General features: G+C 47.9%; 47 protein-coding genes and 2 tRNA genes. 8 read left to right on the forward strand and 41 right to left on the reverse strand.

Translation table 11 applies throughout. The annotated features are described in order from the left end of the window. Nucleotides 1-223: 223 nt before the first annotated feature. From FWE06_05390 to FWE06_05400, 3 genes are read right to left on the reverse strand one after another with little or no spacing between them, the layout of a single operon-like run. Nucleotides 224-610 carry a DUF1284 domain-containing protein gene (locus FWE06_05390; GenBank protein ID MCL2546614.1) on the reverse strand — a complete coding sequence of 129 codons (387 nt, stop codon included), beginning with the start codon at nucleotides 608-610 and terminating at the stop codon, nucleotides 224-226. After that, nucleotides 607-1,020: a DUF1284 domain-containing protein gene (locus FWE06_05395; protein ID MCL2546615.1), complete on the reverse strand. Its 414-nt coding sequence runs from the start codon at nucleotides 1,018-1,020 to the stop codon at nucleotides 607-609. Before FWE06_05395 ends, FWE06_05390 begins: the two co-directional genes overlap by 4 nt. Before the next feature lie 18 nt (nucleotides 1,021-1,038). Then, on the reverse strand, nucleotides 1,039-1,584 hold the full coding sequence (locus tag FWE06_05400) for a biotin transporter BioY (GenBank protein ID MCL2546616.1): 546 nt from the start codon (nucleotides 1,582-1,584) through the stop codon (nucleotides 1,039-1,041). Between the two features lie 722 nt (nucleotides 1,585-2,306). Between FWE06_05400 and FWE06_05405 the strand changes: the two genes are divergently transcribed. The 5 genes from FWE06_05405 (at nucleotide 2,307) to rpoC (ending at nucleotide 11,698) form a co-directional block, all read left to right on the forward strand. Beyond that, a complete protein-coding gene (locus FWE06_05405) occupies nucleotides 2,307-2,825 on the forward strand; it encodes a hypothetical protein (GenBank protein MCL2546617.1) in 519 nt (172 codons plus the stop codon). A 41-nt stretch (nucleotides 2,826-2,866) separates the two neighbouring features. Continuing rightward, nucleotides 2,867-3,457 carry a Holliday junction branch migration protein RuvA gene (gene ruvA / locus FWE06_05410; GenBank protein ID MCL2546618.1) on the forward strand — a complete coding sequence of 197 codons (591 nt, stop codon included), beginning with the start codon at nucleotides 2,867-2,869 and terminating at the stop codon, nucleotides 3,455-3,457. A 75-nt stretch (nucleotides 3,458-3,532) separates the two neighbouring features. After that, nucleotides 3,533-4,141, forward strand: coding sequence for a DUF975 family protein (locus FWE06_05415; protein MCL2546619.1), 609 nt, complete (start codon nucleotides 3,533-3,535; stop codon nucleotides 4,139-4,141). A gap of 292 nt (nucleotides 4,142-4,433) precedes the next feature. Next, on the forward strand, nucleotides 4,434-8,153 hold the full coding sequence (gene rpoB, locus FWE06_05420; protein ID MCL2546620.1) for a DNA-directed RNA polymerase subunit beta: 3,720 nt from the start codon (nucleotides 4,434-4,436) through the stop codon (nucleotides 8,151-8,153). Beyond that, nucleotides 8,150-11,698, forward strand: coding sequence for a DNA-directed RNA polymerase subunit beta' (gene rpoC / locus FWE06_05425; GenBank protein MCL2546621.1), 3,549 nt, complete (start codon nucleotides 8,150-8,152; stop codon nucleotides 11,696-11,698). The genes rpoB and rpoC overlap by 4 nt, the downstream gene beginning before the upstream one ends. Before the next feature lie 85 nt (nucleotides 11,699-11,783). Here rpoC and FWE06_05430 read toward each other — a convergent pair whose 3' ends face one another. The 3 genes from FWE06_05430 to FWE06_05440 all read right to left on the reverse strand — a co-directional run bounded on the left by FWE06_05430 (nucleotide 11,784) and on the right by FWE06_05440 (nucleotide 15,566). Beyond that, the gene (locus FWE06_05430; GenBank protein ID MCL2546622.1) at nucleotides 11,784-12,209 is read right to left on the reverse strand and encodes a GNAT family N-acetyltransferase; all 426 of its coding nucleotides are present in this window, start codon (nucleotides 12,207-12,209) and stop codon (nucleotides 11,784-11,786) included. Nucleotides 12,210-12,330: 121 nt separating this feature from the next. After that, nucleotides 12,331-13,182, reverse strand: coding sequence for a 16S rRNA (cytidine(1402)-2'-O)-methyltransferase (gene rsmI / locus FWE06_05435; GenBank protein MCL2546623.1), 852 nt, complete (start codon nucleotides 13,180-13,182; stop codon nucleotides 12,331-12,333). 2 nt (nucleotides 13,183-13,184) lie between these two features. Next, entirely contained in the window at nucleotides 13,185-15,566 is a 2,382-nt protein-coding gene (locus FWE06_05440; GenBank protein MCL2546624.1) for an HAD-IC family P-type ATPase, read from the reverse strand. A 220-nt stretch (nucleotides 15,567-15,786) separates the two neighbouring features. Between FWE06_05440 and FWE06_05445 the strand changes: the two genes are divergently transcribed. Beyond that, nucleotides 15,787-17,550, forward strand: coding sequence for an S-layer homology domain-containing protein (locus tag FWE06_05445; protein MCL2546625.1), 1,764 nt, complete (start codon nucleotides 15,787-15,789; stop codon nucleotides 17,548-17,550). A gap of 67 nt (nucleotides 17,551-17,617) precedes the next feature. Here the strand turns inward: FWE06_05445 and FWE06_05450 are convergent, their stop codons facing one another. The 18 genes from FWE06_05450 to FWE06_05535 form a co-directional block, all read right to left on the reverse strand. After that, a complete protein-coding gene (locus tag FWE06_05450) occupies nucleotides 17,618-18,430 on the reverse strand; it encodes a class I SAM-dependent methyltransferase (GenBank protein MCL2546626.1) in 813 nt (270 codons plus the stop codon). Nucleotides 18,431-18,571: 141 nt separating this feature from the next. Continuing rightward, nucleotides 18,572-22,060 (reverse strand): PolC-type DNA polymerase III, encoded by a 3,489-nt coding sequence (locus tag FWE06_05455; protein MCL2546627.1) that lies wholly within the window; start codon nucleotides 22,058-22,060, stop codon nucleotides 18,572-18,574. Between the two features lie 58 nt (nucleotides 22,061-22,118). Continuing rightward, entirely contained in the window at nucleotides 22,119-22,295 is a 177-nt protein-coding gene (locus tag FWE06_05460) for a hypothetical protein (protein MCL2546628.1), read from the reverse strand. A 29-nt stretch (nucleotides 22,296-22,324) separates the two neighbouring features. After that, nucleotides 22,325-22,636 carry a hypothetical protein gene (locus tag FWE06_05465; GenBank protein ID MCL2546629.1) on the reverse strand — a complete coding sequence of 104 codons (312 nt, stop codon included), beginning with the start codon at nucleotides 22,634-22,636 and terminating at the stop codon, nucleotides 22,325-22,327. Between the two features lie 57 nt (nucleotides 22,637-22,693). Beyond that, nucleotides 22,694-23,746 carry a flavodoxin-dependent (E)-4-hydroxy-3-methylbut-2-enyl-diphosphate synthase gene (gene ispG, locus FWE06_05470; GenBank protein ID MCL2546630.1) on the reverse strand — a complete coding sequence of 351 codons (1,053 nt, stop codon included), beginning with the start codon at nucleotides 23,744-23,746 and terminating at the stop codon, nucleotides 22,694-22,696. Continuing rightward, the gene (locus tag FWE06_05475; GenBank protein MCL2546631.1) at nucleotides 23,743-24,918 is read right to left on the reverse strand and encodes a site-2 protease family protein; all 1,176 of its coding nucleotides are present in this window, start codon (nucleotides 24,916-24,918) and stop codon (nucleotides 23,743-23,745) included. The genes ispG and FWE06_05475 overlap by 4 nt, the downstream gene beginning before the upstream one ends. A 62-nt stretch (nucleotides 24,919-24,980) precedes the next feature. Next, entirely contained in the window at nucleotides 24,981-26,099 is a 1,119-nt protein-coding gene (gene dxr / locus FWE06_05480; protein MCL2546632.1) for a 1-deoxy-D-xylulose-5-phosphate reductoisomerase, read from the reverse strand. Continuing rightward, on the reverse strand, nucleotides 26,096-26,932 hold the full coding sequence (locus tag FWE06_05485; GenBank protein ID MCL2546633.1) for a phosphatidate cytidylyltransferase: 837 nt from the start codon (nucleotides 26,930-26,932) through the stop codon (nucleotides 26,096-26,098). The genes dxr and FWE06_05485 overlap by 4 nt, the downstream gene beginning before the upstream one ends. 57 nt (nucleotides 26,933-26,989) lie before the next feature. Then, on the reverse strand, nucleotides 26,990-27,724 hold the full coding sequence (gene uppS / locus FWE06_05490) for a polyprenyl diphosphate synthase (protein ID MCL2546634.1): 735 nt from the start codon (nucleotides 27,722-27,724) through the stop codon (nucleotides 26,990-26,992). Nucleotides 27,725-27,824: 100 nt separating this feature from the next. Beyond that, nucleotides 27,825-28,376, reverse strand: a complete 552-nt coding sequence (gene frr / locus FWE06_05495) for a ribosome recycling factor (protein MCL2546635.1) — start codon at nucleotides 28,374-28,376, stop codon at nucleotides 27,825-27,827. Between the two features lie 34 nt (nucleotides 28,377-28,410). Beyond that, nucleotides 28,411-29,127 (reverse strand): UMP kinase, encoded by a 717-nt coding sequence (pyrH, locus tag FWE06_05500; protein MCL2546636.1) that lies wholly within the window; start codon nucleotides 29,125-29,127, stop codon nucleotides 28,411-28,413. A 75-nt stretch (nucleotides 29,128-29,202) separates the two neighbouring features. Continuing rightward, nucleotides 29,203-29,655: a GNAT family N-acetyltransferase gene (locus FWE06_05505; GenBank protein MCL2546637.1), complete on the reverse strand. Its 453-nt coding sequence runs from the start codon at nucleotides 29,653-29,655 to the stop codon at nucleotides 29,203-29,205. 96 nt (nucleotides 29,656-29,751) lie between these two features. Beyond that, nucleotides 29,752-30,678 (reverse strand): translation elongation factor Ts, encoded by a 927-nt coding sequence (tsf, locus tag FWE06_05510; protein MCL2546638.1) that lies wholly within the window; start codon nucleotides 30,676-30,678, stop codon nucleotides 29,752-29,754. Next, the gene (gene rpsB / locus FWE06_05515) at nucleotides 30,678-31,481 is read right to left on the reverse strand and encodes a 30S ribosomal protein S2 (protein ID MCL2546639.1); all 804 of its coding nucleotides are present in this window, start codon (nucleotides 31,479-31,481) and stop codon (nucleotides 30,678-30,680) included. Before rpsB ends, tsf begins: the two co-directional genes overlap by 1 nt. 215 nt (nucleotides 31,482-31,696) lie before the next feature. Next, nucleotides 31,697-31,770: transfer RNA gene (locus FWE06_05520), tRNA-Trp, on the reverse strand. Between the two features lie 89 nt (nucleotides 31,771-31,859). Continuing rightward, nucleotides 31,860-32,477: a class I SAM-dependent methyltransferase gene (locus FWE06_05525; GenBank protein MCL2546640.1), complete on the reverse strand. Its 618-nt coding sequence runs from the start codon at nucleotides 32,475-32,477 to the stop codon at nucleotides 31,860-31,862. Beyond that, nucleotides 32,449-33,285, reverse strand: coding sequence for a 16S rRNA (adenine(1518)-N(6)/adenine(1519)-N(6))-dimethyltransferase RsmA (gene rsmA / locus FWE06_05530; GenBank protein ID MCL2546641.1), 837 nt, complete (start codon nucleotides 33,283-33,285; stop codon nucleotides 32,449-32,451). Before rsmA ends, FWE06_05525 begins: the two co-directional genes overlap by 29 nt. 11 nt (nucleotides 33,286-33,296) lie before the next feature. After that, a complete protein-coding gene (locus tag FWE06_05535; protein MCL2546642.1) occupies nucleotides 33,297-34,481 on the reverse strand; it encodes a G5 domain-containing protein in 1,185 nt (394 codons plus the stop codon). A 410-nt stretch (nucleotides 34,482-34,891) separates the two neighbouring features. Between FWE06_05535 and spoIVA the strand changes: the two genes are divergently transcribed. Further along, a complete protein-coding gene (gene spoIVA, locus FWE06_05540) occupies nucleotides 34,892-36,226 on the forward strand; it encodes a stage IV sporulation protein A (protein MCL2546643.1) in 1,335 nt (444 codons plus the stop codon). 780 nt (nucleotides 36,227-37,006) lie between these two features. Here the strand turns inward: spoIVA and FWE06_05545 are convergent. Further along, a complete protein-coding gene (locus FWE06_05545; protein ID MCL2546644.1) occupies nucleotides 37,007-38,860 on the reverse strand; it encodes an SLC13 family permease in 1,854 nt (617 codons plus the stop codon). Nucleotides 38,861-39,356: 496 nt separating this feature from the next. Between FWE06_05545 and FWE06_05550 the strand changes: the two genes are divergently transcribed. Next, nucleotides 39,357-41,282 (forward strand): recombinase family protein, encoded by a 1,926-nt coding sequence (locus FWE06_05550; protein ID MCL2546645.1) that lies wholly within the window; start codon nucleotides 39,357-39,359, stop codon nucleotides 41,280-41,282. A gap of 33 nt (nucleotides 41,283-41,315) precedes the next feature. Here FWE06_05550 and FWE06_05555 read toward each other — a convergent pair whose 3' ends face one another. The 16 genes from FWE06_05555 to FWE06_05630 form a co-directional block, all read right to left on the reverse strand. Further along, the gene (locus FWE06_05555; GenBank protein ID MCL2546646.1) at nucleotides 41,316-41,591 is read right to left on the reverse strand and encodes a spore coat protein; all 276 of its coding nucleotides are present in this window, start codon (nucleotides 41,589-41,591) and stop codon (nucleotides 41,316-41,318) included. A gap of 13 nt (nucleotides 41,592-41,604) precedes the next feature. After that, nucleotides 41,605-41,790, reverse strand: a complete 186-nt coding sequence (locus FWE06_05560; GenBank protein MCL2546647.1) for a spore coat protein — start codon at nucleotides 41,788-41,790, stop codon at nucleotides 41,605-41,607. A 270-nt stretch (nucleotides 41,791-42,060) separates the two neighbouring features. Beyond that, a complete protein-coding gene (locus FWE06_05565; protein MCL2546648.1) occupies nucleotides 42,061-42,732 on the reverse strand; it encodes a hypothetical protein in 672 nt (223 codons plus the stop codon). A gap of 97 nt (nucleotides 42,733-42,829) precedes the next feature. Beyond that, on the reverse strand, nucleotides 42,830-44,251 hold the full coding sequence (locus FWE06_05570; protein MCL2546649.1) for an AraC family transcriptional regulator: 1,422 nt from the start codon (nucleotides 44,249-44,251) through the stop codon (nucleotides 42,830-42,832). 550 nt (nucleotides 44,252-44,801) lie between these two features. Further along, on the reverse strand, nucleotides 44,802-45,452 hold the full coding sequence (locus FWE06_05575; protein ID MCL2546650.1) for a hypothetical protein: 651 nt from the start codon (nucleotides 45,450-45,452) through the stop codon (nucleotides 44,802-44,804). Nucleotides 45,453-45,521: 69 nt separating this feature from the next. Then, entirely contained in the window at nucleotides 45,522-45,860 is a 339-nt protein-coding gene (locus tag FWE06_05580) for a type II toxin-antitoxin system PemK/MazF family toxin (GenBank protein ID MCL2546651.1), read from the reverse strand. A 174-nt stretch (nucleotides 45,861-46,034) separates the two neighbouring features. Next, on the reverse strand, nucleotides 46,035-47,192 hold the full coding sequence (gene alr, locus FWE06_05585) for an alanine racemase (GenBank protein MCL2546652.1): 1,158 nt from the start codon (nucleotides 47,190-47,192) through the stop codon (nucleotides 46,035-46,037). Next, nucleotides 47,189-47,761 (reverse strand): hypothetical protein, encoded by a 573-nt coding sequence (locus tag FWE06_05590; GenBank protein MCL2546653.1) that lies wholly within the window; start codon nucleotides 47,759-47,761, stop codon nucleotides 47,189-47,191. The genes alr and FWE06_05590 overlap by 4 nt, the downstream gene beginning before the upstream one ends. Nucleotides 47,762-47,792: 31 nt before the next feature. After that, a complete protein-coding gene (locus tag FWE06_05595; GenBank protein ID MCL2546654.1) occupies nucleotides 47,793-49,007 on the reverse strand; it encodes an NAD(P)H-hydrate dehydratase in 1,215 nt (404 codons plus the stop codon). Nucleotides 49,008-49,040: 33 nt separating this feature from the next. Beyond that, nucleotides 49,041-49,814, reverse strand: coding sequence for a hypothetical protein (locus FWE06_05600; GenBank protein ID MCL2546655.1), 774 nt, complete (start codon nucleotides 49,812-49,814; stop codon nucleotides 49,041-49,043). A gap of 54 nt (nucleotides 49,815-49,868) precedes the next feature. Beyond that, entirely contained in the window at nucleotides 49,869-50,348 is a 480-nt protein-coding gene (locus tag FWE06_05605) for a DUF6106 family protein (protein MCL2546656.1), read from the reverse strand. Nucleotides 50,349-50,709: 361 nt separating this feature from the next. Beyond that, nucleotides 50,710-52,146, reverse strand: coding sequence for a pyruvate kinase (gene pyk, locus FWE06_05610; protein ID MCL2546657.1), 1,437 nt, complete (start codon nucleotides 52,144-52,146; stop codon nucleotides 50,710-50,712). Nucleotides 52,147-52,500: 354 nt separating this feature from the next. Continuing rightward, the gene (locus tag FWE06_05615; protein ID MCL2546658.1) at nucleotides 52,501-52,803 is read right to left on the reverse strand and encodes a hypothetical protein; all 303 of its coding nucleotides are present in this window, start codon (nucleotides 52,801-52,803) and stop codon (nucleotides 52,501-52,503) included. Nucleotides 52,804-52,866: 63 nt separating this feature from the next. Then, nucleotides 52,867-53,802 carry a class II fructose-1,6-bisphosphate aldolase gene (gene fba / locus FWE06_05620; protein MCL2546659.1) on the reverse strand — a complete coding sequence of 312 codons (936 nt, stop codon included), beginning with the start codon at nucleotides 53,800-53,802 and terminating at the stop codon, nucleotides 52,867-52,869. A 62-nt stretch (nucleotides 53,803-53,864) separates the two neighbouring features. Beyond that, nucleotides 53,865-54,977, reverse strand: coding sequence for an SAM-dependent methyltransferase (locus FWE06_05625; protein ID MCL2546660.1), 1,113 nt, complete (start codon nucleotides 54,975-54,977; stop codon nucleotides 53,865-53,867). Between the two features lie 49 nt (nucleotides 54,978-55,026). Next, a tRNA-Arg gene (locus FWE06_05630) sits at nucleotides 55,027-55,103 on the reverse strand. Nucleotides 55,104-55,114: the final 11 nt, after the last annotated feature.

Genomic DNA, 55,114 nt, shown 5'->3' on the forward strand with positions numbered 1-55,114 from the left:
AGAAAAGCTCGGCTGGCTTGCACCGCTTGAATTGCGACGCCAATTGACGACAGCGTAGCGATAACTCATTTCACTCACCCATATTTTTACTTTTCGCTTGTCTACTTGACAGGGGGCGCGGCATTTATGTCTGGATATCCCCCCCGTCGCCGCCTTATCCACGGCAAGGTCGGTAGTTTATAAACCCTGTGCCACAATTTTGGTAACGCAGGGTTTCGTTCCCTTATTCACCGAGGATGTTGCTTTTGCAAGCACTAGTTGGATACCATTCACAAGTGCCGCAAATATCATCCATTATGGCACTTGTCATCTGTTCGTTGATTTTTGAGATAATATTTTTGTATTGATACTGCCTTTCTTCAACCCCAAAGTAATCAACCACTTTTTGGTCAAAAAAAGTTACTTTTTCGTTGGAGCTGCATAAATCATCTCCAAGTTTTTTCGGGCACTCCTCGCAAATGTCATCTGTGGAGAATACAATTTGAATTGTTACATTCGCATCACTTCGCAAGAGGTTTACGATAGCGGTCATATTCTCGACAAAGGTATCGCTGTATCCACTTCCACTAAATCCCTGTGTGCAAAGCAAGTGATGGGGACGCAATTTCATAAGTGCATTTCTCCCTTTGCCGCAACTCGTTCACAACGCTCTAAATAGACACACCCATGACAAACATCTGCAAGTTTTTGGGGATTCAGGATCTGGTCACACAATTTGTCTCGTAAACTGCTCCAAGGGGCAGGATCGTCTGTGACTTGGTCGCATAGTGAAAGGACTTTCTCGTCAGATGTTGTTACCTCATGTTCTTTACTGCACACGCCAATTTCATTATGTGGACAATGCGTACATATCACATCAAGCGCAAAAGTCATCGTGATTGCTTTTGTTGGATCAGCGGCAATCTCATAAAGCAAACTACGCATGATGTTTGAGTACGGTGTACTGTGTCCCGCTGGATTAAATAGCAAAAGACATAAAGTGTGGTGCGGGCGCAGGAATAGCTGCTTTGTATGTAACATGGATTTTCCCCCTTGCTATCAGTTTGCGATATAGTATTTTTCCAATGCCTTTCTCATGATTGGAGTAATCACAAAAACGAGACCCATCTTGAGTAGCTCAATCAAGATAAACGGAGTAAAGGCAAGGAAAAATGCCGATTGCAGACTGGATCCTGTGATAAGGGCAAACTGGATTGTTCCCATCGAGAGGTTGAGAAGAGATCCCAAAATGAGTCCGAGAGCCAGCCAAATGAGTTTCTTCCTATCAGCGGAAAAACCAACAATAAATGCCATAAGAGGATAAGATAGAATATACCCGCCGGTAGGCCCTATGATGAAATGAAATCCACCATGAAATCCTGCAAACACGGGAAGCCCCACCGCTCCCAATAGCACATATACAAAAGCCGCAATTGCCCCTTTTTTCGCCCCCAATACAGCGGCGACAAACGGAATGATGAAGGTCTGCAAGGTCATAGGCACGCCACCCGGCAAGGGGACGGCAAGCTGAGAAACGGCAACAATCAAGGCGACAAAAACACTGATGACACACATATCACGGATGGACATTTTAGATTGATTCATATTAAAGGTTCCTCCTACTTTGTTTTTGCAAAGAGTATAACAGAGGATGCCCTTATTGTCAACTCAAAATGTTTTTAGGTTGACAATAAGGATTTGAAGGGATTCGCCCACAGCATAAGCATATAGCATACTCCAACCCCGCAAGAACGCCACGCCGTGATAAGTGAGATTATTAACACTCAAAGGTGGCTGCACCCCCATTGTAACTCCGGCGCACCCACGGGACAAGATAACGGCGCATTATCCTATTCCGTGGGTTTTGTGTTTTTGTGCCAACAGTCGGGTCGCAAAACTAAATCAAAATTGCGTTCATTCTGACTGCCAATTTGGACGAAAAACTCACAAACCCCACATCTACAATCATCGCAAAAACTCCAAAACCTTACTCCCGCCGCCGCGCAAAACAAGCCCTTGGGCGCGACTTAACTTCGGGACAAATTGCAGTGCCCCCTGTCAAGTAGACAGATGAAAAATAGCGTTTACACCAAGAAAGGAGCATTACAACGCGAAATATATCGACATCAAAGCGCACCAAAACCCGCGACATCGGCATGGAGCGGTAGGCATGGCGAGAGATGGGTCTGTGTTTCACAGCCTATCGAAAAGGCTTGATTTCCGGGTGGTTTTATGGTATACTCACGCCGTGGGTAGAAACATTATCTACTCTACGCACACACGCACCCATCGGCGCGTGAAGTTTATATTAGGTGCAGGATAATTGAATGAGATTATTCCATGTTAGCGAAGACCCAAATGTTGAAATATTTCATCCACGACTTCCACGGCGGGAAGAACTCGACCCGCACATTGGGTTAGTTTGGTCGCTAACCGAACCTGCGTTGCCTAACTGGTTGTTTCCGCGTGATTGCCCTCGTGTTGGCTATCGAGATTGTGATAATGTTACCCCGGAAGACATGAAAAGATTTTTTACATCGGGAGCGCGCCATATCGTTGCCATAGAAAACGATTGGCATGAACGACAACTTAATGCAACGCTCTATGTTTATGAGTTTGACCCGACAAACTTCTACTTTGACGAAGTTGCTGGGTTTTATGTCAGCCAAAAATCTGAAATCCCCATTGATATGGTAACCTACACAAATCTTTATGCAGAACTGTTTAATCGCGGTGCAGAAGTGCGGATAGTTGATAATCTTTGGGCTTTGCGTGATACTGTGTTTGCTTCATCACTTACAAAGTGGTCATTTTGCAAAATGGCAAACGCAAAACCCCGACCATAAATACAGCGCACCTAATAAGCAATCTACACCGGAGAATTTATATGTATTACTATTTAAACGGCACAGTCGCGCATTATGAACAAGACCTTGTTGTGTTGGACGTTGGTGGGATTGGCTATGCTTGTCACACAACGCTGGCGACTATTGCGCGATTAACGATTGGAACGCCTGTCAAACTGTATACGCACTTACAAGTCAAGGAAGACGCGCAAGACATCTACGCTTTTTTCTCGTTGGAAGAAAAGGCTTGTTTTCTGCGCCTAATTTCAGTCAGCGGCGTCGGGCCGCGATCGGCATTAAACATTCTGTCGATTTGTACCCCCGATCAGTTGGCATTGGCCGTTGCGACAGAAGACGATAAAGCGCTCACGCAAGCCGCCGGCGTCGGCAAAAAAATGGCACAGCGCATTATCTTGGAGTTAAAAGACAAGTTGGCACAACTGCCGCAAGATAGCGGCATTGCCTTGCCAAGCACCATCGACATAGGCGTTCAGAGCAATTTGCGCCAAGCTCAGGCAGCGTTACAACAGCTCGGCTACACGCCCAGCGAGGCCGGGCAGGCCGTAAAAGGCTTGAATGCCGAAGACTCAGTAGAGCATCTATTGAGTGCTGCACTGAAGAAATTGGTGTAAAGGCTTGACAAACAACATAAATATGCCATATAATGTTCATACCATGGAAATACATTTTAATATGGAGGGATACTCATGCTTAACAGACCTGAACTAAAATCTGCGGCTAAAGCCCAAATCAAAGGGAAAATCGGAATTCTATTCCTATGCATGTTCTTGATTGGTCTAATCACGAGTGCTGCCACACCTCTTCTCGGCGCAGGCCTTATCCTCGCTCCAGCATTTTCTATCAGCATGATCATGATTTACTTGGCGTTGATAAAAGGTGATGCTCCAGAAGTCGGAGATATATTCAAAGGGTTTAACCTGTTTGGCAAAGCACTTTGGTTGTCAGTCATCACACAATTCTTTGTTTTCTTATGGTCATTACTCTTCTTTATTCCCGGCATTATCAAGGCAATTGCCTATTCTATGGCACCATATATATTGGCAGAAAATCCAGATATGACGGCACGAGAAGCCTTAAACAAGAGTAAGGAAATCACGCAGGGGCACAAAGGCGAGTTGTTTGTACTTGCACTCTCATTCATTGGATGGATACTGCTGACTGTGGTCACGTTTGGCATCGCCTTTATCTACGTTGGTCCGTATATGCAGGCAACATATGCAAACACTTATAGAAAGCTATCCGGTAATGCAGAAATTTCCCCTGCCCCCACCACAGAAATTGTTGCAGAAGCCTAGAAACGTTCAGAGAGGCGCATGGCACGAGCTTATTAAAATTATTCAAAAACACAAAACACGGGCTTGACATCATCGTCGAGCCCGTGTTATACTGTTAAAGTATGCTTGTCATGGACAGAGTGCCAAATACTCACCCGCAACGATTGTATCATGGCAAGCAAGAAAAAGCAAGCACAAAACGCAGTTTGTTTCCACGCTGCCGTGCGTGTCGAGCCAGTGGATGATTATCGCGTATGACCCGTGCTTTTCATTGCTGGCTACTCACTACTAAACAATCAAAGGAGAACGCCCTATGGCAAACGCACCGCTCACTAAAGATGTCCGTTACGGCCGGACGGTTCGCAAGAGCTACTCCCGTCTCGACGAAGTCCTCGAATTGCCGAGCCTTATTGAAATTCAAAAGAAATCTTACAATTGGTTCTGGGCTGAGGGGTTACAGCAAGTCTTCCGCGACCTGTCCACCGTCACCGATTATACGGGCAACTTAGAACTGACCTTCCTCGATTATCGACTGGAAAACAAACCCAAATACCCTGTTGACGAATGCAAAGAGCGCGATGCGACTTACGCCGCACCACTTAAAGTACGTGTACGTTTGCGCAACAAAGCCACCGAGGAAATCAAAGAGCAGGAAATTTTTATGGGCGACTTCCCGCTCATGACTGACAGCGGCACGTTCATCATCAATGGTGCCGAGCGTGTTGTCGTCAGCCAAATTGTGCGTTCGCCGGGTGCCTATTTCAACGGCGAAAACAAGGCCGGCGCGGGTATGTTCTCGGCTTCTGTTATCCCCTATCGCGGTGCATGGCTGGAGTATGAGACCGATATTAACGATATCTTCAACGTACGGATTGACAAAAACCGTAAGCTACCTGTCACTTCGTTGTTGCGTGCCATTGGGCTAAAAACCAACGCCGAAATCATCGATATGTTCGGCGAAGATACGCGCATTATGGCAACATTGGAAAAAGACCCGGCACACACCGAAAAAGAGTCGCTGGAAGAAATTTACCGCCGTGTACGTCCGGGCGAACCGCCTACGGTCGAAAGCGCACAGGCGTTGTTGAAAAGTCTGTTCTTTGACGCGCGGCGTTATGACTTATCACAAGTCGGGCGCTATAAGTTCAATAAAAAACTCTCCATTGTGCAACGCTTAACAGGTCAGACCTTGGCATTGCCTGTTGCTGACCCATTGACAGGTGAAATTCTGCATGATGAGGGCGACACGTTAACTCGCGAGCAAGCGCAAGCACTCGAAGCGCGCGGCGTCAATGCCGTGACGCTGACTGTTGACGGGCAATTGGTCAAAGTGTTGAGTAATGGCATGGTTGACATCAATAATTTTGTTGACTTTGATGCTCGCACTGCGCTGAACATTCGCGAAAAAGTCACTTTTTCTGTATTGCAAGAAATTCTTGCCGAGGCCAAAGAAAAAGGCGAGAACATTAAAGAATTGATTGCTGACCGCATCAATGACTTGATGCCCAAACACATTCTGCCGCAAGATATTTTTGCTACCGTTAACTACCTCAACTGCCTTGCTCATGGCATCGGCATTGAGGACGACATTGACCATTTAGGCAACCGCCGCTTACGTAGCGTGGGCGAATTAATGCAAAATCAATTCCGCATCGGCTTCACCCGTATGGAACGCGTTATTCGCGAGCGCATGACCATCCAAGATCTTGAGATTGTTACGCCGCAATCACTGGTCAATATTCGGCCTGTCACAGCTGCTATTAAAGAATTCTTTGGCAGTTCCCCCCTGTCGCAGTTTATGGATCAGCCAAACCCGCTGGCAGAGCTAACGCATAAGCGGCGTGTATCGGCACTCGGTCCAGGCGGCCTATCACGTGAACGTGCCAACTTCGAAGTGCGAGACGTGCATTACAGTCACTACGGTCGTGTTTGTCCCATCGAAACACCCGAGGGTCCGAACATCGGCTTGATTGCCTATCTATCCACCTATGCACGCATCAACGAATACGGTTTTATTGAAACTCCGTATCGCCAAATCGATCGCAAAACACGGAAACTTACTGACGAAGTGGTCTACATGACCGCCGATGTTGAGGATGAGTTTATCATTGCGCAAGCCAACGAACCGTTTAACAAAGACGGTACATTTGCTAACCGGCGAGTCATCGGGCGACACCGCAATGAGATTGTCGAAGTTGAGTGCGATCGCATCGACTACATCGACGTATCAAGCAAAATGATGGTCAGCGTAGCGACATCAATGGTGCCTTTCTTAGAAAATGATGACGCCAAGCGCGCCTTGATGGGCGCGAACATGCAACGCCAAGCCGTACCGCTGCTCGTACCCGAAGCCCCCATTGTGGCAACGGGGATCGAGCATAAAGCAGCTTGTGACTCCGGCGTAGTGGTTTTGGCGCAAGAGGACGGCAAAGTGTCAAACGTCACAGCCAATTGCATTACGATGAAATATAAAGGCGGCGATGTTGTTGATCATAAACTAGTCAAGTTCGTGCGCAGCAACCAAGGTACTTGTATAAATCAACGCCCGTTGGTTAATGTTGGCGAAATGGTTAAAAAGGGCGATGTGCTCGCCGACGGCCCAAGCACATGTGAAGGCGAAATCTCATTGGGGCGCAATGTATTGATTGGCTTTATGACGTGGGAAGGCTACAACTACTCCGATGCCATTCTCATCAACGAACGCCTTGTGCGCGACGATGTGTTTACCTCTATTCACATTGAAGAATACGAAAGCGAAGCCCGTGACACCAAGCTAGGCAGCGAAGAAATCACACGCGACATTCCCAACGTGGGCGAAGACGCGCTGAAAGATTTGGACGAACGCGGTGTCATTCGTATCGGTGCTGAAGTGCGCAGCGGCGACATCTTGGTCGGCAAAGTCACGCCTAAGGGCGAAACCGACTTGACGGCAGAAGAGCGTTTGCTCCGTGCCATTTTTGGCGAAAAAGCGCGCGAAGTACGCGATACGTCGTTGCGCGTGCCGCACGGTGAAAGTGGTATTGTCGTAGACGTCAAAGTCTTTACACGCGAAAACAATGACGAACTGCCGCCGGGCGTCAACATGCTCGTGCGTTGCTACATCTCGCAAAAACGTAAAATCAGCGTAGGCGACAAAATGGCGGGGCGCCACGGAAACAAAGGCGTTATCTCGCGCATTTTGCCACAGGAAGACATGCCTTTCTTACCTGACGGAACGCCACTCGACATCGTGTTAAACCCACTGGGCGTGCCGTCGCGTATGAACATTGGGCAGGTGCTGGAAACGCACTTGGGTTACGCCGCGCACAAGCTTGGCTGGAAATGCGCCACACCGATTTTCGACGGCGCGAACGAAGACGACATCGAGAAAACTTTGGAGCTGGCAGGTCTGTCTCCTGATGGCAAGAGCGTTCTCTATGACGGGCGCACAGGCGAGGCATTTGACAATCCCGTTACTGTTGGCTACACCTACTTCTTAAAATTGGCTCACTTAGTTGATGATAAAATTCACGCCCGTTCGACCGGCCCGTACTCGCTGGTTACGCAGCAGCCATTGGGTGGCAAAGCACAGTTTGGCGGTCAGCGTTTTGGCGAGATGGAAGTGTGGGCACTCGAAGCCTACGGTGCGGCACATACCCTGCAAGAACTGCTCACCGTCAAAAGTGACGATATCGTTGGACGTGTCAAAACCTATGAGGCCATTGTCAAAGGCAAGAACGTACCTGCGCCGGGCGTGCCGGAATCATTTAAGGTGCTGATTAAAGAGTTGCAATCGCTATGTCTAAACATCCGTATCTTAGACAAAGACGGTGAAGAGATCGACTTCCACGCCGAGGAACCTGATTACGCCGCCGCCGACTTGGACGTCGAACCCAACTACGCCGCTGAGGAAGAACTTGAGCAAAGCGGTTATTCCATCAATGACACAGGTGCCGATTTTGATCTTTCCGGCGACTCAAACGATGATGAACTCTCTGTCGACGACGATGACGATACCCTTGATGATACTGTTGAAAGTGAGGAGCACGCATGAATCACGCACCATTTGAAGCCATAGAGATTCGTCTCTCATCTCCTGATTTAATTCTTGAACGTTCCTATGGTGAGGTAAAGAAACCCGAAACCATCAACTACCGCACGCTCAAACCCGAGCGTGAAGGTCTGTTCTGCGAACGCATTTTTGGCCCGACTAAGGACTGGGAATGTCACTGTGGTAAATATAAAAAAATTCGTTACAAAGGCAAAGTTTGCGACCGCTGCGGTGTGGAAGTCACTAAAAAAGATGTGCGCCGCGACCGTATGGGGCACATTGAATTGGCTGCACCTGTTTCGCATATTTGGTACTTCAAAGGCATTCCATCTCGCATGGGGCTGTTGCTCGACATGACGCCACGCCTGCTTGAAAAAGTGCTGTACTTCGCGGCATATATCGTCACGCGCGTTGAAGAGGGTGAAGTGCCGCTCAGCAAAAAACAAATTTTAACCGATGCCGAGTACCGCGATATGCGCGAAAAGTATGAAGATGCCTTCACTGCCGAAATGGGTGCTGAGGCGCTTGAAAAATTGTTGGCCGAAATCGACTTAGACACATTGTCAATACAACTGCGCGAAGAGTTGAAAGACGCATCGGCACAAAAGAAGCTGCGTATCCTCAAACGCTTGGAAACTGTCGAAGCTTTCCGCTTGTCAGGTAACCGTCCGGAGTGGATGATTGTCCGGCATATGCCTGTCATGCCGCCGGAATTGCGCCCCATGGTGCAGCTTGACGGCGGACGCTTTGCCACTAGTGACCTCAACGACTTATACCGCCGCGTCATCAATCGCAACAATCGCTTAAAGCGCTTGCTGCAATTGGGCGCGCCGGATATTATTGTACGCAACGAAAAGCGTATGTTGCAAGAGGCCGTTGACGCGTTGATTGACAACGGCCGCCGCGGCCGCCCTGTCACAGGCCCTTCCAACCGCGCACTCAAATCACTCTCCGATCTACTCAAAGGCAAGCAAGGTCGTTTCCGTCAAAATCTGCTGGGTAAACGGGTTGACTACTCAGGGCGCTCGGTTATCGTTGTCGGCCCTGAGCTGAAACTCTACCAATGCGGCCTGCCTAAAGAGATGGCCTTAGAGTTGTTCAAACCATTTGTTATGAAGCGCCTTGTCGGGCTCGGATTGGCAAACAACATCAAAAGTGCAAAAAAAATGGTCGAACGCTCGCGCGTTGAGGTCTATGACGCGTTAGAAGAAATCATCAAAGAACATCCGGTGCTGCTCAACCGCGCACCGACCTTGCACCGCTTGGGCATACAAGCCTTTGAACCGGTACTGGTCGAAGGCCGCGCCTTAAAATTGCACCCGTTGGTCTGCACAGCGTTTAACGCCGACTTTGACGGCGACCAAATGCCTGTCCATGTGCCGTTGTCAGCTGAAGCACAAGCCGAAGCACGGTTCTTGATGTTGAGCGCCAATAATCTGTTACACCCCAAAAACGGCCGTCCTGTTACTTTGCCGACTGAAGATATGGTCTTGGGCATTTACTATCTGACCATGGAGAATGCCAACGCAACCGGCGCGGGCAAAATCTTTGGCAGCCCCAATGAGGCATTGATGGCATATGACGCTGGTGTTATCGGTATCCATGCGCCCATCAAGGTGCGCCGTACTGGCGAATTTAACGGCCAGCCCATCCAAAGTATGGTCGATTGTACCGCTGGACGCCTTATTTTCAACGAGGCAATCCCGCAAGATTTGGGGTTTATCGACCGCACACACCCCGACCGTGCGTTAGAGCTTGAAGTTACCTATGCTTGTGGTAGCAACGAACTGTCACGCTTGATTGAGCGCTGTATCCACCGCAAAGGCTTTACTGAAAGTGCGATTCTGCTCGACAACATTAAGACACTGGGTTTCCACTACTCAACCCGCGGCGCCATGACCATTTCAATTAGCGATATGGTTGTGCCGGCTGAGAAAAAAGAGTTGATTGCCAAGAGTGAGGCAAAAGCTGTGAGTATTGATGATATGTACCGCCAAGGCTTGATTACCAACGATGAGCGTTATCGCTTGGTTGTACAAGAGTGGGAAAAAACAACCAGTGATGTAACCAAAGCGTTGCAAGCCAATCTATCTGACCTCAATCCTATTAAGATGATGGCCGACTCGGGTGCTCGCGGCAGCATGACACAAATGCGTCAGCTTGCCGGTATGCGCGGCTTGATGGCTAACGCAGCAGGCCGCACCATCGAGGTGCCAATTAAGTCAAATTTCCGCGAAGGCTTGTCCGTGCTGGAATACTTCATCTCATCGCGTGGTTCACGTAAAGGTTTGGCTGATACAGCATTACGTACCGCCGACTCGGGTTACTTGACACGCCGTTTGGTTGACGTCAGCCAGGACGTGATTATCCGTGAAAAAGACTGCGGCACAGAGCAGGGCATTACGTTGCGCGAAATCAGCATCGACGGTCAAGTCATCGTACCGTTGGGCGACAGGCTCGAAAGTCGTTACACTATGGACGATGTGTTGGATGCCAAAGGTAAGGTTGTCTTAAAAGCTGGCTCGCTGATTACCAGCGAGGTCGCGCAGCGGCTGGTTGCTAAAGGTGTCGAAAGCGTGCGTTTGCGTAGTCCGTTGGGTTGTCACGCGCGACATGGCGTATGCGCTCGTTGCTACGGTGCCAACTTGGCGACCAACGAAGAAATCAATGTCGGTGAAGCTGTGGGTATCATTGCGGCACAGTCGATTGGTGAACCAGGCACACAGTTGACGATGCGGACGTTCCACAGCGGTGGCGTTGCCGGTGTCGATATCACGCAAGGTTTGCCGCGAATTGAGGAACTGTTTGAGGCGCGTAAGCCCAAGCACTCAGCGACATTGAGTGCCGTTACAGGTACGGTCAGCTTTGAAGATATCAAGCGTGGCACAGTCAAAGTTGTCACTATCACCAACAAAGAGACGGGTGACAGTGCCAGCTATCAAATCCCATCAAATCACCGTTTCCGTGTTAAAGAGGGCAGCCAAGTCACAGCCGGTGAACGATTGACTGACGGCGCGCTCAATCCGCACGAAGTGCTTGATATTCTTGGTGTTGAGGCGGCACAAAACTATCTCATTCAAGAGGTGCAGCGCGTCTACCGCAACCATGCCGTTGACATCAACGACAAGCATATTGAAGTTATCGTGCGCCAAATGATGCGCAAAGTGCGCGTTGACCATCCAGGCGATACGCATCTATTGGCAGGCGCAATGGTTGATGTCATCGAATTCCGTGACGCCAACCAGCAAGTGCTTGACCGCATGGGCCGCGGCGAAGAAAATCTCAGCGAAGCTACCTTTGAGCCAATTATGCTGGGCATTACTAAGGCCAGCTTAGCAACCGAGTCATTCTTGTCTGCCGCGTCGTTCCAGGAAACGACGCGCGTGCTGACCGACGCCGCCATCAAAGGCAAGGTCGATCACCTCATGGGCTTGAAAGAAAACATCATCATCGGTAAACTCATTCCCGCCGGCAGCGGTATGGACACGTATAATAACCCGCAAATCAGCTACTCAGGCGGGTACGACAGTCTTCACGGCGGATATTGAAATTGCTAAAAAGAGCTGTTGGGATAACCCAACAGCTCTTTTGTTTTTGACGACTTCGTAGCATGCTTATTAGTACATAATGGCACTAAATATTTTTTCTAAAAATCATTTTAGTTTTGCCTATATATCCACAAACCTTATACAACGCCTGTGCCGAGCGATTATCAACAGATGTAGCTATATCTGCAATAATAACGCCCATTTTTTTAAACTCAGTCTCTATTTCATTTATTAATTTAGCGGCAATACCCTGCCTGCGATATTCATCATCTACGAACAATTCACCCACTGAACCATGTGGCGTTTTATAGCACATCGAGCGGCATATTTCTCCGCATATAAAGCCGGCAGGTGCGCCATTCGCATATGCAATCATTACTATTTCGCGCGTATTATTCTGCAAGGAATCAATAATCAATTCCTCAGTTGTACAATTGCCATTAAAAACAGCGTTGAGCCTATATAGAGCAGGAGCGTCCGACAATTCTGCTTTCTTTATTCGTATATCCATCGTACATAGCTCCTCATGTTCCTGACATAAATTCCCTACCCTCTTTCGTCAAGAGAGGGTCCCCACAGGGATGGGTGTTTTCCCACGCCGTGCGCAATAAAAATATATAAAACTTTCTACATCACCCAGACAACCCCTTCACCCTCAAGCTCGCATCATACAGCCCATTCCGCGCCAACCCCTCTTTACTCAACCGCGCCACAGCATCCTTCAATGTACCGCCATGCCGCACAATATCGTCTACCAACCGCGCCTCGTAAGACAGCGGCATTTCGTCACGCTCTTCTTGCCGCGGCGGCTTTTGCACAACCAGCACATACTCCCCGCGGCCAGCCTTAGCATTTTGCTCAATCGCCTGCATAACAATCTGCGGACTGCCACGATACATGCGCTCATGCAATTTTGTTAAGTCATTGCACAAGCATAACGCCGCATCATCCCAGTGCGCCGCAACCAGTTCCAATGTCTCACGCAGCCGATGCGGCGACAAATAAAATACAGCAATTGGCATAGAGTCGCCGTCGGCACGCGTCAGCAACTCGGCAATTTTCTTCTTCTCCTTGGGCAAAAAACCATAAAACCCAAATGACAACCCACTAAACCCCGAAACAGACAACGCCGCAATCAACGCGCACGAACCCGTAACAGGCAGCACCTCAATGCCGGCATCCACAGCCGCCGCAACTAAAAACGCGCCCGGGTCGCTGACGCTCGGCGTACCCGCATCACTAATCAGCGCAACATCATGTCCGCCCAGCATGATATCAATAAACTGCGCCGTCACTGCTTCCTCATTAAATTTATGACAGGCCATTAACGGCGTGTCAATGCCAAATCGCCGCAACAACACCGACGACGTGCGCGTATCCTCACAAGCAATGCGCTCAACCGACTGCAATATCTCAACGGCACGCGGCGACAACTCCGTCAAATTGCCAATCGGCGTGGCAACAACGTATAGTTTACCGGCCATCACTACGCATCAACATATACAGCATTGGCCTGCCTGCGCTTTTCCCATTTTTTGGTCAGCATACGAACAAAGCGGTTCAAGTAGATAAACATGCTCACTCCTAAGTGCATCAGTGGCAAATAGAAGAAAGCGTTACGCGACCACAACGGTTCAAGTCGCAAGAAATCGCCACCGCCAATGAACATAATGAGGAACATCGCGATACACCCTGCGTACAGCGCGATAATAAATCGATTAAACGGCCGCGCAACTCGCGCCAACACAGTGAAGTTGATAGTGCCAATGAGCAAGACATTCATGGTCGACACTTCTTCTGAACCTAAATCGAACAATGCGCCCGCTAAAATAACGAGCAAAATTGTCGTTACAACAGCAATGGCGGCCGGCACAGAGTTTTCCAACACATTTGCCAAAAAACGCCCGCGCGGCTTATTATAATTGGCACGCATCGCCAAAAAGAAAGTCGGCACGGCAATGGCGGCGGCACTGACCGGCATCATCATCGCCGTGTCATCAATGGGCAGGTCGAGCGGTACAAATGCGAAAATCAACCCCAATAGCATAAAATAAATCGTGTTGACAAGGTAAATGCTCGCCACGTTTTCAATGTTGTTAATGACGCGACGCCCCTCTTTCATGACACGCACCATGGCCGCAAAATTTGAACTCAACAGCACAAAATCGGCCGCATTACGCGCCGCTTGGCTACCCTCGACCATAGCGACCGAGCAGTCGGCCTCCTTCATAGCGAGCACGTCGTTGACGCCGTCGCCCGTCATACAAGTCGAATGCCCGTGGCGCTTTAATGCCCGCACTAACTCACGTTTTTGATGCGGCGTTACGCGCCCGAATACGGTATAGTTCTCCACCAACGTATAAAAATCGGCATTTTCACCCTGCTTGCTCATATCGACATAGCGATTTGCATTGTCAATGCCCGCCTTTGCCGCAATGGTACTGACTGTCACAGGATCGTCACCGCTGATGACTTTCAACATCACGCCCTCTTCGGTAAACCTACGAAATGTATCATACGCCTCAGGACGAATATTGTCGCCAAAAATAAGCAGCCCTATGCACTTCAAGTCATGTGGCAGTCTGTCCCCGTCTAAACGTTCCGCACTGTGTGCCAAACACAACACACGATAGCCCTCAGCAGCATATTTGTCTACCGTTTTGAAAAAGGGTTGATTGCCCGCCGGAAATACAAATTGCGGCGCACCGATAATGTAACTCCCCTGCCCTTGGAATGTTACGCCGCTCCACTTCCGTGCCGAGGAAAACGGCACAAGTCCCGCCGCCCGCCATCTTCCGCCGTTGGGAAATGTGCCGCGAATGGCTTCTGCTGTGGCATTTTCGTCAGGCAAAGCTGTCATAATCTCGCCCAATACCTGCCCTGCTTTTTCCGTACTATACCCCTCGCGCAGTACGAATTTTCTGAAACTCAGCGTACCGTCAGTAATCGTACCGGTTTTATCCAAACACAACACATCGACCCGTGCCAGCGTTTCAATACTTGGCAGTGACTGCACCAATGCCTTATGCCGCGCTAATTTTATAGCACCGAGCGCCAACGTCACGCCGGTCAACAATATCAGTCCGGCCGGAATCATGCCCAGCACAAGCGTCGACGTGCCCAAAATTGAGCTTTGAAAAGTGGCACCCGGCCGCTGATAGGCATTGTGAAACAACAGCAACCCCAGCGGCACGATAACAATGGTGGTTACACGGATAATGCCATTTAGAGTGCGCATCAACGGCGTGGTTTTCTTCTTAAACTTCTTGGCCTCCATTGTCAGCGAGTTAGCAAAATTGCCCGCACCAACCGCTGTTACCCGAACATAGGCGTTGCCTGCAACAACAAAGCTGCCGCTCATTACCGAATCGCCGACTGTCTTATGAATAGTATCTTGCTCACCTGTCAGCAAAGCCTCGTTGACTTCTAGACTGTCGGTATATACCACCTCTGCATCGGCGCAAATTTGTTCACCAGCCGCTAAGATAACGATGTCATCCATCACAACATCCTGTTGGTGTATCTCTTGCGACTGCCCGTCACGCAAAACTTTCGTCTTTGACGCAGCGAGAATTGACAGCCTATCCAATGTCACTTTTGACCGCCATTCCTGAAAAATACCCATGGCTGTGTTGGACAACGCGACGCCGATAAACAGCACACTCTGTATCTCTCCACCAGCAACCAGAATCAAAACAAAGAGTGCCACATAAATAAGATTAAAAAGTGTGAGCGTATTCTTAGCGACAATTTTGCCTATGGTCGGCGTAACACCCTCTGGCGCGGCGTTGTACAGCCCCTTAGCGTGGCGTTGTGCGACCTCCGCCGCTGTAAGACCCGTCATTTGATTTGGTTGCAGTTGATTCAAGAGAGCACCTCATTACTTAACTTAAATTAATGTAAAAAATTTTATTATTTTTTCTTAGTATATCATAATTCTTCTCGCAAAACAAGTCAGAACACAGAAATTAATGCCGCCTTGACAGAGTGCGCAAAACATGAATAAAAAAACACTTGCAAAATGCCATTGTATCTGTTATACTTAGCACAACACACGCGAAATAAAGAAAAATTTTAGGAGGTTCCCAATGAAAACAAAACGCATTTTGGCAGTCACTATTGTTCTCGCTTTGCTGATGAGTACCGTCGGTTTGGCTGCCGCACCCGCTGCAACGTCCAGCACAGAAGGCATTGTTGTATTCGATGTTATGAACATTCCCGTCACAGACTGGGTCGCCAGCCCGCCTGCCGGTGGTGGCGTTGTCGGTACTCCAGTGATTGCCGACGGCGTACTGACACTTCCGAATGTCGGCGGCGGTTGGCCGAGCACAACCCTTGGGTTGGCACAAGCGATCACCATTCCCCAAGCCGAATGGCAGCATTTCACGCTCTATTTCGACATCTCCGTAGCTGTCGAATCGGCATTCTCACTGTTTAACATTGAAGTTGGCGACTTAAACGCCGTCACAATCAATCGTGTATTCCAGCCGGACGACGCGCTGAGAACCAATGTTGGCGACATCGTTGCCGGCAGTTACAGCGGCTCGCTTAATCTAGCTGATGTCTTAGCAGGCCGTTACTTTATTGAAGACGACGGCGATGGCGGTTTTATACTTATAGACACGCCGTTCGTAGCTGAAGAATTCATCTTTGCAGGCCTCCGTATCCACGCCGTTCTCGGCAACGTAACCATCCGCGACTTCCGCTTGGTCGACTATCGTCCCGCGGACACACGCCCACTCCCTATCTCAGACGTTGATACTCCGAACTCTTGGGCACTCCCTTATATGCGTGATGCACTTGAAATGGGCATTGTCGGAGAGTACTTGCCCTCAGGTATTGGCTTCCGTCCTGACGCACCGCGTTGGTATATTGCTCAACTGTTGGCAGACTTTATGGTAGCCTATACCGAATCGGCAGACCTTGATGAAGTTGTAGATGCATGGCTGGCCGTTGACGGAAATGATCCGTTCCCCACTGCTTTCCCTGATGTAGACGACAGCCACCCGGTATACGAGCAAATCGTGGCCATGGCGACCATGGGCGTCATCCGTGGCGGTGAATTTGGCGGCGTCTTTGGCTTTGGCCCTGATTTTTCACTGACCCGCGCCGAAGCAGCCGTTGGCTTGACCCGTATGATGGAAGCCTTAGGTGTCGACACCGCAAACTATCCAAGATTGGGCGATGTCTTTGCCGACTGGGGGCCCTCTGCGGCAGTTGGTGGCATTCCCAGTTGGGCGTTTGACTCGGTTGCCTTTATGTACTACTTCGAAATTATGGGTAACACAACCAGTGGCATCAACCTCATTCCTGACGGCGACGGTTGGTGGACAAACTACTTATTCAGCCCCGCTCTCGGCTTTGCAACCCAGCAATTGATTGCCGGTATGGTTCGCATGATGGACACAGAGTGGCCTGATAGCCCATTCGGCCCGGGCGACCCAATACCCAGCCCGTTTGATATCCTTAGCCTTCCCGCCAGTGCGTGGGGCAATAATTCTGCCGGCGGCGGTAGCGTAAACACAACCGGTGGCGCCGGCAATCCGCTTGTTATCACCTCGCCGGCAGGCTGGCCCAGCGCAACAATGCTATTCCCCGCACCTGTTATTGTACAAAGCGGTCATGCCCTGCACTTTGACATGGATATCGCAGTAGGCGAATATGTGCGCATTCACGCTGTCGATTCAGAAGGCAACTATACCTTTGAACTCACTTGGGTGGCTCTGACAAATGGCAACCAAACCGGATCGATTTCAATTCCGCCAGTTGCCGCTAACCCCATGTATGGCTTTTGGATTCAAGTTGTCGGTGGTGGTTCAGTAACCGTCAACGAATTGCGCATAGGCGCATAATCGCAACCTCATAGCGCTATCAAAAGCCCCGCACAAAAATGTGCGGGGCTTTTTCACACTTTATTCATTACACAACTTGTTTGCGATAGCGGCGCGTCACACCGCCCACATTTCCTATGTAACACATTTCTTCCCAGCCACGTTTTGAGAGTTCCACAACAGGCCTATGATCACAAGTTCCGTCACCCGGGCAATCGAGCAACCAACCGCCGACGCTACACACACGCTCGATTTCAGCAAGCTCGGCACTGTAATCATCGCCAATAACATGACCTGACATCACAATATCAAATGTATTGTCAGGATATGGCAACGAATCAGCCATACCGTCAGTTACGCGAACATTGACAATGCCCTCGCGGATAATTTTATCATGCAGATATTGCCGCAGTGTACTAACAGGCTCGACGGCATACACCCATGCCGCCTTTTCCGCTGCTGCAAACGCTAATCTGCCTGAACCGCTCCCCACATCAAGCACAGTTTTTCCCGTAAAGTCTGCCATCTCAAACAGCCGCGCCTTATCCCACGCATAGATGAAGTCGCAGTTGGTGTCCATCAATACGGGACGCGTGTAAGTGATAAAGTCTTCTACAGAAATCAATGCGTACATTTCAGCGTTACGAATCTCCGCCGCCTCAATTGTTACAGGTGCATTTTCCGTAATTTCGGTGATAAAGCTTGCGCTTTCGGGACAATGCTGCTCAAAATACCATCGCACAGCAGGGTTGGCATTAAGCGCAATACCCATACTGCGCCGCCACTCGTCTTTGTCATTCCGCCAACCGGCAGACTGAAGCATCATCTTAATTTGGAAACGTTCCAATAGCAGAAATGCGTTGAAGGAAAACTCCTTCGGGTCAATCCAATTGAGTGCCATAAGTCCTCCCTTATTTTGGAAGGGCTAAAATATCGTCACCCTCCCGTTGTTTTGAGTGATAATTACATGTGTCATGTCAATCGCCCCTTTCATTATGATGGTTTTATTGTAACACAAACGTATTGCAGGGTCAAGAGAACGCTAAAACAAACTTACTTGCAGCGTATCCGGCAAATCATCCAACGCACCCAACGCACCCAAGTGCTCAATATGTGCCTTGTTCAACTTGCCACATCGTGCTTGTAAGTCGTCAACCGCCAAAAACGGCGTTTCTCGCTCACGGATAATCTCTTGCGCCGCAACATCCCCCAGTGACGGAATGACATTGAGGGGCAAACGCAATTTTCCATCCTCAATGGTAAATTGTGACGCATCCGACTGATACAAATCAACAGGCAAAAATGAAAAGCCCCGCGCAGCATACTCATATGCCACTTCACCCACCTCCACCGCCGCCTTTTCCAGCGCTGACGGACGCGGTATTTTTTTCAACACCTTGATGTAGCGGGCAACTTCGCCAAGCGACGCAGTCATCGCAGCAACATCAAATGTCTTGGCTCGAATGGAAAAGTATGCACTGTAAAATGCCAGCGGGTGGTGCACTTTGTACCACGCAATACGAAATGCGGCAATCACATATGCCGTAGCATGCGCTTTAGGGAACAAGTATTTAATTTTGGCGCAAGAATCGATATACCACCGCGGCACTTGGCAACGCACCATCTCAGCCTCCTGTTCTGGTTTGAGCCCCTTGCCTTTACGCACATCTTCCATAATCTTAAACGCTGTCAAGCCGTCCATGCCATACTTAATCAGAGAATCCACCATGTCGTCACGCGCACAAACTACACTCTTGATTGTCGCCGTGCCGTCTTTAATCAATTCCTCAGCGTTATGCTGCCATACCATTTCACCGTGTGATAACCCCGAAATGCGTATTAAATCATCAAAACAATCGGGCTGTGCCGTTGTCAACATGCCGCGCACAAAATTTGTACCGAATTCAGGCACAGCCACAGCACCGGTTTGCCCAAGAATTTCATCGTCTTGATATCCTAACGCGCTCGACTCGCTGAAAATGCTCATCACTGCAGGATCGTCCAGCGGCACGGTCTGGCTGTCAACCCCCGTCAAATCAGTCAGCATTTTCAGAATTGTCGGATTATCATGCCCAAGCAAATCAAGCTTCGGCAAGTTTTCTTCAATGGCATGATAGTCAAAATGCGTAGTAATCATGCCGGAATCGGCTTTATTCGCCGGATATTGCACTGGGCAGAAGTCGTTGATATCCATATCTTCCCGCACAATCACTAATCCGCCGGGGTGTTGTCCTGTCGAACGCTTAACGCCGACAATGCCGTTCGCCATCGCCCGTTTCTCAATATGCGTGCGTGTTTCACCAATCGCATCAAGATAATCATTCAGATAGGCAAACGCCGTATTTTCTTGAATGGTAGAAATGGTTCCTGCCCGATATACATTCTTTTCGCCGAAAATTTCAACGGTATGCTTGTGCGCCTCAGCTTGGTACTCGCCCGAGAAATTCAAATCAATATCCGGCGTTTTCTCTGCATTGAATCCTAAAAACATGGAAAAGTTGATGTCATACCCATCCTTGATAAAAATTTTTCCACACGTCGGACAAGCTTTGTCAGGCAAGTCGGGCCCGCACGCCGCAGGCGCATTTTCGGGGAACTCCCATGCCTTGCATTGTCCGCAACGATAATGCGGCGGCAAAGAATTCACCTCACTAACGCCTGCCAAAAACGCCACAATCGACGAACCGACACTGCCGCGCGACCCAACTTGATAGCCATTTTCCTCACTCCGCGCAATCAACATCTGCGCCGAAATGTAGATGACAGCATAGCCGTTATCAATAATTGCATTCAACTCTTTTTCGACACGTTCTTGCAATGTAATCGGTAAACTGCCGCCATAGTATTTTTCAATACTCGCATACGTCAAGCGACGCAGTTCTTCGTCACTACCCTCAATTTTAGGGAAAAATTCACCTTTTTTAATCGGGCGAATTGCCTCGATACGGTCAGCAATGGCATTGCTGTTCGCAACGACAACCTCGTAAGCTTTCTCTTCCCCAAGATAAGAAAACTCTCCCAACATCTCCTCTGTCGTACGAAAGTAAAATGGTTGTGACGTAATGTCATATTTTTTCTTGGCGCCCAACATGGCGCGGTTGACTTCGTCTTTCGGCTCACAAAAATGCGCGTCACCTGTTGCCACAACGGGAATATTCAGCCTTTCGCCTAATGCCACAACCTTGCGATTAAAATCGCGTAAATCTTCATCATCCTTGGCAATACCTTTGTCAATCAAAAAGCGATTGTTACACAAAGGCATAATCTCAAGATAATCGTAAAATCTTGCAATATTATCCAAAACCTCATCTTCAACACCGCGTAAAATAGCGTCAAAGACCTCGCCTCGCTCACATGCCGCACCAATAAGTAACCCCTCACGTCGCTGTGATAACAAAGTTTTATCATAACGCGGGCGACGGTAAAAATGCTTGGTATGGCTGTCACTGATCAAGCTATACAGATTTTTTAATCCGTCTTCATTTTGAGCCAACACAATAACGTGGCGTAATTTTTCATCACGTTGCTTAACATTTGCATTATCACACAAATAGCCCTCGACCCCGTAAATGACCTTTATTTTATCCCTTGCTGTTTTCATGGCATCAGGAAACGAATGGGCCACGCCGTGATCGGTGATGGCAATCGCCGGATGGCCCCACCGCACAGCCATGTCAATCAACGTGCCAACGTCCGATGTCGCGTCTTCGGCCGACATGGTGGTGTGCAAATGCAGCTCCACGCGCTTTTTCGGCGCATTGTCTCGACGGTATTCCGGCTCAGCCAATGTGATGGCCGTCGGACGAAAATGCTGTTCAAATGTCTCCTTTGCAGGATTGTAGCGTTGCTTTAACATACCATTCAGCCGCACATATGCACCTTTTTTCGCTGTTTGCAACAACGTCTGGCTCAACTGTTGTTGCTTTTGGTCTATACCGCCGCTTTTTTGATCTCGATACGGCGTGAACATAACACAAACAGCACTACTCTCATCAACAATGCCAAATTCAATATTATATGTATCTTTGAGTGTTTTGCTATGGCGATTATCAGTATAGAAAATCGTGCCTTCAATCGTAATATTCCGCTTATCTGGCTCCAAATCTTTGATCCTGGTGATTTTTCCGTTTGATTTTACACTGCGAGGGGTAGATGACTTTTTTGATGGCGGCGGTCCTTGTTTTTTCGCCGGTACGGGCATATCTTCCCATGGCGGCATGTCCGACTGCGACGGAATGCACGCTGACGCATCCCCTATCAGCGGCTCACCCTTTCTCACTTCCTCATTGCCCCCAACCCGCACCCAAACAGCGCGGTCGCCACTGACAATGCGTTTTTCTACCACTGTCAATTCCAGCCCATTGAGTTGAAAATGCTCAATCGTCTTGCGCCGCAGAGCCTCTAAATCGTTAATAATGCCGTCAGCGCGCAAAGAAAGAGTCATATGGCGCGTTTGGCGCGATATGGTCATCGAAGCAATTTCATATGTTACATCGCTATCAAGCGCAATAAGTTCATTAAGCGTTTTCATGGATTTTATTATATCAGTTTGCACCGAAAAAGGCAAGCCCGGCTATATAGCCAAATGCCTATTTTGTGTGGTTCATAGCCCTCAGTTTATCATATACCTCAGACGCGGATATTTCAATAATCGGGAATACACTTTTCAGCGCCTCCAAATCGTCATTAAAACGCTTACTATTAAGTTCTGATTTACATTCTTGCTTTGCAGAACTGACTTCTCGCAAAAATTCTTCTTTTTCCATATCAAAAATCTGCTCAAATAATAAATTCGCTATTGCCAACCCATATGACAAAACATCAGAAATAGAATGACCGATGAGAAACACCCTGTCAACATCCAGCCAGCCAGGCTCAACATAATAGATGTTAATTCCGTCGTCATGTGCAAGCATACAGTAATGACAACCATCCATTCCGGTGCTGGCAAATATAACCGCATTATCCGGCGTTTCATCATAAGCAGGAAATCAGGTTCAGGCAACAAGTGCAGTACCTCTGTCAACGAGTCTGGGGCGTTCCATTCATGCCCGTCAAGTGCTTTTATAAACTTACTTTTTTCGGCTTCGCAGTTGATTCCGTTCACTACAAACACCTCCACAAATATAAACTCCCTACATTGCAACACCATTGTACAACATTTTTACTTTTTATTTGCTTCGTCCCCCGCTATCAATGCCATCAACCCATCAACCAATTCCCTCTGTGGCATTTTCGCCACAACCTCACCCTTGCGAAATAGCAAACCCTCATCAATTCCGCCGGCAATACCATAATCGGCATCACGCGCTTCGCCCGGCCCATTGACGACACAGCCCATCACGGCAATCTTAACAGCTGTTTGGCAAGCTTCCAATCGTCGCTCGACTTCTCGCACCAGCGGTTTGAGGTCTATCTTAGTGCGTCCGCACGTTGGGCAAGCGATGACCTCTACGCCCTCGCGCAGCCCCATTGCTTGCAAAATCGCCTTGGCCGCTTTGATCTCCTCTACCACGTCCTCGCACAATGACACACGAATGGTATCGCCAATGCCATCAACCAACAACGCGCCCAATGCCGCCGATGACTTGACCAATCCGTGATACAATGTCCCTGCCTCGGTCACGCCGACGTGCAACGGCACATCCGACTGAGCGTACATCAACCGATATGCTTCAATCGTTGTCGGTACCGACGAACATTTTAATGACACGCAAATATCCTCAAAGTCATAACGCCGCAACATTTCCATCTGCGCATGCGCCGAATCGACCAAAGCCTGCGCCGTGACAGCACCATGTTTAGCAAGGATGCTTTTGTCAAGCGACCCCCCATTGACGCCAATGCGAATAGGCACCCCTTTTGTCTGACATGCAAAAGCCACAGCGCGCACGCGCTCTGGTTCGCTAATATTTCCCGGGTTAATCCGCACAGCATTCACGCCCGCTGCCACAGCCTCAATCGCCAATTTATAATCAAAGTGAATGTCAGCAACCACCGGCATCGGCGCAGCTTTCATAACTTCTGCCAACGGCTTAATCGCCCCCGTGTCCGGCACGGCAACCCGCACGATTTCGCACCCAACCGCATGCAATTTTCGCATTTGCGCCAATGTTTCCGTTGCGTCGTGCGGATTGGTATCGCACATCGACTGAATGGAAACAGGCATACCACCACCAATAATAGTATGGCCAACCTTTATTGCACGTCTTTTCATCGTGTTATAATCCGCCGAATATCGCCAAAGAAGATAAACACAATCAGCAACATCAGCAGGAAGAAGAAAGTGGCGTGAATCATGCCTTCGAGCTTAGGCGGAATTTTGCGACGAATGACAGCTTCAATCAAGATAAACAGCACACGTCCCCCGTCGAGCGCCGGAATGGGCAGCATATTGATAACAGCGAGGTTAACGGCAATCAGCGCTGCAAAAAAGAGTAAGAACTCCACTCGAAGTCCGGTGGACACATCGGGCGCATCCACAACTTGATGCACCATGTCAACCATACCAACCGGTCCGGCCATATCAGCAATATCAGCCTGCCCGCGGAATAGCTGTCCAATTGAGAAGGTAACAATTTGCACCATCTCAAACGAGCGATTTACGCTATGCGTCAACCGGGTGCCAAAAGTGAAGCCTTCCTGCCGCAAATAAAAGCCAAAGCGGTCAGTTTGCGCATAACGCAATGTTTCGCCATCGTCATCAAGAATCAAAAACGGTTGCCCATGCTCATCCAACAAACGCAAAGGGTTCCATTCGAAATACAAGTCATGCCGTACACCGTCACGCCGAATGATGATATGCTGTTGCCCATCCTCGGGAATGCGCAGAAATTCACTAATATACTGAGCACTAAATAGATGCATCCCGTTGACAGAAACAATGCGGTCGCCTTCTTGTAGTATGTCCGTATGCTGAAACGCCTCCACACCATATCTGACTAACTCGCCTTCTTGGTTATAGGCAGGCTCAACCCCTTGGACAAATCCCTCAATCACCGGCACGGTACGCGATGATAACGTAAAACTAATAATCAGTAGAATCAAAAAACCCAGCACAAAGTTCAACACTGAGCCAAAAATCAGCACAAAAATCCGCTGCCATTTCGGCTTGTTGCGAAAAGCATCCGGATCGTCAATTAAAACGCCGCCTTCATCGGTCGGAACATCATCCTCGCCCATAGCGCAAAATCCGCCAATCGGAATGGCACGAAGCGAAAACCTTGTCTGCTTTCCCTGTTTGCTCCACAGTTTCGGCCCCATGCCAATGGCAAATTCATGCACTTTAATCTTGCAAATCCGCGCCGCGATGAAATGTCCAAACTCGTGTACAACAATACATACACCAAGAATGAGAATCATGAGTAAAATGGCTATAACAACTGACATAATTTCCTCCTAAACCTTTGTAGAGGCTGCGCCCTGCCGTCTGCGGACGAACAGTATTGCCCCTACATCAATTTTTTCCTGATTTCAACATCCAATGCCAAGCAATCTTCAATATTATTTACTTGCCCATACAACTGCCCTAGTTGCTCCGCCACAATGGCTTCAATGTCCAAGAAACCAATCTTATCTTGCAAAAATGCCTCGACAGCACATTCATTAGCAGCATTTAATACAACGCAAGTAGCTTGATCAGCGCACATAGCCTGCTTCGCCAGACGTAAGCAACCAAATGTCTCTTCATCCGGCACTGCAAAGGTCAACGGCGATTGCGCTCGCCAATCAACCATCTCCACACCGTTCTCCCAACGTTGCGGATGCGTCAGCGCATAAGCGATTGGTAGGCGCATATCGGGCAATCCCGCTTGCATCAATGTCGCACCGTCGCGGAACTGCACCATCGAGTGTATGATGCTCTGTCGATGAATCACAGCATCCACCTGTGCGGGCTGCAACCCAAACAAGTGCATGGCTTCAATCAACTCTAAACCTTTGTTCATCAACGTTGCGCTGTCGATGGTAATCTTCCCGCCCATACGCCATGTCGGATGCGCGAGAGCGTCATTTTTCGTTACGTCGCGCAATTGCCCTCTATCCATGCCGAAGAATGGCCCGCCTGATGCCGTGAGTATAACCGATTGCACATCGGCAACATCCTGTCCGGCAAGCACCTGAAAAATCGCCGAGTGTTCGCTGTCCATAGGAATGATTTGCACGCCCGCACGTTGCGCCGCTTGCATCACGAACTGCCCACCTGCAACCAATGATTCCTTGTTGGCCAACGCCACATCGTGTCCAGTGTGAATCGCCGCCATCGTCAGCGGCAGCCCCGCCACGCCTACTACGGCGTTGAGCACAATGTCACAATCAACAATAACTGCTTCTGTTGCATCATCAGCAACAATAATATCCGTATCAGCTAATTTCACACGCAATTCCGCCGCCGCCTGTGTGTCTGACATAGCAACCAACTGCGGCCGAAATTCCCGCGCCTGTCGCTCCATCAATGCAACATTGCGGTGCGCAGCCAACGCCACAGGCCTCAAATGCCACTGACGGCAAAGCTCCAACGCCTGCGTGCCAACTGACCCGGTCGAGCCGAGGATTGAAAGGCGTTTTTTCATACTTCAATCACCTGAAACACTTGCAATGCCATAGCAACAAAAGGTGCGACAAAAATAATTGAATCAAATCGATCAAGCACACCCCCGTGTCCGGGCAAAATCTTACCATAATCTTTTATGCCAAAACCACGTTTGATATACGAAAAAGTCAAATCACCAAACTGTGCTACCATGCTGCCGATTGCGGCGATGGCAACGAGCCATATGAAATTAATGCTTGGGGAATACAAAAACTGCACAATCGTGCCCAGTCCGGCAGCAAAAAACGCTGCACCAAACAGTCCGCCAATCGAACCTTCAATACTTTTCTTAGGGCTGAGCGCTTTTAACGGCCGATGCTTGCCCCACGTCACGCCGACAAAGTAAGCAAAAATATCTGTGCCGAACGCAATGCAAAACGGAAGCAAAATTATATATGCTCCGCCGCTACTATGCGCGATGGTTTGTAAACTGCTCAAAAAAAGAGGAATCAAAAAAGCAGCAACATATGCCCCCCCTATTTGTCCAAGTGAAACTTGCGCCTCGCGGTCAGGATGACGCACCAATCCCGCCATTGCTACGGTAAATATCACCAACGTAAATACAAAAACGACGACAAATGCCCACAATTGCGGCGCACCGTAATACTGCCACATGGGCACAGCCGCAGCGCATACAATGCTAGCCACCACAATAAATCGATCGCGCAAAAATCCGGTTGCCCAAAGCAATTCATACGCAATTAACGCGCAAACCAGCCCAATAACAAACGGTAATATAATCGGTGGCGTAAAGAACAAAACGACAATCAACAGCGGCACCAACACAATGCCGACAATAAAACGAGTTAGCATAATTTTCTCCTTGCAGGGATACCCACTGCTTTCTGCACGGCCACACAATACGTGTCCCTACACGGCGCCGCCTTTTCTACGGTCACGTTTTTGATACGCTAAAATCGCCTTATCAATCTCAGCAGGCGTAAAGTCCGGCCACAGCGTTTCAGTAAAGTAATATTCAGCGTAAACAGCTTGCCACATCAAAAAATTCGACGTACGATGTTCGCCACCCGGCCGAATGATTAAATCAGGGTCAGGCTGCCCCGCGCTATCGAGATGTTCGGAAATCATTGCTTCCGTAATATCCTGCAGTGCAACATTCTTCGCGATGTTCCGTACGGCGCGCACAACCTCGTCGCGTCCGCCATAGTTAAAGCAAATGTTTAAGTTCGCGCGCGTATATTGCGCCGTCACCACTTGCGCCTCCTCAACCAAAGCAAACAGGTGTGCCGGAACACGTGACAAATCCCCAAAGAATCGTATGCGTGACTGCTCAACCTCCGCCTTTTCGATAACCTCGCGCAGAAACTTCTCCATCAACTTAAAAATACCCAACACTTCTTCTTCGGCACGCCGCCAGTTTTCGGTCGAAAAGGCGTACAGCGTAATATGCTTAACGCCAATATCACGACAGTAATAGATAACGCTGCGTGTCGTTTCCGAGAAGCCTGCAATATGTCCCAATGATCGTGGCAATCCGCGTTTACGCGCCCATCGCCCATTGCCGTCCATAATAATGCCGATGTGCTTCGGCAAATTCTGCGGATCAATTCCTATAAGCGGAGTATTCCTTTTTCTTATTCGCATATTTCTCCTGTTGTGCCTCACGACACCGCTTAACCTCTAATATTCCAATTCATTACTTCCAGTGATTCTGTGAAAATTGACAGTGTTCAATAGCCCTTGCTTAAACCGCCATCAATTCCTTCTCTTTATCAGCTTTCAGCTCATCGATATTTTTTGTCGCTTTATCCGTCAAGTTTTGAATCTCTTTTTCGGCGTCTTTTAGGTCATCTTCGGTCATTTCACCGCTTTTTTCCTGCTTCTTGCAGTCCTCCATCGCTTCACGGCGCAAGTTCCGTACGGCAACTTTGCCGTCTTCCGCCATTTTGCCCACTTGTTTCGTCAAGTCACGACGACGCTCCTCAGTCAGTTGCGGAAAATTCAGCCGCAATACCTTGCCATCATTCTGTGGGTTAATACCTAAGTCGGATTGGTTAATAGTGCGCTCAATGTCTTTCAGTGCCGACACATCCCACGGCTGAATGACCAACGTGTGCGGTTCCGGCACACTTACCGACGCCATCTGCTGAATCGGCGTAGGCGTGCCGTAGTAATCGACTTGAATGCGGTCAAGTACGCTGGCATTGGCTCGTCCGGCACGAATGGTAGCAAAGTCCTGTTTAAGAACTTCCAAAGTCTTGGCAATCTTGCCCTCAAATGCTGCAAATTGGCTCATAGTTTTGCTCCTTTATTTTGTATTTATCAGCCGCTTACTCGGCAGCTCTGACTATCGTCCCTATTTTTTCGCCGTTAACAGCGCGATATATGTTTTGGGGATCCTGTAACGCGAAAACCAAAATCGGTAACGCGTTATCTCGCGACATGGCAGTCGCCGTAGCATCCATCACGCGCAAATCATCACGCAAGATAGTGTCATAATCAAGACTGTCGTACTTCTTAGCAGCAGGGTCAACGGCAGGATCAGCGTCGTATACGCCGTCGATATTCTTGGCAAGCAGTACAATCTCCGCCTTAACCTCCACCGCACGCAGCACAACGGCAGTATCGGTTGACACATACGGAATACCAAGTCCGCCAGCAAAAATCACCACACGCCCTTTTTCCAAGTGTCGCATTGCCCGCGCCCGATAATACGGCTCGGCAACAGCGCGCATTTCAATGGCCGTCATCACGCGCACATCAACGCCCTGCGTTTCGAGGTTTTCTGCCAACGCCAAAGCATTGATGGTTGTCGCAAGCATGCCCATCTGATCAGCGCGAACACGATCATTCATTACCTTGCCTTCCACCATACCGCGCCAAATGTTGCCGCCACCGACAACAATGCCAACTTGCACGCCGGCATCAACACAGTGCTTGATGGTTTGACAGACCCGTCCGATAAAATCGAGGTCAAAGCCGCGCTTGCCGTCACCCGCAAGCGCCTCGCCGCTGATTTTAATCATCACTCGGTTATATTTTGGCATAAATAGAATCCTTTCTGCTGTTCTAAACATAGAGTAGCAATTAATGCTTAAAGAAACTTGACTTTTATCAAAAAGCTATTCCAGCTTAAATGACGCAGACATAAAGGCAATAGACTCAACTAATTTGAATCCATTTTTTTCATAGAACTTCACAGATGGATAGCCCTTTTCTGTGTTCAATACCATTCCGTATACGCCTTCTTTATGCAGCGCACTCTTTACAAATGCCAGCAACTTACTCCCTAGACCCTCCCCTTGATATTGGGGATGAACACTGAATTCATCAATAAATAGCTCCTTGAAATCCAAGTAAGTCATTATCCGCCCTATACACATAGCAACAATAGTGCCGCCATCTCCTATAACATACCCACGCGACATTCTCGATTCCATCATTTCAGTGATTCGAGTGTACGCGTTCTCAAAACTCCAGCTCTCATTCCAAGGTTCTTCCTTAAACGCCGCGACTAATGTTTTTGCACAATCTGAAAAATCATCCTCTGTAATCATCCTAATATCTAAGCTCATTTAACATCTCCGCTTTTACTACACACAAGCATAGCTTATGCCACTCTACCAAAATGCGGAATTCCGAACCCCGAATTCCGCATTATAATATTTTAACTATTGTACCATTTTGCTAACTTCGTCAGCGAAATTATCTTCTTTTTTCTCCAAGCCTTCGCCTTTTTCATAACGCACGAAACTGTTTAGCACAATTTCGCCGCCCAATGTTTTTGCTGTTTCGTCGATATACTGTTGCACAGTAATCTTGTCGCCTTTGACGTACAGCTGATTAAGCAGGCAAACTTCTGAGAAATACTTTTGAATGCGCCCCTCAACAATCTTCTCAGCAACGTGTTGCGGCTTTCCCTCTTCAACAATCTGAGTCATTATGATGTTCTTTTCGTTTTCAACAACGGCAGGGTCGGCATCTTGCGAACGCAGCCACAACGGGTTCATCGCCGCCGTTTGCATAGCAACATTGCGCCCCAGTTCAACCACTGCGTCATTGCCTTTGAGGTTATCACTGACCGACAGATTAATCAACACACCAATGCGTCCACCCATATGGTTATAAGCAACATTCACGCCGTTACCACAATTGCAGACAAAACGCCGAATCTTCAAATTCTCACCGATGACTTGCACATTTTCGCTCAACATTTCAGCCACCGTCATACCGCTGTCCGGATACGGCAATGCTTCCAATGCCGCTAAGTCCTTGGGGCACTCTTTGGCAATCACATCGGCAACCGCATTGACAAACTCAACAAATTTATCGGCCTTGGCCGCAAAATCGGTCTCACTGTTGATTTCAACAATTGCACCGTTACCGCAACTACAATCATTGCAAACAGTCGCACACACCATGCCCTCAGCAGCAATGCGCCCGGCCTTTTTCGCCGCAGCAGCCAACCCTTTTTCACGTAGAAACAGTGTCGCTTTTTCTATATCGCCGCCAGTTTCTTGCAATGCATTCTTGCAATCCATCATGCCCGCGCCCGTAGCTTCGCGCAGGATTTTTACATCATTGGCTGTAAAACTCATTATGCTTGTTCTCCTTTTTCTTCGACTGCCTCAGCGACTTCTTTTTTCGGTTCAACAACAACTTCCGCAACGGGCTCCACTGGTGTAGCGGCAGATGCCGAAGCTTCAGCCTCATGCTGTTCACCTTGACGACCTTCCAACACAGCGTTTGCCATGGTGTGGCAAATTAGTTTAATAGCACGGATGGCATCATCATTGCCCGGGATGGGATAATCAATCTCATCGGGGTCGCAGTTTGTATCAGCAATGGCAACAATGGGAATACCCAGTTTGCGCGCTTCCAACACAGCATTGCGCTCCTTGCGCGGGTCGATGATAAACACCGCGCCCGGCATTTTGCGCATTTCTTTGACGCCGCCAAGGTATTTATCCAACCGCATAGCCTCATTGCGCAAGCGAATAACTTCCTTTTTAGTCAACATATCAAACGTGCCGTCTTCTTCCATACGCTTGATTTGCGCAATTCGGTCAAAACTGCGGCGCATGGTCGAGAAATTAGTCAGCATACCGCCCAACCAACGAGCGTTGACATACAAGATATTGGCGCGCTCTGCCTCTTCTTTAATGGCGTCGGCAGCTTGTTTTTTTGTGCCAACCATCAATAACGTCTGGCCATTTGCCGAGATGTCACGCACAAAATTATACGCTTCTTCCAACTTCTTAACAGTCTTTGCTAAGTCAATGATGTGGATGCCGTTGCGTTCGGCATAAATAAACTTCGCCATTTTTGGATTCCAACGGCGGGTTTGATGTCCAAAATGGACACCGCATTCAAGCAATTGTTTCATTGATACGACAGGCATTTGAGGATCCTCCTAAAATATTGTTGTTCCCTCCCCGTTGCAAGCGTACAAGACGCACAATATTACGAACGGGTGCGGATTTTTGCGGCGTGTCACGCCTCGTGTACGGCGACTTGACAACAAAATTTCGGTCTTCCAACTTCGCTGCTGTTGGCAACTATGCGAAAGTTTACAGACGCTCCAATTTTGTCGGTCGCCTACTCGGCAGTTCGCCATGGCAGGGGTACCAGGACTTGAACCCGGAAGAACGGTTTTGGAGACCGGCATGTTACCATTACATCATACCCCTATATCGAGTGTAGGAACAGGATTTTCCGTCTCTACACGCACGACAGTTATTATGCCACAATATGGTGCACTTGTCAATACCTGTAGCAATTATTTATAAATTAATGTGTTTTTAATAAATGGAAAAAGGTAATAAAACCGCTTGACTTTGCAGTCGGCAAACCCTGCAAACTTTGTCCATGTGTGCTCTGACAAGAAGTTCAAGCACAACGGCGACTGGCCGCCCTCAGCGGCAATTCTCTCTTTTTGCAGACGTAGTGGCAACCGAAACTTTCCAGAATGCGGCTCAATCAACGTAGAAATTGACGGCACGACCGACAACTGATGCTTGCCTACTCGCGCTAATTCGGCAATGGCACAGGCCAAGCTCTCCATTGGCTCGATATGTTCCAATAGCCCAATAGTAATCACAACATCAAAAAAATTATCCTCAAATGGCAATGACGCCACATCAGCCTGCACAACCGTCACATTGTCCTGCTCTATAGGCTTTGTCTTGATGTCAACACCCCAGCAGGCGTATTTTTCACCGTCGGCGAGAAATTGTAACGCATCCCGTCCATTGGAACAGCCAACTTCCAGAATTTTCAGCCTACCATCTGCTGACAAATCAAGCACATCCATCATTTTGCCAAACCGGCGGCGCTTAAAACGCTGTGCCAACTTATTTTTCCAAAGCTTATAGCCTTTCAAGTGTCCGACAATCATCCGCTTTTCCCCTACCGTCAAAATGTGCCGCCAAACGCTTCCAGTCATCGCATTGCAGCGTTTCAGCACGAACACTGCCGTCAATACCGGCAGCTTGCAACGCTTCCATGACAACCTCACGCGGCCATCGCGCTGACAAGTTATTCTGCAACATCTTGCGCCGAGACGCATAGCCAACTTTGACCAACGTCAAACACACCGCCGATGGCTGCACCTCTCGTTGTGTCAGTCGCACCACTGCCGAGTCGACATTTGGTGACGGCATGAAACAATGCCGCCCGACATCAAAAAGTGGCTCAACTTCAGTTTGTAATTGCACAAGCATCGACAATGCCGTCAACGCCGCATCGCCGGGCTTGGCAATCAGCCGCGCCACAACCTCTTTCTGTACCATGATAACAATTCGCTCAAAGCAATTGGAAGCTAGCAACACCGAAATGGCTTGTGCCGTAATATAATACGGCAGATTGGCAATCGCAACACACCGCTTATTCGGCAAATTTTCACGGCAAATTTTAGGCAAGTCGGCTTTCAACATGTCAACATGGATAACGGTCGCACTTTTTGCCACTTCATGCAAAACAGGCAGCAGCCGTTCATCCAATTCAAGCGCTGTCACCGCAGCTGCCTTTTCTGTCAATCGAACCGTCAACGCACCGGCACCCGGCCCGATTTCCAATACACCAGTCTCGCCATCAAGATTCAACGCCGCCACACAGGCATCAGCAATCCATGGGTCAATTAAAAAATTTTGCCCCAGTGACTTTCGAAATGTGAAATCATGCTTAGCAAGCAATGCCTTTAACACCTGCGCCTCTGTCATCGCAAAACATAGACAGTCGCCCAGCGGCGGCCAAAAGCATTGACTTGCGCACGTGTCGGAAAATACACATCAATGATGTAACCGCGCACCGCGCCGCCCACATTTTCGGCACGGGCAAAGCCATAACTCCACCGCCCGTTCGCCCCGATGACCAACAGGTTCGTGCGAAGCGGAATGACTCGCCTGTCAACAGCTGCAACACCAAGACGTCCCTGTGTGCCAATGGCTGTCACGCGATTGGACGGCTCACCGTCCGAGGTATACGCCGTCACCATCATATCAAATGCCTTGACATATTCAACCACCGAGCCGTCACTCAACACCAACGTGCCGCCCGTCTCACAGATAATGCCTGAGCCTTGGCGATGCCGCGACTCAAAGCGCGGCCCCCACCCCTGGCGCGTATTCACTACGCCGCCCGATACGACTGTAATAAACGGCTGCGCCGCAGCCGAAGGTGCAGGCAAGCTGGGTACGCGAGTGCCGTACTCTACAATCCGCTCTTGCGGCTCTGCCACGACCTCTTCGCCCGAGCGCTCACGCGAAATTTCAATCCCGTCACGCAAATTCACTGTATAGGTGATGCGTTTTTCGCCTTCACTGCCCTCTTGGCGGACATTTTCACGCCCTCTATACAAGCTGTTGGTGGCAACGCGTCGTGTTTCAAACGGCAGGGTTTCACTAAACTCTTTTGTCATTGTGCCCACGCGCACGACTGAAATCGTCATACCCGGACGCGTCGTCACACCGGATGTCGGCTCAACCAAATCATCAATGCCGTACTCAATACCAAGCCGCGTCAACACCGCGCCGACCGTTTCACCGTTGGCACGCGCGGTGGCAACATTGTTGCCCACTTTGACCGTAACGGTATACGAACGATCAATGGTCACACTCGACACGCCACCGCTAAAACGAGTTTGCGGCAAGTGTGCGGGACTCAACCCTGAAATCTGAATGCCGGAGCGCGCAAACGCAGTTTGTACATCCGTTTCATATGTTTCTAACATAACAACTTGACCGTCGAAGTGTACGATCAATAAATTCCGTGCCATGGCAAAGTGTGACATGATTAACACAGTCGCCGAAAGAAGCAACAGTGCCGAAAAGACACGGTTGCGCAACAACTGATTCACGCCGCCAAATGTGCGGGCGCAAACATCGCTTAGCGTTCGGCGCATTCTTTCACCTCAACTTCTAGTGCAAAAATGATAAGTATACCACTAGATATATGTGTTTAGTATACATAATTTTGCCGTTTTTGTCAAGTTTAGGGTGGCAAAACACAAAAAAAGAGGCGGTTTCTTTACGCCTCTTTACGCATATTGTTACTGCCCATCATCATCTTGACCGCTGCCGTTTTGTCCGCCATCGTCTTCATTTGACTCATCAATTCAGGAATTATATACTAATTGTATTCAACATGTCAATTAATATCGCCGCGCTTTCTCGCCATTTTCTCAAAGCAAAAAGAGGCGATCGCCCTATCAATTACTCCATCTTGACCTTCTTATCAAAGAGTGTGGCATAAGCCCTCCTCACACTTCATACACTACCAGTGAAATAGACAAACAACAAGGGGGAATTCACTGTGGACGCCACTCGTATCTATGAGGACATCGCACTTCGCACCGAGGGTGATATTTATATCGGTGTCGTTGGCCCGGTGCGTACCGGAAAATCGACGTTTATCAAGAATTTTATGGAAACACTGGTCATACCAAACATCGACAACGCCGCCCGCCGCGACCGCGCGCGCGACGAACTGCCGCAATCGGGCTCAGGTCGCACCATTATGACAGCTGAGCCAAAATTTGTACCGGAAGATGCCATCGAAGTCGGCATCGGCGGCGGCGCTGTGTTTCAAGTCAGACTGGTCGATTGCGTGGGATATATGGTGCCGGGTGCAGTTGGCCAAATTGAGGACGGCCAGCCGCGTATGGTGACAACTCCATGGCAAGCTCAACCCATGCCTATGGCTAAGGCTGCCGAGATGGGCACACGCAAAGTTATCGATGACCATTCTACCATCGGCATGGTCATCACCACAGATGGTACCATCGGCGACATCAGCCGCGAGGACTACATTGAGGCCGAAACTCGTGTTATCACTGAGCTAAAAGCACTCGGCAAGCCCTTTTTGGTACTGATCAACTCGGCGTATCCTGATGCGCCGTTGGCGTTGGCCGTCACCGAAGAGCTCCGCGCCGCACATGGCGTAACCTGTCTTCCTGTCAACGTCACTCGCCTATCTGAAAATGAAATCGCCGAAATTATCAAGGGCGTACTATTTGAGTTCCCGCTTAGTGAGCTAGGCTTGTTTCTGCCATCGTGGGTTGAGGCGCTTGACAATACCCATCCCATCAAGACAACAGTATTTGCTGCTATGCTCGAAGCCGCCGAGTCACTCGTCAAAATCCGCGATGTGCAACCATCGCTTAACAGCATGAAAACCTGTCCCAACATCAGTGGAGTCAGCCTAAATACCATTCATCTCGGCACAGGCATAGCACTGGCAAACATCGAGCTGCCGCGCGAACTATTCTATGCCACACTGGGTGAACAGTCGGGCTTTGACATCAATGACGATGGCGACCTAATGGCATTGCTGTCTGGGTTGTCAAAAATCAAAAACGAGTATGCCAAAATTGCACCTGCGCTTGAAGATGTCGAAAATTTCGGCTACGGTATCGTTATGCCATCTACGGAGGAACTGTCACTCGAACAGCCCGAAATTGTCCGCCATGGCGCGCGATACGGCGTGCGTTTGCGGGCAAGCGCACCTAGCATACATATGATTCGCGCTGATATTGAGACCGAGGTATCACCATTCAATATGACGGCATCTTCACAACAGCGAAAATTATTCATAAATCAATTAAAATGTGATTCCATCATTGATATAGGATATTCTTGTGTGGCTTGATGCTGCCACACAAGAAAGAGCAGGCATTTCAAATTGAAATGCCTGCTTTCCATATGCACTTTTTGCTCTACTGAGTGTGCATCGCTCTATATTCTCTCAACTGCTCGTGCCATTTCTCGGTGTTGCATTCTTGTGGCTCTGTCGCCTCACCCATCAACAGGTCTAGCAGATAACGCGGTCTCTTGTTGCCAATATGCATAGACTTGATGCAAGAGACGCAATATACACAGACCTCATCACAAGACATCGCAGCCCCGCGCTCACACATTTTATTATGCACTTCCTCTATAGACAATCTGGGATAAAAACTATCGCCGCAACAGACAGAACGTTCACCAAAGCGCACAGGCTCTACCACTTGGATGTTCATTTTTCCAAGCAAACTACGCACAGCACGGTGAACCTCAGGGCGCCCTCGTACAGGGCAAGGATCTTGGATCGAAAGGGATATTTGCTGATAGTCTGCGAAGGGAAAATAATCCATCTCGTCAATTACCTCCCACAAAGATATTGTGGATATCCCCTCATATAAAGTGTGAAATCGCTTGTCACACCCGGCACACACATTTATAATCCGAGATCTTGCCGGGACTTTTGGGTCGTAATGGCAGCAGATAACATGTAGTGAAATGTCATCAAATTTCGTTTTTAAAAACGTAAGCAGCATATGTGCCATCTCCGGCTTGTAAAGATTTAGCGCACACCCGGGATTGAAATATATCATGCTTACCCTCCAACAATGACCTCGCCGAATATTTCTTTGTCTAAATAACGCTCACATTAAAACGGGAAAAATAACGGTAACAGCAATATGACCACCAATCCAACAATAAGCTGTAGCGGGATGCCAACTTTCATATAGTCAAGAAACGTATATTTACCCGCAACCATCACCATCGCATTTGGCGGAGTCGATACAGGCGTAGAAAAGGACATGCTGGAGGCATATGTGACTGCCATGACAAGAGGAAAAGGGCTGACGCCCAGTTCCTGAGCCGCTAAGACCGCCACCGGCAAGAACAAAACTGCCGTAGCCGTATTGCTGATAAATATCCCGAAAATAGAAGTTGTCACATAAAGCCCGACCATCACCGCGCTAGGTCCTGCGCCACCTAACGTGGCAGTAATACTATCCGCGATAAAAGCGACACCACCTGTATTCTCCAAAGCTGTTGCCATAGGCAGCATACAGGCAATAAGTATAACAATCTGCCAATTCACAGCGCGATAAGCTTGTTCAGTACTTCGAACACTACCCGTCAAAACCATGAACAGCCCTGCTATAATGACGGTTATCACCGCTGGGATCCACTCAAAAAGCAACATTGCAATCATGCATAAAAGGATGGCACTGGCTAAAATAGCGCGAACCGGTTTAAATACTGCTTCCGGCGCAGTCATTTCTCGACGAATGACGACGAGGTCCCTTTTTTCCTGCGCCAAAAGATCTATGTTTTTCCACTTTCCATACACCAACATAGCGTCTCCATAATGGAGTTCATCTTGCACAGATGGCGGCTTCGGGTTTTGATACCGGCGTTTTATGGACAAAACGGTAAGCCCATATTTGTCTCGGAAGTGAATATCCTTCAGTGATTGCTTAATAAGATTTGATCTCGGTGTCAAGATAACCTCGGCAATGTTTTCTTCTTGGATATGAAGCCCTTCCACCAAGTCGCGAGAAATTGTTTCTAACCCCATCTCTTTTAAAAACCTCTGTAAAGCAGTGCTATCGGCATACAGCAGCAAAATGTCGTTTGCCTCTAACACATAGGACGGCTCTGCCAACACCTGAGAGAATCTGGACCCCGGCAAAAAGGAAAGCGTTTTTGCCGCTGCCTTTTGCCGCATCTTTAGTACGGTGACGTTGTATCGACTGGGCCACTGTAACGCTTTTAGTGTTTTGCCGACAAGCGCGTGGTCGGTAGGCAACTGCACATAATGAAGATTCGCATCTATTTGATATTGACACAGAAGTTCAGATACACCAATTGTATCTGCAATCTTTGACTTTTTCTCGTAGGGTTTGTTAAGCCATCTCCGCCCAACAAACCACATATAGGCGATGCCCGTAAAAAGAATGATAATGCCTATGGGGGTAAAGTCAAAAAACGACAAACCCTGAAACCCAGAGTTGATAAGCGTTTCTCTCGCAAGCAGGTTGGGTGCTGTTCCGATTAGTGTCAACGCGCCACCCATACTGGCACCAAATGCAAGAGGCATCAAAAGCTTCCCTGGGTTTATATTCATTTTCACGCACAAACTGACAACGACAGGCATCAAAATAGCCACAGTGCCTGTGTTACTGATAAAACTGCCTAGCACGGCGACCATAAGCATGACAAAAATCAGCATTTTAAATTCACTGTTACCTATCATTTTCCCAAGCATATTGCCAGCTTTTCCTGCAAGACCTGCTTGGGAAATGCCTTCTCCGACGACAAATAATGCCGCTAACATGACGACTACTGTGCTGGAAAAACCAGCTAATGCCTCTGATACAGTAAGAACGCCTGATAAATACAATGCTAAAAGCGAGCACAAAGCCACTACATCAGAGCGAAATTTTGGTATTGCAAAACATACCATAGTAGCCAATAAAATTATAAATACTAATTCCATTTCACCAAACATAAAATTACGAGTCCGCCCTCTTTACAAGAATTTTTCTCCTTCAAAATCCCAATTGCTATACATTTTTAAATCAATGCCAAACGAGCTGATTGAACGCACAAATGCTTTGTATCTGAACTATACCATGATACTATACCGATGTCAATGCTGCTTTACTATGCATACTATACCGCGTTCCATGTAAAGTTGAAATGATCATATTTTCGGCACTAAGTATACGTGCACCTAAAACCGGCAAACAAAATGAATAGAAAAATTTTTCAAGCATACCTTTTAATAACACCGGATGGAGGAATAGAGTATGCATCTAACAATAAATCAGCAAAGTCTCGCAAAGGAATATGGCAAAAAATCATTAAACAACGCATTATATGACCGTGGCGTAATCTCGAAATCATTGTATGCTGCCGCCTCAGAAAAAATAATCTTAGAAATTGACCGCCTTAACAATTTATGTTATAGCGAGTTCACAACATATATCACGGCGGTTTAGCTAATGGAATTACGTGAAATTAAGCAAGCAATTACAGAAGGTTGCTCACTTAACGATTTAGACCTTAAGGTAGCATATTATGCTAGGGTATCCACAGACCGAGAAGAGCAACAAAACTCACTCGAAAATCAAATCAGCTACTTTCACCATTTCATTGATAGCAGAAAGGAGTGGACGTTTGCCGGAAAATATATCGACGAAGGCATCAGCGGAAGCAGCGTAGAAAAGCGCGAAGATTTTCTGCGCATGATTGAAGATGCGAAAGCTAAAAAAATGAACTTGATATTGACAAAAGAAATCAGTCGCTTTTCTCGCAGCACCTTAGACAGCATCAAGTATACACGTGAACTGCTGCGATTCGGGGTCGGCATCCTGTTTATACATGACAATATCTGCACACTCTCTCCAGACGCCGAACTGCGCTTAACAATTATGGCGAGTTTAGCGCAAGAGGAAATCCGGCGGTTATCTGACCGCGTAAAGTTCGGAATGAAACGTGCCTACGAAAGCGGCAAAGTTTTAGGCAACGACAGCTTATATGGTTATAAAAAAACAAACGGAAAACTGGAAATCGACAAAGAGACCGCGCCGTTTATCAGAGATTTATACCAAATTTATAGCGAAGGGAAGCACGGCTTTCGCAGCATCGCCCGCATTTTAACCGATATGGGTTATCGCAATAAAAAAGGTGAGCATCTTAACCCCGGAACGCTACGTCAAATCATGCAAAATCCTAAGTATAAAGGTTATTATTATGGCAGGCTTACCGAAAGCAGTGATTACCAAACGCAAAAAAATATTGCGCTACCCAAAGAAGAACAGCTTTATTATAAAGACAAAAACATCCCTGCACTCGTTTCCGAGGAATTATGGGACAAAGTCAACCGCATTATTAATGAGCGAGCGAGCAGATTCAAGCAAAAATCGAGCGCTCAAGAGCGATACTCATATTCACAAAAAATCGTTTGCGGCGTACACGCAACTCATCATTACCGCAAGGTTTGGAACGATCGAAAAATCCCACTGGAAAGTTGGTGTTGCAAGGAATATCTGTCGCACGGACGAACAGCTTGTCCAACACCTCATCTACATACCAAAGAACTTGACCTCGTAATGGAAGCCATCGGCAAACAGGTCGTCCAAACCTGCCACCTTATCACAAATGAGCTCATCAGCTTGTATAAGGAAGTTGTTCTTGATACAGTTGACTTTGACAAAGAAATCACCAACATCTCTAAGGAATTACAAAAGTATGCAGACAAAAAGCAACGGCTTTTGGAATTGATGATTGACGGCACCATTGACAAGGACGATTTCAAAAAAATGAACGACGGAATCAACATTGCTTACGCTAAACTCAAAAAAAAGCTAATCGAGCTAAATGAAGAAAAGGCAAAGCTGGAAGACTCGGCTTCAATGTACAACAACGCCAAATCTATCTGTGAAAAAATTACAGCGGACAAAACTGTTCCGCTTGAAATCGCTAAAGAGATGTTAAATAAAATTATCATCAACCCCGGCAGCACAAACACACATATCAAATTGACCATATCGTTGAAATATCAACCAGAGTTTTCTGCCGATATTTTACGTGTAGCATCCAAAAAATGCTCTGCAACAGACAAGCTTTCCATCACCATCTATTCCAACCGCACCGTCATTTTAAGCAGTGAGACCGAGGTATCCCCCATCGTCGGCAACGAACGGCAAAGTGAGGATTTAATCAACTATCTTCTGTCTGAGTTTGAAGGTGAGCCGGAAAAAATCTGGCAGAGCAACATTTTTGGCATTTCACTGCACGATTTGGTTAGCGAGGGACTGAACAACAAACTCAAACGCGTCCCGGCAGACGCACGAGCAAAATTGCAAGAAACATTGCAACGCATCATCAACGAAGGGTCCAACGGGCTCATTTGTATTATTCTATAAGCAAAAGTCCTGCCAACCGGCAGGACTTTTTGTTTATTGACAGCCGCAGCCGCCCTTATACTTGTCACGCACCATCGTAATCTCATTACCCGGTGCTTGTTTGACTGGATACCATCCGCGGCTGTTGGCATCATTGAACAGCTCGGACTGAATACAATGCTCATCTTTCAAAATCGACAAAAATTCATTGCGCAGCTGCTCATTGACGCATTCGCCCGCAAACGTATTATGGCTGGATGCAGCCTGTTTCTGGCTGGCAATGCAGTCAGTGAGAAACTCTTTATCGCCCATTGTGGATTGTGTTGTCATGCTGTGTACCTCTCTACTTCAAAAAATTGAATAGCGCGTCGTAATGCCCCTGGTGACGATTGGCGATATTTTCCAAACGCGATTTGATGGCTGCATCGCTGCATTGGCTCGCCAGTGTCTGATACTTCTTAATCAGCACCTGCTCATATCCCAGCGTGTCCTCCAGCGCGGTCAGCTCTTTGGTCGTTAAATTGCTCAAACTGCTCACTCCTTATTGCTTTTGTCGGATGTTTTCCGCATTGATAGTATTGGCGGAAAAGATTGCCTTTATGCAAACAAAAAGAAGACGGCATATGGCAGCCGTCCATAAAACAGTATCGTCTGTTTTCGCCGCAGATGTAGCTTACGCTACATCTGCAGATTTTTGATAACGAAAAGGTCGCCCTGTTTCGGGGCAACCTTGATATGATACGCAAAATGTGCCTACTCACGGCATAGGTCGGCGGTTAGCCATTAGGGTGTCGAATGCTTATTTTCTACTTCTATTTTGTTCAAAAAGCCAAGCAAACAAATCTATTTCGTCGCAAAGGAAATCAATTTTGTTATCTGCGGCTGAATAATCAGTTGATTTGTGATTTGCACTGCCGATTTTAGTTAATTCAGCAACCATTTTCTTTGAATAATTTTCAGGTTCATAATCGCTATCTCCATAAAAAATCCAAAGGGGAACTTTTTTGATATTTTCAATCAATTCAAACATATATGCCCCGCCGATTGTAATCGCACCCGCTATTCCGTTATTGTCTGCTTCATGCCCTATAAAATCATATATAGCAAATGCCCCCATCCCAACTCCCATAATGTATAACCTATCGGGGTCACAGTTGTAAGTGTTTATCATTTCTTTGGTGAGTTTGACAGCAACCGTTGCAGGTTGCCAATCGCACCAATTGGCGTTCGTAATCGGTGCTAAGATAACACAAGGGAACTTGCCGTCATCAATCAGCTTTTGCAGTATTTTCGTATCCGAAGTTCCGTCTGTCCATGTTTCGCCGTTTTCATGTAAGAAAAGAACAATAGGAAGCTGCCCCATAGATTCGTAACCATCAGGAGCAAACAATCGGTACTCCATATTCATCGTGCTGCCGTCAACCTCTGCGGTGTAAGTCAGCTTTTTAGAATCATTTAGAAAATTAGCCATAGTATGTTCTCCTGTCCAAAATATAAATTCCGCTGTTGAATTGAACCGCCATCGGCGTGGTCGATTTTGCTTATTTTGTGCGTGTACACGTTTCCCATTACATATCCACACTAAACAAATATCCGAAGCGGTAATTTCCCTTCACCGGAAATCCGTCAGTGTAAACCACAGATTGCCAATATGCCTGCGGATATGGAATTGGTACACCATCCGCCAAAATCTGATCGCGCGTGAAAACATATGCATCGTCAGGGTTGTGAATATTGCCGCAAAAATTCTCACTGCTGTAAATCACGTATGCCGCATATTCGGTCGGAACATCGTAAAAATCGTAGCCATCCGGCACAGGGGTTCCCTCTTTGTAAAAACGACCAAAAATGCTTGGTCCGCCAGACTGCCATTCTTGCCCATTGAAATGCGTCAGATAGCAATAGCTATATTTTATAGGAATATCCGCCGCGTAGGGTTCCAACGACTCAAAAACTTCGTCAACATTATCATGTTCTACAGTTTGCCCGATAAAACGTGTTTTTCCCAATTCGATATACTCAAATTTTTCGCGTTTCCATTTTTTCGATTCAAGTCCATTTTTTACTGAATCGGGCATAAATAACGCCCACTGTACACCAGCATCGCAATTTTTGAGGTTCCAAATATAACCAGTATTAATGTGTATAGACCCTGCGTTATATCCCGTTAGGACTTCTCGCACATTGCGCTCCCGCATGACAGAAAAATCGGCAAATACTTTGGCAACCAATTCGTTCAGTTGCTCGTCATGCGGCTTTCCTGACAACGCCTCATCATATCTGTCCAACACTTTGAAAATCTCCGAATTGACCACGCCGGAAGGCTCAAGTTCTCTTAAATACGCACGAAGTTTAGTGTTTTGCTCTTTAATTCGCGCAAATACACCCTGCACCAAAATCTGTTCGTTTTCTGCGAGTTTTCCCTCACTCCATTGCGAATCGTCCAATACCCATTCCATCAGCGCGTCAAAAACGCCCTGATTCTGCACTACTGCTTTTCGAGCCCAACCTATAAGCCTGTCGTACTTCTCGGCACTTGCCGATTTTTCGTCATTTCCCCCGTCGATTTCACTCCAATCGACCAATACCATGTCATCAATGAATTTCCCTGCCATGTAAAATCCCCCTTGAATATTGATGTCGATAGTCAGAGGATAAAACGACTGGGTTCGTCCGCTCTGTACTTTCGATGGCGGTACGCCATGAAAGCGTGCGAACGCTTTTGAAAAACTTTCTGATGTGTCGTATTGATACTTCATAGCCACATCGACTATCTTACTGTTTGGCTGTAATAAATCTTGCGCGGCTGAACTTAGACGTCTATTGCGAATGTACTCGCCCACAGTCACGCCTGTCACCAGATGAAACATAAGTTGAAAATGAGAGCTTGACGAGTAGGATTGACTTGCTATTTCGTCAATGCTGATTTCACTTGTCAAATGTTCCTCGATATATTGTAGTGCTTTCCCCATGCATTGTATCCAGTTCATCGTTTCCTCCTCCTTTCAAGGAGTATTATACAATGGCACAACCACGCAAATCATGTCTTAAAATATTATGATTTGTCCGATTAAAAAATCCGTGTTGCAAATGAACACGGTATAAAATATAAATTTCACCGCCCACAGCAATCGCCACGAGCGATATCACAAAGTATTTCTACTCTGTACACTAAGACTATACCATGGCATGTCGGCAAAGTCAACATTACGAAAGGTAGTGGGCGGCACAGGCTTCTGAACCAAGTTGGCCTGTTAAATATTCCTGCACTGCCGCCAGTTTTTGCTCCGGGGGTATTGACTTCTTGTTCTGCATTGATATGCTCCTATCTGTTTGTAGACTCACTTTTTCATCTGTCTACTTCGAGGGTAGCATAGCAATTTGTCCCGAAGTTGCTTTCAAAAGTGCCGTTTTGGCACTAACAAGCACCGTGCCACAGTTGTGACACGGTGCTTGTTTACCCTATGGCGACTGCCATGTTTTAGTTTTCATACTGTCTTATGGAAGTCCCACTTACGCCGTCCTCTGCTCTACTGTAGATTATGGGTCAACCACTTCTGCTGGACCGCGTACAAATACTGTCGCACCATTGCTACCGGCCCTCAGGCCGTTATTGGCAATTGTCACAAAATACAAATGGTTTGCGACCAACGCCGCGCCGTCGTTCAAATTCGATGCCGAGGTCAGGCTCACCATCGCCGGGTTTCCTGTCGCGACTGTGTTTACACCAGTCGCACTGCCCAAACGCAAAATAACTTCTGTGCCAATTTGCCCGCGCAAGGTCTGTCCGGCACGCAAGTCAATTCGCCGGAACAGCGCGCTACCGGCTTCGCCGCCGGCCGTACCGTCAATCTGGTCCATCACACCTCGTACGACAAGTTCAACAAATTCCGGGTCACGTAGGTCAATGCCCTCGTCAAGCAATAGACCGGTAATGATATTATCCAAGTTACGCACCAGCTGATCATAGTGCGCGTCCAACTCATCCACCATACCATCAAGCACGCCGCGCATATCTTCGGTCATACCTTGGATCCATAGCGGCTGCAGGGCCTCTAAATAGCTTCTGGCGACCAAAGGGTCATCGCGCGTGCCGTTACGTGCCGAATTGTCGGTAGCAATCGCAACGCCCAATGTGACAATCAACACCACCACAAGAAACGACGCCGTGCCAATTTTCCATTTTTTCATTAGTATATACCTCCGTTGGTTTTATCTGTATGTAAGGGCGAATACTATTCGCCCGCCGCAAATGCAAAACTAGCCCGAAATCCCCAAACTTACTGCAATCGCGCTGTTCACACGGTTCATCAACCTGCCGTCAAGCTGCCCGATGCGCTCTTTCAAGCGCTTCTTGTCAATGGTTCGCACCTGCTCAAGCAAAATCACAGAGTCACGGCTCAAACCATACACACGCGCCGAAAGTTCGATATGCGTCGGCAAACGCGCCTTGTTCAACTGTGATGTAATGGCCGCTGCAATGACCGTTGGGCTGTGCTTGTTGCCTACATTGTTTTGCACGATGAGCACCGGGCGCATGCCGCCTTGTTCGCTGCCCACCACAGGGCTCAAATCAGCGTAATAAATGTCACCGCGCATCACTGTATCCGTTACGGCATAGGGCTTCATGCCTACGTCTGTAAATGGGATCCTTGCTGTCATGTCCAAAATATTCACCTCTCCTGTCGTTGGTTTCACTACCATTTTTCCACAGATGAGGGCTTTTTAGTCATGATTTTAACACCATGATAAAATATTTTTTTGAGCACTTGCTCAATCGTCAATGACAAAATTTTTCGTCACACCAACTTCAACGCCATTTTGCTTGTACACACGCGGCACACGTTTGCCAACGTTACACATAATCTCATAAGTAATTGTCCCAACTTCTTGTGCCACATTTGACAACGACAATTCAGCGTCACCTTGCTTTCCAAACAGCACAACTTCCGTGCCTTCGCATACATCTTCAATATCGGTCACATCAAACATCGTCATGTCCATGCAGACGGCGCCCAGCAACGGCGCGACTTTCCCATTGATTAACGCCGACCCCCGGCATGACAATGCCCGCGGATATCCATCCGCATAACCAATCGGCACAGTGGCAACCAACCTATCCGACGGCGCAACATATTTGCGGTCATAGCTCACACCTTCGCCTTTTGCCACACATTTGACTTGCGATACAATACTGTGCAAACTCATCACAGGTTGCAGTTCCCAACCATTAATAGTTTGTTGCACAGGGCTTTGTCCAAATAAAATCACTCCGGGGCGCACCATATCAAAGTGCGTACAGGGATATTGTAACACAGCCGCGCTATTTGCGCAATGGGCTACATAAAAGTTTTCTCCCAAATCGCGCAATTTCTTGCGCGTCCCACAAAATCGATCAAGCTGAGCTAACGTAACTGCCTTATCATCACCACTTGAAAAATGCGTGAACAAGCCTTGAATGTCAAGATTCGGCAAATTGCAGACCGCCAATATCGCTTCAATCTCATTGTGCTGAAATCCCAAGCGTGACATGCCTGTATCTATTTTCAAATGCACAGGCAGTGTACACTGCTGTGCTTGACAGGCTTGCGAAAGCGCGAGAGCTTGTCCTTGACTGTATACCGTTTGCGTCAAACCATTATCCAGCAGCTGTTTGGCTGCTTCCGGCGGCGTATAGCCCAATATCAAGATAGGCAACTCAATATCGGCGCGACGCAGCTGCAACGCTTCGTTAATATTTGACACGCCCAGCATATCGTAGCCAAGTTCCCGCAATAACTCCGCTACAGCCACAGCCCCATGACCGTAGCCATCTGCCTTAACAACACCCATTAGCTTCGTATGTGGGTGCGTATGTTTTCGAATTTCCAATGCGTTGTGCCGCAAAGCGTCAAGGTTTATTTCCGCCCATGTTCTTCTAAGGTAGTTCATCCCAACTCCACCTGTAAAAATGTAATCGTCAATATATTCGCCCCATCTACATATGTCTCACTGCGCAAAGGGTGCATGGTCTCAACATCAAACCAAACAACCATACGATGCTCTATACCACCATGTGTTGACGCATACACTGCACGAATCGCTTGCGTACCAAAAGCATTTTCCGTACCGTATGCCACAATATGACCCTCGCGCCATGTCTGTACAGCAAAGGGTACAGCCTCAAGCGGCGACAATCCCGTCCCCGGCAGCGCACCCGTTTCCAGCGACAAACCATCAAATTGCAGGATACTTCCGCCCTCATGCAACACCACGCGAATTCCCGCCAACTCACTCGGTTCTAGGACCTCGACGCTCTCTTCCTCGAGCGAAAGGTTGTAGCGCAATAGGTATTCGACTACCCTATCGCCAAAATCTGCCCGAACACGCGCATCCATTGTAGCATAACGCATACTGCCATAAAATTCATGCAATCTCGGCACGGCTTCTCCGCCTACATTGCATGCAGGAAACAGCAGCAACACGGCGATTATCATTGGTGCAAAGGTGAACTTTTTCATGGGTCGCCTCCGCACGGATTTATTTATTCAATTATGTAGGGGCATCAAAATATTTTAACAACTTCGGTATTTCAGCCAAAATGTCTGATGGCATCATACCCATTTGACTGCCTTTTTTCACTGCTACATCAGCCGCGCAACCATGGACAAATGCCGCAAATGCTGCTGCATCGCCCGGCTCAATGCCTTGTGCAGCCAGCGCACCAACCATACCGGCAAGAATGTCGCCGCTACCGCCTTTGGCAAGTCCGCAATTGCCAGATTGATTCACTGTCGTACGCCCGTCAGGGCAAGCCGTAACGGTTTGCCCTCCCTTAAGCAAGACAGTGCAATTGGAATTGACGGCATAATTCTGCACGGCAGTCAGCCTTGGTGCATTGTCCAACTGCCCGCCAATACGCCGAAACTCACCTTCATGCGGCGTGAGGACAACCTGCCGACTCTGTACATATATATGCCGTGCCATGACATTTAGACCGTCTGCATCAATAATCAGCGGCGCTTCGCCGTAGTTCAGCACCTCGCGCATGATTAACTCCATGCCGCGCCCATTGCCCAACCCGGGGCCGACGACAACAGCATCGGCGTTGTCGATTTGCTCACGGATGAGCGGCAATGCCTCAACGGAAAGAAAACCGTCTCCGTCGTCGCGCAACGGCACAACAATATTTTCGCAACAATCACTCGCTACGACTTGATGGATGCAATTCGGCACGCCGACCGTCACCAACCCCACACCCATGCGCCACGCACCGCCTGCCGCTAATCGCGCCGCACCCGAAAAATTTCGGCTTCCAGCCAAGATGAACAGCCGTCCATTGTTATACTTATGCGCATTGGCATTTCGTTTGTCAATCACGTTGCACCAGTGCGCCCATTGCTCGGGATAAGGCAGCAACTCTTTCTCATCTTGTGCGACAAGCGTCACAACCGCCGTCGCCATGCCACCGTCATGCGAAATCGACAGCGATGTCTTCCACTGCGCCGCTAACGCACCGATAAAATGCGGCGCACCGCGCCCATCGTGCGCCACTTCGACGCGATGAAATAAATCGCGTGTCAACCCACTGCCCAATGCCTTGGCCAACGCCTCTTTTGCAGCAAAAAACCCCGCCGCCGTCTGCGCATTTTGGCTGCCTTTTGCCGCGATATACGCCAACTCGTTGGGCGTAAAAATCTGCGCCTTAGTAATGTCGCTCATCGTCTCAAAACGCACGATTTCTACAATATCAATGCCAATTCTCATGGATATGTTGCCTCCAGGGTATGTTAGGATAATCTAATGAAACACAGCGTTGCTAATAGCTGTCGCCGGTGGCCATCCAGCAAATGATATTGCTCCATAGCCTGGGATTCTGAGTTCAAAATCTCTAACATTATGCGGTATTTCAATATCAATGGGCACAGGCTCACATGCCTTAGTCAGAGATACAGTGTATGCCTCTACACCATCAAATGTGATAAATAGTCTTGCATTTCCAACTTGCGTCTCGCCTTCAAGAACGAAAAAGATTGCAGAGAATCGGCTGTATGTTCCATTTAGCAGAATCCGATATGACCGTCCTTCAAAACTACCAACAACATAGCCACCGTTATGAGAATTTCCCCAATTGTCTCTAAAGGAAGCTGATGAATATGTAAGCCCTATTCTTGATGTAATATTCGTAAATTGATGCATAGGTGTATATGTGGCAACTGGATCGTTGTTCTGATTATGTGAATCTTCATCTACACCACCATTACTTCCAGCATAGGGAATAAAATCAGTGTCATTTACCTCGTCTAGGAGACCTTGAGCATATCCTCTGGAAAACGCCTCTTCAAGTTGATGTTCAAGAATAGAATCCATTTCATTTGTTGCATCTAAGAGACCTTGAGCATGCCCTTTAGCAAATGCCTCTTCGAGCTGGTATTCAAAAGTTATATCATTTTGCAGCTGCTCATTAAAGTGAGCTGTTAAAAATGCACCAATAGCAGCACCTCCAATGACACCTATTGCAGCTACAATGGCACAAATGATTAATGTACGATTATGCTTTTTTGAATCTGACAATCTCAAACACCTCTTTAACCTGACAGTAACAATCTAGCATTTGTTTTCTATACCCTACACTTCATCGCCCTTACGCATCTTATGCGGAATGTATTTGCTTATTGCGTCCAAAATCCGCTCGTTGGGCTGCAAGATCATCAACGTCCGCACACCATCTTTACTAAACGCCGCGAACCAGCGTCCCTCAGCTTTAGGTGTTGAGGCAAGGTCTAACAACGTCGAATTTTCACGCCGCTGTTCAAATTCTTGCGCATAAGCCTTCCGCATAGGCGCCAATAATTCAAACGCCTGCACATCAATGGTCAGCAGCCGCTTGCGCCGCTTTTTGTAAATAATACGGTCAATATCTAATTCGCCATTGGTAAAGATATACTCATATTCAACATGAAAATTCTGATAGAACCGATACAATCCAAAACAGACTACCAACACCGTCAGCGGCACAAGAAATGGCAACGGAAGCAGCGCGCCAATAAAAAACGCCCCGGCAACTCCACCGAGTATAGCAACGAGCAACAAGGCATAATCCAACACGCGCATCTTCCGCGCTATAATTTGCTCAAAATAAATATCTTGGTTGATGACCGCGCCCTCCTATCTCAAAAATTGTGCAAGTATCGCCTTACGCCATATTTTCCCGTAGTATTTGCTTGAATCGGCCAATACAGCGATGTTACCATCGTCACTTCCTGCACCACCCTACACAACACATCACTTGCTTTGCGTAAATCAACCACGTTGTAAATACAGATAGGCGCAATCATCCTTTTTGATGCTCTCAATAAGCCCCATTTGCTCGTAATAGCGCAGAATTCTGGTTGAAAGGTTCAACGCCCTCGAAATTCCATCGATCGTAGTAAGATTCATATTTGCCGGTGGCCTACTCGGCAGCTCTTTACAAAACCGCCTCTTCTTCACCTACCGTATATACACGCACCATATTGGTTTCGGCGTGATGCCCAACAGGTACACCCGCCGTAATGACAATGGTGTCGCCTTTGACAATCAATCCTTTTTCCAATGATGCCTCAATGGCTTGATCAATCAACGCCTTAGTATCTGAACCCTCTTGAGTCAAAATCGGCGTCACGCCCCACGCCATTTTGAGCTGGCGCTGCGCCACAGGATTGGGCGTACAACCAATAATCGGGCATTGCGGACGGAAGCGCGATACGCTCCGTGCCGTGCCGCCACTCTCAGTGATGCACAAAATCGCCTTGGCATTGAGGTTGTGCGCCATTGTAACAGTGGCGTGTGAAATGGCGTCACGCACCGATTTATTCTCATATTCTTCTTGGCGGAAACGGCGAGCGTAGTGAATTGTTCCCTCAGCGTACTCGGCAATACTCGCCATCGCGCTCAATGCCTCAACAGGGTACTTACCCATTGCCGTCTCGCCCGACAGCATAACACCGCTCGTGCCGTCATACACAGCGTTGGCAACGTCAGACACTTCAGCACGCGTCGGCCGCGGATTTTGAATCATCGACTCCAACATATGCGTCGCCGTAATAACATTTTTGCCGGCACGACGTGTCTGCTTAATCAACCGCTTTTGAATGTCGGGCAACTCTTGGAAGTCAACTTCCACGCCCAAGTCGCCACGCGCCACCATCAAGCCGTCAGACGCCTCTAAAATCTCATCAGCATTCTTGACACCCTCGGCATTCTCAATCTTAGCGATGATTTTGACTTCACTGTTTGGATTAGTCTTAGCCACTTCCTCACGCAAAATCTTAACATCCTCGGCCGAGCGCACAAAGCTGGCTGCAATAAAATCAAAGTCATTTTCCACGATAAATTTAATGTCGCGACGGTCTTGCGCGCTCAAATACGGCATTTTGACGTTGACATCGGGCAAATTGACACTCTTCTTGCCCGAAATCGCACCACCGTTGACGATGGTGGTATGTACATCGTTGCCGCTGACCGACTCAACAACAAGTTCAATCAGCCCGTCATCCAGCAGCACGCGGTTGCCTTTCGACATCTCTTTGGCAAAATCTTCATAGGTCACGCTGACTTTTTCAGCCGTACCATCAACGTCATCAGTGGTCAGCGTAAACTTACCACCCGCTGTCAGTTCAACTTTACCGTCAGCAAACATACCGATGCGAATTTCCGGCCCTTTGGTATCACCGAGCAAAGCAACGGTCCTGCCTGTTTCTTGGCAGACTTTGCGCATGGTTGTCGCCCATTGTGTCACTTTGTCATGCAAACCGTGCGAGAAGTTGAACCTTGCAATGTCCAATCCCGCCAGCACCAGTTCTTTCATAACCTCATGCGACTCACTCGCCGGACCGATTGTAGATACGATTTTTGTTTTTCTCATGTGTTATTTTCTCCTTGTATTGCTTATAGAAAATGCTTATTTTGTGCTACATATCCCTATCCATGTCGGCTCTTGTTAAAACAGTTTTTGCTTCGTGAGGATAGCTGCATAATACGCTATCAATAAATTGCACTCCGCAAAAGTATTTGCAGATTGAAGTATGTTTTACCGCACATTTGTGAATATTTTGACCCTCTGCAACATTCCATGGACATTGAGAGTCGCCAAACTTTACATCACTAATGAAGTCAATATCCATATTAGAGCCCATTAACTTTTTCACTCTGTTGTCCACAATAAACTCCTGTTCAAAATATAAATTAGCTGCTAAGCCACTATTCTATCGAAATTAAATCAATAACTTCTCTCCACCGAAAAAATATGCTGTTTGCAGGTCATCAGTCGCATAAAAGAATAAAATTCTTTCGCCGCCTCACACGGATTGCGCGACGCCGCCTTGAAATTTTCAAGGTCGTCCATAGTCTCAAAGGTGCAAATGTCCGCCCATGTATCGCCATCGACAAGCTGTTGCCAGGAAATATACCCCTTTTGTTTGGAAATATGTTCATTGTTCAGCCTTTCTGACGCTGACAAAAAATCCGGCACAGACGCCCCTTTTTTCAGCTTATACGAAACATAATAAATGGCATTTGACATAGTACACCCCCATTTCTTGCAAGGGCGGCAGATGCCGCCCTTCTGCATTATCAGTTCTTAATTTTATGCTTTGCCGTCGCAACCCAACACGTTAATCAACTTATCTTTGACCAACTCTTTAATATTGGTACGCGCCGGCGCAAGATATTGACGTGGGTCAAAATGGTCTGGATGTTGTGCAAAATACTGACGAATTGAACCTGTCATAGCCAAACGTAGGTCGCTATCGATGTTGATTTTGCAGACCGACAGCGATGCGGCTTTGCGTAACATATCTTCAGGGATACCGATGGCATCCGGCATTTTTCCACCGTTATCGTTGATCATCTTAACGTATTTGGGGATGACCGACGACGCACCGTGTAGCACGATGGGGAAATTGGGCAAACGACGGCCGATTTCTTCGAGAATGTCAAAGCGCAATTCGGGGGTTTGGCCCGGCTTGAATTTATACGCTCCATGGCTTGTGCCGATAGCAATTGCCAAGCTGTCGACGCCGGTTTTTGCTACGAATTCTTCCACTTCTTCGGGGCGGGTGTAAGACGCGTCTTCTTCGCTGACGTTGACGTCATCTTCCACGCCTGCCAAACGCCCCAATTCTCCTTCAACTGTGACACCGTGGGCGTGGGCGTACTCAACAACTTGCTTGGTCAGCTGGATATTATCTTCAAAGCTATGATGGCTGCCATCGATCATCACCGATGAAAAGCCACCATCAATGCACGATTTACACAGTTCAAACGTGTCGCCATGATCAAGATGGACAGCAATGGGCAGGCCCGTTTCGATCACAGCCGCCTCAATGAGCTTCATTAGATAGGTGTGGTTGGCGTACTTGCGCGCACCTGACGAAACTTGCAAAATCAACGGGGCATTGACTTCTTTTGCCGCCTCGGTGATGCCTTGCACAATTTCCATGTTGTTGACGTTGAACGCACCGATGGCATAACCGCCTTTGTACGCTTTGTCAAACATTTCTCTGGTGTTTACGATTCCCATGTGTATTTTCTCCCTTTTATTCATGTAGTTTCCATTTACTATACCACACCCTGCCGCAAAAATCAATCAAAAATTCCTAAGCCCATCAACTCTTTTTGCAAATGCGGCATAACACCCCACGATTTCGCCGCATCACACGCCTTTTTCCACAATTGATGGTCGGGTTTGCACGTTAATTGCGCCTTGATAAGTAAATTTTTCGGTGTGTGCTCGGACTCAATAAATTCACATACCGTCACGTTATATCCACACGCTTCCAAATACATCGCCCGCAAACCATCGGTTAGCAATGATGCCAATTTTTCTTTCATCGCGCCATGCTTTGCAATAAACTGCATGTCCTCGCGTCCCATAGTTTTCAACAATTCGTGCTGACAACACGGCGCGGCGTAAATCCAAGGCGCACGCCATGTAACGGCTTTTGCCAGCGCGTCATCAGTCGCTGTGTCGCACACGTGCAGACTCACCACCATGTCGACGGGCGGCTCGATTTTCAAGCCCTGAATATCGCCTTGTTGAAACCGCAAGCCTTTGCAATCCAACCGCTCGGCAATCTCATTGCAGCTTGCAATCACATCTTCCTTCAAGTCCAATCCAATAATTTCGCCGCGCTGTAAATAATGCTGCAACGCAAACGTCAAATACGACTTACCACAGCCAAAATCAACAATGCGCGGCTGTTTTGGCAAAGTGTCCAACCCATCTTTGAGCAGTTCGAGAAAACTATTGATTTGCCTAAATTTCGCCATTTTATTTTTACGGACATGACCATCTTGTGCCATCACGCCCAGTTCGATCAAGAATGGTACAGGCTCGCCGTCACGCAAAATTGTTTGCCGTTCGCGGTCGTGGGTGCGTGGCGTGTGGTTTGACTGTTTCATCGTCCGCTTAACTTTGAGTTTGCTAAAATACGTGACATGAAATTCTGTCTCAGGCGTGACAATTAAGGCTTGTCGGAAATGTTGCGTGAGTAGTATTTCAATACACGTATAAGCCTCAACAAGCGGCAGATTCTCGTGTCGGACCTTGCCGCTGTTATGATATTCAAACTGCACCATATCCCGCCCTTGGGCGGTATAGCGTCGCGCAATCACTTTTCCGTCGCCACCTTTGCTGCGCGGTTGGCTAAATGTAGCCTGCGTAAAGCCAGTAATTTCTTCGATAAAGTCTTGCATGATGCGCCTCCTTGCGTAATGCAAAAGAACCGTCCTTACGGACGGTTCTTGGCGCGCCGCGGAAGATTCGAACTCCCGACCTTCTGGTCCGTAGCCAGACGCTCTATCCAGCTGAGCTAGCGGCGCAATTTCTTAGG

It is taken from the genome of Oscillospiraceae bacterium, from assembly GCA_009780275.1.
In the GTDB taxonomy this organism is placed as follows: Bacteria; Bacillota; Clostridia; order Oscillospirales; family UBA929; genus WRAI01.

Bases quoted from the DNA above. Each gene is read 5' to 3' on its own strand.
- FWE06_05390 (MCL2546614.1), bottom strand. From the start codon at position 610: ATGAAATTGCGTCCCCATCACTTGCTTTGCACACAGGGATTTAGTGGA.
- FWE06_05395 (MCL2546615.1), bottom strand. From the start codon at position 1,020: ATGTTACATACAAAGCAGCTATTCCTGCGCCCGCACCACACTTTATGT.
- FWE06_05400 (MCL2546616.1), bottom strand. From the start codon at position 1,584: ATGAATCAATCTAAAATGTCCATCCGTGATATGTGTGTCATCAGTGTT.
- FWE06_05405 (MCL2546617.1), top strand. From the start codon at position 2,307: ATGAGATTATTCCATGTTAGCGAAGACCCAAATGTTGAAATATTTCAT.
- ruvA (MCL2546618.1), top strand. From the start codon at position 2,867: ATGTATTACTATTTAAACGGCACAGTCGCGCATTATGAACAAGACCTT.
- FWE06_05415 (MCL2546619.1), top strand. From the start codon at position 3,533: ATGCTTAACAGACCTGAACTAAAATCTGCGGCTAAAGCCCAAATCAAA.
- rpoB (MCL2546620.1), top strand. From the start codon at position 4,434: ATGGCAAACGCACCGCTCACTAAAGATGTCCGTTACGGCCGGACGGTT.
- rpoC (MCL2546621.1), top strand. From the start codon at position 8,150: ATGAATCACGCACCATTTGAAGCCATAGAGATTCGTCTCTCATCTCCT.
- FWE06_05430 (MCL2546622.1), bottom strand. From the start codon at position 12,209: ATGGATATACGAATAAAGAAAGCAGAATTGTCGGACGCTCCTGCTCTA.
- rsmI (MCL2546623.1), bottom strand. From the start codon at position 13,182: ATGGCCGGTAAACTATACGTTGTTGCCACGCCGATTGGCAATTTGACG.
- FWE06_05445 (MCL2546625.1), top strand. From the start codon at position 15,787: ATGAAAACAAAACGCATTTTGGCAGTCACTATTGTTCTCGCTTTGCTG.
- FWE06_05450 (MCL2546626.1), bottom strand. From the start codon at position 18,430: ATGGCACTCAATTGGATTGACCCGAAGGAGTTTTCCTTCAACGCATTT.
- FWE06_05455 (MCL2546627.1), bottom strand. From the start codon at position 22,060: ATGAAAACGCTTAATGAACTTATTGCGCTTGATAGCGATGTAACATAT.
- FWE06_05460 (MCL2546628.1), bottom strand. From the start codon at position 22,295: ATGGAAAAAGAAGAATTTTTGCGAGAAGTCAGTTCTGCAAAGCAAGAA.
- ispG (MCL2546630.1), bottom strand. From the start codon at position 23,746: ATGAAAAGACGTGCAATAAAGGTTGGCCATACTATTATTGGTGGTGGT.
- FWE06_05475 (MCL2546631.1), bottom strand. From the start codon at position 24,918: ATGTCAGTTGTTATAGCCATTTTACTCATGATTCTCATTCTTGGTGTA.
- dxr (MCL2546632.1), bottom strand. From the start codon at position 26,099: ATGAAAAAACGCCTTTCAATCCTCGGCTCGACCGGGTCAGTTGGCACG.
- FWE06_05485 (MCL2546633.1), bottom strand. From the start codon at position 26,932: ATGCTAACTCGTTTTATTGTCGGCATTGTGTTGGTGCCGCTGTTGATT.
- uppS (MCL2546634.1), bottom strand. From the start codon at position 27,724: ATGCGAATAAGAAAAAGGAATACTCCGCTTATAGGAATTGATCCGCAG.
- frr (MCL2546635.1), bottom strand. From the start codon at position 28,376: ATGAGCCAATTTGCAGCATTTGAGGGCAAGATTGCCAAGACTTTGGAA.
- pyrH (MCL2546636.1), bottom strand. From the start codon at position 29,127: ATGCCAAAATATAACCGAGTGATGATTAAAATCAGCGGCGAGGCGCTT.
- FWE06_05505 (MCL2546637.1), bottom strand. From the start codon at position 29,655: ATGAGCTTAGATATTAGGATGATTACAGAGGATGATTTTTCAGATTGT.
- tsf (MCL2546638.1), bottom strand. From the start codon at position 30,678: ATGAGTTTTACAGCCAATGATGTAAAAATCCTGCGCGAAGCTACGGGC.
- rpsB (MCL2546639.1), bottom strand. From the start codon at position 31,481: ATGCCTGTCGTATCAATGAAACAATTGCTTGAATGCGGTGTCCATTTT.
- FWE06_05525 (MCL2546640.1), bottom strand. From the start codon at position 32,477: ATGATTGTCGGACACTTGAAAGGCTATAAGCTTTGGAAAAATAAGTTG.
- FWE06_05535 (MCL2546642.1), bottom strand. From the start codon at position 34,481: ATGCGCCGAACGCTAAGCGATGTTTGCGCCCGCACATTTGGCGGCGTG.
- FWE06_05545 (MCL2546644.1), bottom strand. From the start codon at position 38,860: ATGTTTGGTGAAATGGAATTAGTATTTATAATTTTATTGGCTACTATG.
- FWE06_05550 (MCL2546645.1), top strand. From the start codon at position 39,357: ATGGAATTACGTGAAATTAAGCAAGCAATTACAGAAGGTTGCTCACTT.
- FWE06_05555 (MCL2546646.1), bottom strand. From the start codon at position 41,591: ATGACAACACAATCCACAATGGGCGATAAAGAGTTTCTCACTGACTGC.
- FWE06_05565 (MCL2546648.1), bottom strand. From the start codon at position 42,732: ATGGCTAATTTTCTAAATGATTCTAAAAAGCTGACTTACACCGCAGAG.
- FWE06_05570 (MCL2546649.1), bottom strand. From the start codon at position 44,251: ATGAACTGGATACAATGCATGGGGAAAGCACTACAATATATCGAGGAA.
- FWE06_05575 (MCL2546650.1), bottom strand. From the start codon at position 45,452: ATGAAAAAATGGAAAATTGGCACGGCGTCGTTTCTTGTGGTGGTGTTG.
- FWE06_05580 (MCL2546651.1), bottom strand. From the start codon at position 45,860: ATGCGCGGTGACATTTATTACGCTGATTTGAGCCCTGTGGTGGGCAGC.
- alr (MCL2546652.1), bottom strand. From the start codon at position 47,192: ATGAACTACCTTAGAAGAACATGGGCGGAAATAAACCTTGACGCTTTG.
- FWE06_05590 (MCL2546653.1), bottom strand. From the start codon at position 47,761: ATGAAAAAGTTCACCTTTGCACCAATGATAATCGCCGTGTTGCTGCTG.
- FWE06_05595 (MCL2546654.1), bottom strand. From the start codon at position 49,007: ATGAGAATTGGCATTGATATTGTAGAAATCGTGCGTTTTGAGACGATG.
- pyk (MCL2546657.1), bottom strand. From the start codon at position 52,146: ATGAGAAAAACAAAAATCGTATCTACAATCGGTCCGGCGAGTGAGTCG.
- FWE06_05615 (MCL2546658.1), bottom strand. From the start codon at position 52,803: ATGTCAAATGCCATTTATTATGTTTCGTATAAGCTGAAAAAAGGGGCG.
- fba (MCL2546659.1), bottom strand. From the start codon at position 53,802: ATGGGAATCGTAAACACCAGAGAAATGTTTGACAAAGCGTACAAAGGC.
- FWE06_05625 (MCL2546660.1), bottom strand. From the start codon at position 54,977: ATGCAAGACTTTATCGAAGAAATTACTGGCTTTACGCAGGCTACATTT.